The organism is Tenacibaculum amylolyticum (genome assembly GCF_964511145.1).
In the GTDB taxonomy this organism is placed as follows: Bacteria; Bacteroidota; Bacteroidia; order Flavobacteriales; family Flavobacteriaceae; genus Polaribacter; species Polaribacter amylolyticum.
Map to the genome: position 1 here is coordinate 1,703 of NZ_CAZEFZ010000065.1, position 46,514 is coordinate 48,216.

The 46,514-nt window shown below is 29.7% G+C and carries 44 protein-coding genes and 1 pseudogene; 31 read left to right on the forward strand and 14 right to left on the reverse strand.

Annotation, left to right across the window (positions count from 1 at the left end; all coding sequences use genetic code 11):
* Positions 1–388 precede the first annotated feature (388 nt).
* Positions 389–811, forward strand: a complete 423-nt coding sequence (locus ACKTTC_RS15035) for a hypothetical protein (RefSeq protein WP_408040669.1) — start codon at positions 389–391, stop codon at positions 809–811.
* Here ACKTTC_RS15035 and ACKTTC_RS15040 read toward each other — a convergent pair.
* From ACKTTC_RS15040 to ACKTTC_RS15070, 7 genes are all read right to left on the reverse strand, one after another.
* A complete protein-coding gene (locus ACKTTC_RS15040) occupies positions 797–988 on the reverse strand; it encodes a hypothetical protein (protein ID WP_408040670.1) in 192 nt (63 codons plus the stop codon). The two genes, ACKTTC_RS15035 and ACKTTC_RS15040, sit on opposite strands and share 15 nt — an antisense overlap.
* Positions 978–1,769, reverse strand: coding sequence for a DUF805 domain-containing protein (locus tag ACKTTC_RS15045; RefSeq protein WP_408040671.1), 792 nt, complete (start codon positions 1,767–1,769; stop codon positions 978–980). Before ACKTTC_RS15045 ends, ACKTTC_RS15040 begins: the two co-directional genes overlap by 11 nt.
* Positions 1,696–1,866 carry a hypothetical protein gene (locus ACKTTC_RS15050; protein ID WP_408040672.1) on the reverse strand — a complete coding sequence of 57 codons (171 nt, stop codon included), beginning with the start codon at positions 1,864–1,866 and terminating at the stop codon, positions 1,696–1,698. The genes ACKTTC_RS15045 and ACKTTC_RS15050 overlap by 74 nt, the downstream gene beginning before the upstream one ends.
* A gap of 324 nt (positions 1,867–2,190) precedes the next feature.
* Positions 2,191–3,408 carry a DUF4062 domain-containing protein gene (locus ACKTTC_RS15055; RefSeq protein ID WP_408040673.1) on the reverse strand — a complete coding sequence of 406 codons (1,218 nt, stop codon included), beginning with the start codon at positions 3,406–3,408 and terminating at the stop codon, positions 2,191–2,193.
* A 173-nt stretch (positions 3,409–3,581) separates the two neighbouring features.
* On the reverse strand, positions 3,582–3,959 hold the full coding sequence (locus ACKTTC_RS15060) for a hypothetical protein (protein ID WP_408040674.1): 378 nt from the start codon (positions 3,957–3,959) through the stop codon (positions 3,582–3,584).
* Positions 3,960–4,137: 178 nt separating this feature from the next.
* Entirely contained in the window at positions 4,138–4,347 is a 210-nt protein-coding gene (locus ACKTTC_RS15065) for a hypothetical protein (protein WP_408040675.1), read from the reverse strand.
* Between the two features lie 25 nt (positions 4,348–4,372).
* Positions 4,373–4,993 (reverse strand): RipA family octameric membrane protein, encoded by a 621-nt coding sequence (locus ACKTTC_RS15070; protein ID WP_408040676.1) that lies wholly within the window; start codon positions 4,991–4,993, stop codon positions 4,373–4,375.
* Positions 4,994–5,632: 639 nt separating this feature from the next.
* On the opposite strand from ACKTTC_RS15070, the gene ACKTTC_RS15075 reads away from it, so the two are divergent.
* The 12 genes from ACKTTC_RS15075 (at position 5,633) to ACKTTC_RS15130 (ending at position 22,537) form a co-directional block, all read left to right on the forward strand.
* Entirely contained in the window at positions 5,633–6,322 is a 690-nt protein-coding gene (locus tag ACKTTC_RS15075) for a hypothetical protein (RefSeq protein ID WP_408040677.1), read from the forward strand.
* A gap of 10 nt (positions 6,323–6,332) precedes the next feature.
* Positions 6,333–9,071 (forward strand): TonB-dependent receptor domain-containing protein, encoded by a 2,739-nt coding sequence (locus ACKTTC_RS15080; RefSeq protein WP_408040678.1) that lies wholly within the window; start codon positions 6,333–6,335, stop codon positions 9,069–9,071.
* A 6-nt stretch (positions 9,072–9,077) separates the two neighbouring features.
* A complete protein-coding gene (locus ACKTTC_RS15085; protein ID WP_408040679.1) occupies positions 9,078–10,301 on the forward strand; it encodes a DUF4249 domain-containing protein in 1,224 nt (407 codons plus the stop codon).
* Between the two features lie 27 nt (positions 10,302–10,328).
* Complete coding sequence (locus ACKTTC_RS15090; protein ID WP_408040680.1) at positions 10,329–11,540, forward strand: DUF4249 domain-containing protein; 1,212 nt, start codon at positions 10,329–10,331, stop codon at positions 11,538–11,540.
* Positions 11,541–11,567: 27 nt separating this feature from the next.
* Positions 11,568–12,785, forward strand: coding sequence for a DUF4249 domain-containing protein (locus ACKTTC_RS15095; protein WP_408040681.1), 1,218 nt, complete (start codon positions 11,568–11,570; stop codon positions 12,783–12,785).
* A 25-nt stretch (positions 12,786–12,810) separates the two neighbouring features.
* Positions 12,811–14,022: a DUF4249 domain-containing protein gene (locus ACKTTC_RS15100; RefSeq protein WP_408040682.1), complete on the forward strand. Its 1,212-nt coding sequence runs from the start codon at positions 12,811–12,813 to the stop codon at positions 14,020–14,022.
* Between the two features lie 10 nt (positions 14,023–14,032).
* Positions 14,033–15,709, forward strand: a complete 1,677-nt coding sequence (locus ACKTTC_RS15105) for a hypothetical protein (protein WP_408040683.1) — start codon at positions 14,033–14,035, stop codon at positions 15,707–15,709.
* A gap of 54 nt (positions 15,710–15,763) precedes the next feature.
* Complete coding sequence (locus ACKTTC_RS15110; protein ID WP_408040684.1) at positions 15,764–16,348, forward strand: acyl carrier protein phosphodiesterase; 585 nt, start codon at positions 15,764–15,766, stop codon at positions 16,346–16,348.
* Positions 16,345–18,027 (forward strand): gamma-glutamyltransferase, encoded by a 1,683-nt coding sequence (gene ggt, locus ACKTTC_RS15115; RefSeq protein ID WP_408040685.1) that lies wholly within the window; start codon positions 16,345–16,347, stop codon positions 18,025–18,027. The genes ACKTTC_RS15110 and ggt overlap by 4 nt, the downstream gene beginning before the upstream one ends.
* Before the next feature lie 50 nt (positions 18,028–18,077).
* The gene (locus tag ACKTTC_RS15120) at positions 18,078–18,404 is read left to right on the forward strand and encodes a YbjQ family protein (RefSeq protein WP_408040686.1); all 327 of its coding nucleotides are present in this window, start codon (positions 18,078–18,080) and stop codon (positions 18,402–18,404) included.
* 148 nt (positions 18,405–18,552) lie between these two features.
* A complete protein-coding gene (locus ACKTTC_RS15125) occupies positions 18,553–19,116 on the forward strand; it encodes a TVP38/TMEM64 family protein (RefSeq protein WP_408040687.1) in 564 nt (187 codons plus the stop codon).
* A 139-nt stretch (positions 19,117–19,255) separates the two neighbouring features.
* Positions 19,256–22,537, forward strand: a complete 3,282-nt coding sequence (locus tag ACKTTC_RS15130) for a S41 family peptidase (RefSeq protein ID WP_408040688.1) — start codon at positions 19,256–19,258, stop codon at positions 22,535–22,537.
* 82 nt (positions 22,538–22,619) lie between these two features.
* On the opposite strand, the gene ACKTTC_RS15135 is transcribed toward ACKTTC_RS15130, so the two are convergent.
* Together ACKTTC_RS15135 and ACKTTC_RS15140 are read right to left on the reverse strand one after the other, a co-directional pair.
* Positions 22,620–24,422, reverse strand: a complete 1,803-nt coding sequence (locus ACKTTC_RS15135; protein ID WP_408040689.1) for an FAD-dependent oxidoreductase — start codon at positions 24,420–24,422, stop codon at positions 22,620–22,622.
* A gap of 232 nt (positions 24,423–24,654) precedes the next feature.
* A complete protein-coding gene (locus ACKTTC_RS15140; RefSeq protein WP_408040690.1) occupies positions 24,655–25,143 on the reverse strand; it encodes a cupin domain-containing protein in 489 nt (162 codons plus the stop codon).
* A 377-nt stretch (positions 25,144–25,520) separates the two neighbouring features.
* Between ACKTTC_RS15140 and ACKTTC_RS15145 the strand changes: the two genes are divergently transcribed.
* The 5 genes from ACKTTC_RS15145 (at position 25,521) to ACKTTC_RS15165 (ending at position 28,319) form a co-directional block, all read left to right on the forward strand.
* A complete protein-coding gene (locus ACKTTC_RS15145; RefSeq protein ID WP_408040691.1) occupies positions 25,521–26,144 on the forward strand; it encodes a Crp/Fnr family transcriptional regulator in 624 nt (207 codons plus the stop codon).
* 65 nt (positions 26,145–26,209) lie between these two features.
* On the forward strand, positions 26,210–26,449 hold the full coding sequence (locus ACKTTC_RS15150; protein ID WP_408040692.1) for a hexameric tyrosine-coordinated heme protein: 240 nt from the start codon (positions 26,210–26,212) through the stop codon (positions 26,447–26,449).
* A gap of 136 nt (positions 26,450–26,585) precedes the next feature.
* Positions 26,586–27,008 carry a VOC family protein gene (locus ACKTTC_RS15155; RefSeq protein ID WP_408040693.1) on the forward strand — a complete coding sequence of 141 codons (423 nt, stop codon included), beginning with the start codon at positions 26,586–26,588 and terminating at the stop codon, positions 27,006–27,008.
* A 7-nt stretch (positions 27,009–27,015) separates the two neighbouring features.
* Positions 27,016–27,879 (forward strand): RluA family pseudouridine synthase, encoded by an 864-nt coding sequence (locus ACKTTC_RS15160; RefSeq protein ID WP_408040694.1) that lies wholly within the window; start codon positions 27,016–27,018, stop codon positions 27,877–27,879.
* A 128-nt stretch (positions 27,880–28,007) separates the two neighbouring features.
* Positions 28,008–28,319 carry a hypothetical protein gene (locus tag ACKTTC_RS15165; protein WP_408040695.1) on the forward strand — a complete coding sequence of 104 codons (312 nt, stop codon included), beginning with the start codon at positions 28,008–28,010 and terminating at the stop codon, positions 28,317–28,319.
* A gap of 180 nt (positions 28,320–28,499) precedes the next feature.
* Here ACKTTC_RS15165 and pdxR read toward each other — a convergent pair whose 3' ends face one another.
* Positions 28,500–29,981, reverse strand: coding sequence for a MocR-like pyridoxine biosynthesis transcription factor PdxR (gene pdxR, locus ACKTTC_RS15170; protein ID WP_408040696.1), 1,482 nt, complete (start codon positions 29,979–29,981; stop codon positions 28,500–28,502).
* A gap of 84 nt (positions 29,982–30,065) precedes the next feature.
* On the opposite strand from pdxR, the gene ACKTTC_RS15175 reads away from it, so the two are divergent.
* The 5 genes from ACKTTC_RS15175 (at position 30,066) to ACKTTC_RS15195 (ending at position 33,758) form a co-directional block, all read left to right on the forward strand.
* Positions 30,066–30,584 carry a DinB family protein gene (locus ACKTTC_RS15175; protein ID WP_408040697.1) on the forward strand — a complete coding sequence of 173 codons (519 nt, stop codon included), beginning with the start codon at positions 30,066–30,068 and terminating at the stop codon, positions 30,582–30,584.
* A gap of 13 nt (positions 30,585–30,597) precedes the next feature.
* Complete coding sequence (locus ACKTTC_RS15180) at positions 30,598–31,194, forward strand: DJ-1/PfpI family protein (protein ID WP_408040698.1); 597 nt, start codon at positions 30,598–30,600, stop codon at positions 31,192–31,194.
* 4 nt (positions 31,195–31,198) lie between these two features.
* Positions 31,199–31,750, forward strand: a complete 552-nt coding sequence (locus tag ACKTTC_RS15185) for a GNAT family N-acetyltransferase (RefSeq protein ID WP_408040699.1) — start codon at positions 31,199–31,201, stop codon at positions 31,748–31,750.
* 6 nt (positions 31,751–31,756) lie between these two features.
* Positions 31,757–32,416 (forward strand): pyridoxamine 5'-phosphate oxidase family protein, encoded by a 660-nt coding sequence (locus ACKTTC_RS15190; RefSeq protein WP_408040700.1) that lies wholly within the window; start codon positions 31,757–31,759, stop codon positions 32,414–32,416.
* A 64-nt stretch (positions 32,417–32,480) separates the two neighbouring features.
* Positions 32,481–33,758 (forward strand): hypothetical protein, encoded by a 1,278-nt coding sequence (locus tag ACKTTC_RS15195; RefSeq protein ID WP_408040701.1) that lies wholly within the window; start codon positions 32,481–32,483, stop codon positions 33,756–33,758.
* Between the two features lie 539 nt (positions 33,759–34,297).
* On the opposite strand, the gene ACKTTC_RS15200 is transcribed toward ACKTTC_RS15195, so the two are convergent.
* Complete coding sequence (locus ACKTTC_RS15200) at positions 34,298–34,768, reverse strand: hypothetical protein (RefSeq protein ID WP_408040702.1); 471 nt, start codon at positions 34,766–34,768, stop codon at positions 34,298–34,300.
* A 275-nt stretch (positions 34,769–35,043) separates the two neighbouring features.
* Between ACKTTC_RS15200 and trmD the strand changes: the two genes are divergently transcribed.
* Both trmD and ACKTTC_RS15210 read left to right on the forward strand, forming a co-directional pair.
* A complete protein-coding gene (trmD, locus tag ACKTTC_RS15205; protein WP_408040703.1) occupies positions 35,044–35,721 on the forward strand; it encodes a tRNA (guanosine(37)-N1)-methyltransferase TrmD in 678 nt (225 codons plus the stop codon).
* Positions 35,714–37,198 (forward strand): glycosyltransferase family 39 protein, encoded by a 1,485-nt coding sequence (locus tag ACKTTC_RS15210; protein WP_408040704.1) that lies wholly within the window; start codon positions 35,714–35,716, stop codon positions 37,196–37,198. Before trmD ends, ACKTTC_RS15210 begins: the two co-directional genes overlap by 8 nt.
* Here ACKTTC_RS15210 and ACKTTC_RS15215 read toward each other — a convergent pair.
* Positions 37,188–38,684 carry an ArnT family glycosyltransferase gene (locus ACKTTC_RS15215; RefSeq protein WP_408040705.1) on the reverse strand — a complete coding sequence of 499 codons (1,497 nt, stop codon included), beginning with the start codon at positions 38,682–38,684 and terminating at the stop codon, positions 37,188–37,190. The genes ACKTTC_RS15210 and ACKTTC_RS15215 overlap by 11 nt on opposite strands.
* Positions 38,684–39,358, reverse strand: coding sequence for a phosphatase PAP2 family protein (locus tag ACKTTC_RS15220; protein WP_408040706.1), 675 nt, complete (start codon positions 39,356–39,358; stop codon positions 38,684–38,686). Before ACKTTC_RS15220 ends, ACKTTC_RS15215 begins: the two co-directional genes overlap by 1 nt.
* A 475-nt stretch (positions 39,359–39,833) precedes the next feature.
* On the opposite strand from ACKTTC_RS15220, the gene rplS reads away from it, so the two are divergent.
* Entirely contained in the window at positions 39,834–40,184 is a 351-nt protein-coding gene (gene rplS, locus ACKTTC_RS15225) for a 50S ribosomal protein L19 (RefSeq protein ID WP_408040712.1), read from the forward strand.
* A gap of 176 nt (positions 40,185–40,360) precedes the next feature.
* Positions 40,361–42,586 (forward strand): NADP-dependent isocitrate dehydrogenase, encoded by a 2,226-nt coding sequence (locus tag ACKTTC_RS15230; RefSeq protein ID WP_408040707.1) that lies wholly within the window; start codon positions 40,361–40,363, stop codon positions 42,584–42,586.
* Between the two features lie 45 nt (positions 42,587–42,631).
* Here ACKTTC_RS15230 and ACKTTC_RS15235 read toward each other — a convergent pair whose 3' ends face one another.
* Entirely contained in the window at positions 42,632–43,462 is an 831-nt protein-coding gene (locus ACKTTC_RS15235; protein WP_408040708.1) for a mechanosensitive ion channel family protein, read from the reverse strand.
* A gap of 82 nt (positions 43,463–43,544) precedes the next feature.
* Between ACKTTC_RS15235 and murQ the strand changes: the two genes are divergently transcribed.
* The 4 genes and pseudogenes from murQ to ACKTTC_RS15255 all read left to right on the forward strand — a co-directional run.
* Entirely contained in the window at positions 43,545–44,369 is an 825-nt protein-coding gene (murQ, locus tag ACKTTC_RS15240) for an N-acetylmuramic acid 6-phosphate etherase (RefSeq protein ID WP_408040709.1), read from the forward strand.
* Positions 44,362–44,595, forward strand: coding sequence for a DUF6095 family protein (locus tag ACKTTC_RS15245; RefSeq protein WP_408040710.1), 234 nt, complete (start codon positions 44,362–44,364; stop codon positions 44,593–44,595). Before murQ ends, ACKTTC_RS15245 begins: the two co-directional genes overlap by 8 nt.
* A gap of 2 nt (positions 44,596–44,597) precedes the next feature.
* Positions 44,598–45,647 carry an ATP-grasp domain-containing protein gene (locus ACKTTC_RS15250; protein WP_408040711.1) on the forward strand — a complete coding sequence of 350 codons (1,050 nt, stop codon included), beginning with the start codon at positions 44,598–44,600 and terminating at the stop codon, positions 45,645–45,647.
* A gap of 125 nt (positions 45,648–45,772) precedes the next feature.
* Positions 45,773–46,514 (forward strand): annotated as a pseudogene (locus ACKTTC_RS15255) (hypothetical protein); the annotation flags it as partial.

Below are 46,514 nucleotides of genomic sequence, written 5' to 3' on the forward strand. Positions count from 1 at the left end.
GTACCTTTTACAGTTCCAAATAGATCGTATTAATTTTTAAAATCAACCCAAGTAGTATTTCATACTTGAGTTGATAAGCCACCCTATGAAAAAGGCGACATCTTAGGGAATTAAATAAGGTTTCCTCCGAAAAACCCTACATATGTTCCCACCCCTCTACGGAAAATAGCCCCCCGTTGAACTATAGGATATTAAATTTATAGTATTAATTTATTGTTTACTTAACTAATTATAAAATAGATGAATATAAAAGATAATGTTTTGTGTATTTGAGTTTTAAAACTTCATTAAAGATTATCAAGTATAATTTGCCTATATTTGAATTAGTTCGATACACAAATATACAACTTTTTTATTGTATTACAACTTTTTTGTTGTTTTTTTAACTATGGATATAAGAATTCAAAAATCTATTGAAGTAATAAATTTTATTATTAAGGACTTGAACTTTGAAAACCCAAAACAGTTTTCAGAAGCATTAGGTTTTGAAAGACCTGAACGGATATATAAAATTCTTAGAGGTAATGCTTCTATCAGTAGAAATCTAGCTTCAATAATTAATAGTAAATACCCTCAGTATACTAAAGAGTGGTTGTTAACAGGTACTAAAGAAAAGTTAGACGATATTTATTACGAAAAAGATGGTGTGAAGTTTTTTATTAATGAAATAATAAATTTTGTTGCAGAAGAAGAGGAGGAATTTATGAAAAGAAAAATTTTTTCGAATATTATCGAAGTTAGAGTTGCTAAAAAATTAGCTGAGATTACTGCTACAAAAGAATCTTTATTAGCTTATTTAGGTAAGGAATAAGTTAGATTCTATAAAACCTATTTGAACTAAATTTTTTAAAGATTTATTTTTAAGCTCCTTAATTGTTATTTCCTGTTTTTTTATAATAGTTAATTGATTTTCTTTATCTTTTAGATTTATTTGATTTGTTTTTTCTAAACGACTAATTATTTCTTTTTTCTTTTTATTATTTCCCATTTTTTGAAATTTTATCTAATAATTCCCATTTTTCATTTTCTTTATCTTCTTTAGTGTTGTTTAAAACATGAGAAACTAAATTTCTATTATTTTCTAATAATTTTTCTTCAATAGTAAAGACTCTTCTTATAAAATGATATAAAAAGTATGATAAAGGGATTAGTATAACTACTAATGAAACTAAATAAAAATCAATACTAAAATCATAGTTTTTTTTGAAGATGGTATGGTATAGCCAAAAAAGAGAAATTAAGATAAAAACAATACTCGAATAAGGTTCATACCATTTTAATAAACCTGCTTTATACAATCTATAATCTTTCAGTGAAGAAAAAATAGTAATAATGAACATAAGTAAAAATACACCAAAAACCCAAAACCAGTAATGTTTACTATTTCGTCCATTGAAACTAAAATCATGTGCTAAAGCTTTTCTTTCTTTACTGATTTTTTTAAAATCACTAATTCTTTGTTTTTTATTATATTCTTTAATTTTAAAATACTTCTCTTTACTGATAGAATTATTTTTAAAAAGATTGTCATGGGTAAGCTCTTTTTCTTCCCAGTTTTTTTTTAGTTGTGATCTCTTTTTGTTTAATTGAATAATTAATGGGTTTTCTTCGGCTTTAGTGAATAAGCGATGAGCAAAGGAAGCTGTTACTCCTATAACTAAAAAAATAACAGCTAATATCCCTGTAAATTTATTTTTAACCTTCTCCGTCGTCGTCTGGGTCTGTATCTTTAATTGTTCCGTCGTCTGACGGGTCAACGAGTGTTTCATTTTCTATCCTTTCTTGTAATTCTTTAGATTGATCGATACAACCAGTTAATAAAATTGCGCAAAAACACATTACTAAAATAAATACTGCTTTTTTCATTTTTAACTCTATTTAAAATTAATACTAGAGTAAATATAATGCAGTAATTTTTTAGTTTTTTGATAAAATCTTATTAACGAAATTTTTTAAATTTTAGAATTAAACGAGAAATAAACCAAGGTACGGTTTTAGAGGTGTTATTTAATATATTATTCATTATTGATTTATTTCGGGGTTAATTCTAAATATCATTACAATATTTAAGTTGCTAATATAAATAAAATCTTAGTTAGTAATAACTTTAAAGTTAAATTGATGTAAATCTAATTCATTTAATCTTTCTAATTATGTTTCACAAAATTTGTTTTATTCTAACACTTTAAATCAATGTTTTAAATAGTCTAAAATTTCTTCGTCGGTAATTATATTTTTTTCTTTGACTTGCATTTCTGGAGGAAGTCTATTTATGTATTTAATTTCAGGGACTTCATAATCATAGCCCATTAATAAATTATATAGTGATTTAGATAATTTTATACAATTCTCTATACTATCTCTAAAATCTAAAGCAAAAAACATTTCTAATTTAGTGCCTTTTAAATGAGAGTTATCTTTCTTCTTTCCTAACTCTAGTATTCTATTTGGTTTTTTTTCATATAGTGATTTGTGAAGACTATTTATTTTTTCGTAGCTATTAATTAATTGTATTGCAACTTCGTTCAAAGAACCACTTATAAAATCATTTTTATTGTTATCATATTCTAGGAAAAAACCAGTCCTATAAAGAGTTTCAAGTCTACTAGTAACTAAAGGTTTAATTTGTAAACACGAAATATAAAAACTACCAAAACTTAAATATTGGTCATTTGAAAAGGTGAAATTTGGATTATCAAAATCAAAATCAAAATTATCCCAAAGTTTTTTGGATAGAAAGGCTATTGGGTAAATAGCACCTTCATTTTTAGAACAAATTTTCTTTAAATTATTTTTAATATCATTGATTGCAATAAATCTATTTTGTTTATAATTCAAGTCCAATTTGCTACCTAATTCAATTCTAAGAACGTCTACAATATCTTTAAATGTATCAAATGAATGAAGCCAGTTGTTTTCTGGAAGTTTACCTTCTTTCATTTCTTTAACACGTCTAACTTCATTAATAAAATTAAAAAGTATTTTTTCTTTTTCATTTAAAAGATTATCAACTAAAGATTTATCAATTTCAGTATTATTTTTTAGTTCTTTTATTTTTGATTTTAGTTGATTAAAATTTGTCCAAGTATCTTTTCTTATAAGATTTATAATTTTAATTTTTCCTAATTTTCTTCTGTTGTAAGCATGCTGATATTCTTTTTGAGTTATAGTTGTGTTTTTATCAAACATTCCACCAGTTCTGTCTCCAATTATTAATATGAAATAATCGGAATTATCTATAGCTTTGAGGCAAGCTTCATAAGAATTCGCGTCAACAGGCTTATCAAAATCATTAAAATCAGATGCATTAACGATATAGTTATTTTGTTCAAGCCACCATTTAATAGAAGATCTTAAATCTGACATATCATAAATAGTAGATGAAATAAAGAAAACAGGTTTAGACATTTATTTAGTTTTTTGGGATTAAGCACAACGGTTTTGTGCAAGTATCAGTTGTAGGAAATTAGACAAGTATTTTCTGCTATTCAAACTAATTTAATAAATAGTTGTAAAATTCTTATTAGAAATATCCATTGTTATTGAGTTTACAATGTCTTATTGTATAAAGTGCTTTTTATTTAGTTAAAGATCAACTTATAAAATCTATCGGTCAATTCTTTGATCATCTTGTCAGGTAATTTATTTACTAAATTTTCATCTACTTGGATTTTTAATTCTGTTGGAGAATCAATTCCTGTCGATTCAATTATTATTTCATATGGACTTCCAAATTCTGTATTTTTATATTTAAAAGTCAAAAAATCATTTTCAAGTTCACTATCAGTTAATGTATAAAAAACTTCTTTTTCATAAAAATTGTCGGTCATGTTATTTCCTAAAGAGAGCTTTCCAGCATTATAATTTTCTGTAAGTATTTGAATCAATTCTAATGTTAGGCTTTCTGCTAAATTAGAAAATCTACTTATTCTTTCATCTGTTCCAAATGGTGTACCCATATTACGTTTCTAGGTATATTATGTTAGTGGCTCTATAGTTAGTAAGGGAAAAAATACGTGGTTAATTTCCGATTAAGCAACTAGCCAAAACTTTAATTTAATTTTTCATTTTAAAAGCCAAATCAAAAGGTTTAATAGACTAAACTTAGTAAATGATAATAGCTATTATTATGCTCCATTATTTTCCGAACCCTTTAAAGGCTTTATTTAATTCATTCTCTACTTGTTTATTTATCTCAGAGGACATTTTATTAATGAGTTTAGTTTTAAACTCCTCACAACAACAAGAAATATCTATTGAATCTCTCTTTGGTGTTGCTTTTGGTTTTTCATTGTGTTTTGTACATATTTCTTTTTCAAGACTTATTGCTATTTTTCTTAAATCCATTTTCTTTATATATTATTATAATGGTTTATGTTATTTGATTGATTTTTAAATCATGGAAATGGTCAATCTTACTTTTTAAAAAATACTTGGGAATAAAATAACTTAAGATTAATGTTACTAATGTCGAGATTATAAATTCACATAGAAAGTGAATTTCCATTAACTTCATTTCTTTCAGTTTTTCCAATAATAAAACACTCCATACAATCGAAATAACAAATGAAAATAAAATTGCAATTTTTGATGTTGAAATATTAGCTCCACTAATTGGGTTTAAATAATTGTTTTGAGTTTTTTTATTTGCAAATACTGAATAAACACGTTCTTTCTTTTTAAGTTTTAATGTATTCTTTTCACAGTCGTTAACAAGTGTTATAAAATTTATATTCCAAAAATAATAACCTTTACTTGACCAATACCAAAAAAGAGAAGTAATATATCCAAGTGTTATCAAAATTAACTTTTCTGTACTCATATTTGCGTTAGAAGCAATAGTATAATAGCCAACAAATAAAGCACCATTAGCAACATAAAAATATGTCATCCATTTGTTGAAATTATCATAATGAAAATTTCTTGCATTTATCAAGAATTGATATCTTTCTTTTCGAGTAAGTTTTTTACTGTCGGGGGCTATATTATTCATTCAAGTATGAACTTCACAACACACTGATATAAGTATTGTAATTATTTTAATTCTAGTGTTTATCCAAATATACTAGGAAATATAAGAAAAACTATAACGAAATTAATTTATCTGTATTTAAAAAGTGATTCGCTTTATTTAGAATTATAAAGTTTATATGTTTTTTCAATTTTAGAAGTAATATCCTTATATTAAAAACTCATTCTAGTTAAATTTAGGTGCATGCTTTAGATTTTTTTATCTTTGTTTAAAAGTTTTTTCTAAAATTTTATATAAAATCCACACTTTTACCCGAATTCTTACCCTTTAAAATTTAGAACACTATAAATCAAACACATAAATAAGTGAAAAATCACCCATTTCGGGTGATTTTTTTATTTAAACTTCAAATATCTTTAGTTTTTAAAAAGTGCAAAGATAGTTTCAGAAACTCTTTTCTTCTATTCGCAAACAATAATCTGGTTTAAAATTATTTACCTATTGTTTTAGCACAATTAAATATTTATAAAAATTTTAACAAAAAAAATAATTTTACCATAAAAAAACTGATGTTTTGGTTTTAAAAATATTTTTTTAACATTTTTAACTAAAAAAATGCACTATTTTTATTGATTCAAAATTCATCAAATCAAAAGCTAAATGAAGAAATTGCTACTATTGACATTTTTTTTCGTCATCAGTTTTTCAGCGTTGTGCCAAAACAATAGTCAGAGTCTATTTTATACTTCTTTTGACAATACTATTGGACAAAGTAATACTCCTTTGAGTTATGGTACCATTTTTAAAGAAACCTATAGAAAAAGGTTTAAGGATAACCATAACTTCTTTTTAAATAATCAATTTAACAAAGGAGATATTCTTTATAGAGGTGAGCCATACTATAATGTACAACTTAAATACGATATTGTAGATGATTTTGTAGTGTTAAAAATTACAAATCAAAAACAAGCAATCTCCATAGTACCTGATAAAGAGCTTATAAAAACTTTTCGAATAGGAAACTTTAAATTCGTTAACACAAATACTGAATTAGGTTTTCTTGAAGAAGTTGCCCTACAAGATAATTTTACAGTTTATAAAAAGCATCAGAAAACTAGTAAAGAAAATAATGATAGAGATTATAGATATCATACTTTTAAGAAAAAGAAAGAAGAATACTTACTCTTTTATCAAAAGAAATATTATTCAATAAATTCTAAAAGAGATTTTACTAAAATTTTCCCTAATCAGAAAAAAACTATAACAAAGTTCTTTAAAACAAATCGCTTTTTACTGAAAAACGATTATAAAAATTTTGTTGTAAAATTAATGAAACAACTTCAAGCTTAATCTAAAAAGAATGAAATTAGCTATAAAAAAAATAATACTGATACTTGTATTAGTATTTAATTTAATCCCTGCTTTTTCTCAGGAAAAAAATGAAAAAATCTCAGTAGAGATTAATAACTTAAACAAAAAACAGATTATTGATTTACTTGAAAAGAAAACAAATTATCGTTTCTACTTTCTTGAAAATTGGCTGGATGATAGTACCGTAACGTTCAATTTTAATAATGCTACAATTCAGCAAATACTTGATACTGTTTTAAGTGGTAGTAAAATAAATTATTATGTTTTGAATGATCGTAATATTGTTTTAACTAATGGAAACTTAATTAAAACAAGTATCTATGATAATAATTCTACAGAATCAGACGACGCTCCTGTATTAGTTGATTCCAATAGAGGTTCTAATAATGGAATTATAAAAATTGGAAAAGAAGAAAAGAACAAGCAAGATCAATATACTTTAACAGGTGTTATTACAAACGATAAAAATGGAGAACCTATGGAAGGTGTTACTGTTTTTGAAAGGACTAAAAACATTTATACTACTACAAATAGTAAAGGTTTTTATCGTTTAAAACTTCCTTATGGAGCAAATACTTTAGAAACTTCTTTTGTTGGTTTTGATACGCAATCTGAAGATCTAATTATGTATAACAATGGTAAGTTAAACTTTTCTATTAATGAAAAATCTGAGCAATTAGACGAAATTGTTATTGACGCTAACAGAACAAGAAATGTTCGTCAGACTATAGCGGGTATTAGTCAAATTAAAGCACAAGAAATAAAGAAAATTCCTTTAGTTCTAGGAGAAAGAGATATCTTAAAAGTAGCAATTACTTTACCATCTATTAAATCTGCTGGAGAAGGTTCTGAAGGAGTAAATGTTCGTGGTGGTAAAGTAGATCAGAATTTATTCTTATTAGACAATGGTGTTATCTACAATCCAAGCCACTTTTTAGGTCTGTTCTCAGCAATTAACCCATTTACTACAAACAGCTTAAAAGTATATACTGGTAATATTCCATCTGAATATGGAGGTAGACTTTCTTCTGTTTTTGATATTAAAACGCACGATCCTAATACTAAGAAATTTGCTGGGGAAGCTTCTGTAGGACCTGTAACAGGTAATGTAAATGTTGACATTCCTATTGTTAAAGATAAATCTGGATTAATTTTAGGGGTAAGAAGTACCTATTCTGATTGGATTTTAGGACTTGTTGACAATAAAGATATAGAAAATAGTAGTGTTTCTTTTTTCGATGTGATTGCAAAGTATAAGCACACGTTTAATGATAATAATTCATTAAAAGCTACAGGTTATTTTAGTCAAGACCAATATCAAATTGCTTCAGATACTATTAATAAATATGGAAACACAATGGTTTCTTTGAATTGGGAACACCGTTTTAATGATAAAAACTGGGGTAATTTAGTATTATCAAATAGTAGATATTCTTTTGATATTGATTTTGCAAGTGATGATACAAATAAAGGGTTCAACTTAAAATACCGTATTAATGAAACGGGTTTAAAAGTTAAAATGAAATATGATTATTCTGATACTCATAAATTTGATTATGGTTTAGAATCTAAATTATATAGTATTAATCCTGGAAATATAGATCCTAATGGTGCTAACTCTACTGTAGTTCCATTAGCTATTCCTGAAGAAAGAGCTTTGGAAAGCGGATTGTTTATTTCAGATGAAATTACTGTTAGTAAAAAACTAAACTTCAACGTGGGACTACGTTTTAATCAATATTTAGCCTTAGGTCCTTCTAGCCAAAGAGTATATCAAGATGGTGCTCCTAAAAATGAAACTACTTTAGTAAATACAGTAGAATATGGCAATAACGAGATTTTTAAAACCTATCATGGATTAAGTTATCGTTTTGCCACTAGATATTCATTAAATAATACTTTGTCTTTAAAAGCTAGTTTCAACAAGTCTTTTCAATACATACACCGTTTAAACAATAATACTACTGCAACTCCTGTAGATACATGGAGACTTTCAGATTCTAATATAAAACCTCAAGAAGGAACACAAATATCTTTAGGGGCTTTTAAAAACATTAATGGTAACGATTATGAAATTAGTTTAGAAGGGTATTATAAACAATATCAGAATTTACTTGATTATAAAATTGGAGCTAATTTATTGTTAAATGAAAATATTGAAACAGAAATTCTACAAGGGAAAGGGAAGTCCTACGGAGTAGAGTTTTTAGTTAAAAAGAACAAAGGAAAATTAAATGGTTGGGTTGGATATAGTTATTCTAGATCCTTAATTCAGTTAAATAGTATGTTTGAAGAAGAAACCGTTAATAATGGTGAATTCTTCCCAACAAATTACGACAAACCTCACGATTTTAATGCTGTTTTAAATTACAAATTCACAGAAAGGTATAGTTTTTCTGCTAACTTTACTTATCAAACAGGTAGACCTATTACCTACCCTACAGGAAAATTCATTTTCCAAGGAGCTGAGTTTTTAACTTACAGTAATCGTAATCAATTTAGAATTCCAGATTATTATCGTTTAGATGTTGGAATCAATATTGAAGGAAATCACAAGATTAAAAAATTTGCACATAGTTTCTGGAACATTTCTGTTTATAATGTCTTAGGAAGAAACAATCCATATTCTGTTTTCTTCCAAACAAATGCAGATGGAAATGTTGAAGGATACCAAAGTTCAATTTTTTCTGTGCCAATCCCTACTATAACGTATAACTTTAAGTTTTAAAAAAGTATGGCAAAGTTTAAGAAATACACATATTTAATACTCTTACTAATTATTGCCAGTAGCTGTATAGAAACCTTTGAATTTAAAACAGCTTCCTTCGATGCTAATTTAGTTGTTCGCGCTATAATTACAAACGAATTAAAACAGCATACTGTAGAATTATCTAGAACAATTCCTATAGATTCTACTAAGCTTGACCCTGAAAGAAACGCAATTGTTTCAATAACAAATGACGCTGGAGAAATGTATAACTTTCAAGAAACTCAAGATGGTATATACACCTCTAACGTTGATTTTGCAATACTACCAAATATTGCATATACTCTAAACATAGAAACTCAAGACGGAAATACATATAATTCTACACCAGAAACACTTCCTAAGACATCTACAATTCAAGACCTAGAGGTAAGTGTTCAAGAAAATGATATTGATCAAATTAAAGAAGTTGTTATTAAAGCAAATAGCAATACTTCTGGAAATGAAGGACAATATTATCGATATGCTTACGAAGAAACTTTTAAAGTCAAAACAGCAGTTTGGAGTCCAAAAAAATTAGTCATATTATCTAATACTCCTCCATACTCTTTTGAATTAGTAGACAAAGACCCTAATATTGACGGTATAGGTTTTTGTTATGGTACCTTAAACTCTAAAAATATCCTACTAACTGAGACGCTAACACTTGCACAAGATCAAATTATAGGTTTTCCTATAAGAAAAATACCTATCGATAATTATATCGTTGGCATTAGATACTCTATACTTGTAAAACAATATGTTATCAATCAGAATACTTATGATTTTTATACTTTACTAAATACATTTTCTAATCCTGATAATATATTTTCTCAAACTCAAGTTGGTAATATACCTAGTAATATTAGTTCTACCACTAACCCTACTGAAGATAAAGTCATTGGTTTTTTTGAAGTTTCTTCAATAGCTACAGAAAGAATATTTTTTAATAGAAATGAAATAGCTGATACTTTTACTGGATTTAATAACTATGTTTCTTTGGCAGATTGTACTGAAAGACCAAATCCTTTTATAACAGGACCTTTTGGAAACTCCCCCCTTCTAGACCTTCTACTTAATGGTTGGATATATCAAAGTCCTCCGGATACCCCTATAATACCTCCAGAAAGACCTTATGCTTTAACAGTTAAACCTTGTGGAGACTGTACACATATTGGCGCACCAATCCCTCCAAGTTTTTGGGTTGAATAAAAACGTAAATTAAATATATAAATAAAAGTGAAACACATTAAAGTCTACATATTACTTATAATTATAACTATTACTAGTTGTGTTGAAACTTTTGACTTTAAAACAGTTACTTTCGATACAAATTTGGTAGTACGTGCTGTTTTGACTGATGAATTAAAACAACATACGATAGAATTATCTAGGACAATTCCTATAGACTCTACTAAACTCGATCCTGAAAAAAATGCTATTGTATCTATAACAGATGATTTGGGTACTATATATAATTTTCAAGAAACAAATAATGGAATTTACACTTCCAATATAGATTTTGCTGCACAACCTAACCGTTTATACACGTTACATATTCAAACAGTGAACGGAAGTACTTATAATTCAACCAACGAAGTATTACCTAAACTTTCTTCAATAGAAAAGATTGATTTTAATATTGAAGAAAATCAAATTAGTCAAAATCAAGAATTAGCTATTAAGGTAACCAGTAATGCCTCAGAAGATGAAGGAAAATATTATCGCTATGAATATGAAGAAACATTTAAAGTAAAAACTCCTATTTGGAGTCTCAGAAAAATAGTAACTCTATCTAATGTTCCTCCCTATTCTTTTGATTTAGTTTATAAAGATCCTAATATAGATGGAATAGGTTTTTGTTATGGCACCTTAAATTCTAAAAATATTCGACTAACAGAGACACAAACACTTGCACAAGATCAAGTTATAGGTTTTCCTATAAGAAAAATACCTATAAATAATTATATCATTGGTATTAGATACTCTATACTTGTAAAACAATATGTTATCAATCAGAATACTTATGATTTTTATACTTTACTAAATACGTTTTCTAATCCTGACAATATATTTTCTCAAACTCAAGTTGGTAATATTCCTAGCAATATTTCTTCTACTACCAATCCTATAGAAGATAAGGTTATTGGCTTTTTTGAAGTCTCTTCTGTTTCTGAAAAAAGAACCTTTATAAGTAGATCTGAAATAACCGATTTACCTTTTGATAACTATGTTTTATTAGCTTTTTGTGAAGAAAGACCTAATCCTGAAATAGTGGACGTTTTTGGTAATTCTCCTTTATTAGATTTGCTACTTAATGGATGGATTTATCATAGCCCTCCTCAAAGCCCTATACCTCCACCTAACAGACCTTATACATTAACTGTTAAACCATGCGGGGACTGTACACATATAGGCCCAATAACACCTCCAAGTTTTTGGGTTGAATAAAAACGAAAATTAAATATATAAATAAAAGTGAAACATATTGAAGTATACATATTACTTATAATTATCTCCACAACCATTACTAGTTGCGTTGAAACTTTTGACTTTAAAACAGTTAGCTTCAATACAAATTTAGTAGTACGTGCTGTTTTGACTAATGAATTAAAACAGCAAACTGTGGAATTATCTAGAACTATTCCTATAGATTCTACTGACTTAAAACCTGAAAAAAATGCTATCGTATCCATAACAGATGATTTAGGTACTATATATAATTTTCAAGAAACAAATGATGGTATTTATACTTCTAACATAGATTTTGAAGCGCAACCTAATAGATTGTATACATTAAATATCCAAACAGAAAACGGAAATACATATAACTCAACTTCCGAAACACTTCCTCCCCCTTCTACTATTGAAAATATTGAAGTAAATGTAGAAGATAATGAAATAGATCAAATTCAAGAAGTTGTTATTAAAACAAACAGTTCTATTTCAGGAGATAAGGGTAAATATTACCGTTATGAATATGCTGAAACATTTAAGGTGAAAACCCCAATTTGGAGTCCTAAAAAAATAGTAATCCTATCTGACGTTCTTCCTTATGCTTTTGATTTAGTTGATAAAACTCCTGAAGTTGATGGCATAGGTTTTTGTTATGGTACTTTAAATTCTAAAAACATTCTATTAACAGAAACAGTTACACTTGCTCAAGACCAAGTTGTAGGATTTACTGTTAGAAAAATACCTTTAAACAGCTACATTGTAGGTAGAAGATATTCAATATTAGTAAAACAATATGTAATCAACAAAAGTACTTTTGACTTTTACACTCTTTTAAATACCTTTTCAAATCCGGATGATATTTTTTCTCAAACTCAAGTAGGAAATATCCCTAGTAATATAACTTCAAATACAAATCCTATCGAAGATAAAGTTATAGGCTTTTTTGAAGTTTCATCTATAGCTACAAAAAGAATATTTTTTAATAGAAGCGAAGTAACAAGTGCTCCCTTTTTAAATTATTTATTTGCTGGTAATTGCGTAGAAAGACCAAATCCAGAAATAGTAACCTCTTTTGGCACTTCTCCTCTATTAGACTATTTAAAAAATGGTTATATCTATCAAGGAGCTCCTGACACCCCTATAATACCACCAAACAGACCGTATGCTTTAACCATAAAACCCTGTGGAGATTGTACGCATATAGGCCCTGTAAAACCACCAAATTTTTGGATTGAATAAATAAGTATAAATTAAACAAAATATAGTGAAACACCTTAAATTTTACACATATATATTAATAATAATTCTTCTACAAAGTTGTATTGAACCATTTGATTTTACAAGTACAGCAGTTGATAAAAATCTAGTTGTAAGGGCTATATTAACTAATGAACTTAAGAATCATACGATAGAATTATCCAATACAATTCCAATAGATAGTACTGAAGCAGTACCAGAAGAAAATGCAACTATTACTATTACAGATAATTTAGGAAACATATACAATTTTAACGATACAGGCTCAGGTGTATATATTTCTACTGTTCAATTTGCTGCAGTTCCAAATACATCCTATACATTAAATATTCAAACTCAAGATGGTCGAGCATATAGTTCTACACCAGAGACATTACCTCAAGCATCTCAAATTGATGATATTACCGCAACTGTAGAGAATAATAATTTAAATGTACCTATTATTTCTTTTAAAGCAAGTGGTAAGGGAAATAATCCTGAAGGTAGCTATTATCGTTATGAATATGATGAAACATATAAAATAAAAACTGAAACATGGAGTTCTAAAAAAATTAATGTAATTTCAGCAACTTCACCATATCAATTTGAATTAGTAGAAAAAGACCCAGATATATACGGTATTGGTTTTTGTTATCCGACTCAAAAGTCTAAAAAGATCTTATTAACTGAAACAAAAACTTTGTCTTCAGATGAAGTATCGAATTTTACCGTTAGAGAGATTCCACAAGATAGTTATTTAGTTGGGATTAGATACTCTATACTTTTAAGACAATATGTCTTGAATAGAAATACCTACGAATTTTATACGCTATTAAATACTTTCTCAGATCCTAACGATATTTTCTCGCAAACTCAAGTAGGTAATATTGCTAGTAATATTAGTTCTAACTCAGCTCCTAATGAAGATAGGGTAATTGGCTTTTTTGATGTATCTTCTGTTGTTTCTAAAAGAGTTTTTTTTAATAGGGCAGATATTACCACAACTGGCTTCATAAATTATCTGGGGTTAGGAACTTGTAACGATTTTCCTCAACCATTCGTAGAATTTTTTGGCACATCCCCTTTATTAGACTTATTAAATACTAACTATATTTTCCATAGTCAACCTCCAACAGGAATAGGTTCTCCTCCAGCTGGTCCTTATATGTTAGTATTAAGACCTTGCGGAGATTGTTCACATTTAGGCTCAGTTAAACAACCAAGTTTTTGGATAGATTAAAAATAACACAATGAAAAGAATATTATTAACACTAGCTTTTTCCATTTCAATAACAGGAATAGCACAATCTAATTCGCCATTAACAGCTAACTTTAATAAGTTACCTCAAGAGAGTATTTATGCACATACTAACAATGATTTTTTACTTACTGGTGAAACCTTATACTATAAAATATATTGTTTTGATACCAATAAGAACTTTTCAGATTACAGTAAGGTAGCCTATATAGAACTCATAAATTCTGATAATGTTTCTGTATTGAAACAAAAAGTAAATCTAAAAGATGGAAATGGAAACGGCGATTTCTTTATCAATACAGATGTTAAAACTGGTACTTATAAACTAGCTGCATACACACAATGGATGCAGAACAAACAAGCTTTTTTTGAGAAAAATATTTTCATTGTAAACCCTTTCTCAGACAAGTTAAAAAGTACTGTTGAAGGAAAAAGTAATTCATCAGTTTCTTCTACTATACCTTCGGTAAACAACACATCTATTAATTTATTTAACGGTTTACAATCATCTTATGGAACAAGACAAAAAATTACTTTAGATTTTATAAATAATTTAAATTTTGATGGTAAAATTTCTATATCTGTTAAACAAAAAAGCAACTTAAACTTACCTTCTGGAACAAATGGAAAAGAAGTTAGCACTTCTAATTTGGTAAATAAATCTAATATTTATTTACCTGAATTAAGAGGATCTATTATTCAAGGAACAGTAACTTCGAAAACTGAAGGTACTAAAATTCCTAATGTATTACTGTCTTTATCTCTAAAAGGAAATCACGATTACTTACCACAAACAGCCTTAACAAACGATGCTGGAGAGTTTTATTTCAATATGCTAGACGTAGATGTAGATAAAATTTCTATTCAAATATTAGATAAAGAAAGAGAGAACTATGATATTCAATTAAAAGAAAAGGGTATCGTAAAAACAAATTTTGATGATTTTCCTGAAATGACGGTAGATCAAAAAACAATTGACGTTATTAAAAATAGAAGTATTTATTCTCAAATAGAAAATGCTTTTTACACTGTTAAAAAAGACTCTATATTAAAAACATCTAAAAAAGACCCTTTATTTAATCAAATTAAAAAAACATATGTTTTAGATGATTATAAAAGGTTCAAAACAGTAAGAGAAACATTTATTGAAGTTATTGAAGGAGCTGGATTTGTTAAACGAAATGATAGTTATAAAATCAGTATTACTGATTCTGATGCTTCAGAAACTTTAAATTACCTTCCTTCTTTACTAATTATTGATGGGCATATTGTATATGATCATAATGATTTAATTGGTTATAATTCAAGAAAAATTAAATCGATCTCTGTTGTTAGTGATAAATACTATTACGGAAATGCAATTTATCAAGGGATTATTATTGTAGATACTTTTAAAAAGGACTTTATTGCCAACACAAAAGGTACGAAAGACTTTACAATTCAACCTGTACAACCAGAAAAATTATATTTCTTTCAACAACACGAAACAAATAATCAAAGAATACCTGATTATAGAACGCAATTATACTGGAATCCAAATTTAAATCTAACTCAAAAACAACTTAGTTTTTATACTTCAGATGTTACAGGAGAATTTGAAATAGATGCACAAGGCTTTACTAAAGACGGAAAATTTGTGTCAGTCAAAAAAACATTTACTGTAAACTAAACAATCAAAAAACAAGAATTAATTTTCTTGTTTTTTTTTGTTTACATTTATGCAATGAATTTTTTAGCTCATCTATACCTCTCCCCTAACAATCCTCAAATTATCATTGGTAATTTTATTGCAGATCATGTAAAAGGAAACAAATTCAAACACCTTCCTGAAAATGTGCAAAAAGGGATTCACTTACACAGAGCTATAGATACTTTCACAGATACAAATGCTATTGTTCGTACAAGTAAACGTCGATTACATGAACGTTATGGACATTATGGAGGTGTAATTATTGATATTTTTTATGATCATTTTTTAGCTAAAAACTGGAAAAATTATTCACAAATTCCGTTAGATATTTTTACTAAAGGAGTTTATCAATTACTACAAAAAAACACAAACATTCTACCAGAGAAAACATTAGAACTACTCCCTTATATGGTACAGTATAATTGGTTATACAATTATCAATACAAAGATGGTATTCGAGATGTTTTAAATGGTATGAATAGAAGAACTAAAGGAAAATCTAAAATGAACTTAGCTATTGAAGATTTAAATCTTTATTATACAGATTTACAAAAAGATTTTCAAGCTTTTATGTTACAACTAATGGATTTTACCACTACTGAGATTCAAAAATTATGAGACGACTTTTTTTATTATTTACAATTATTTCTTTTACTCTTTTTAATTGCAATAAAAAACCTGAAATAGGTTTAATCACTGACAAAGCAATGGTGGTTTCTGCAAGAGAAGAAGCTTCTAAAATTGGAGTTGAAATTCTTAAAAAAGGCGGTAATGCTTTCGATGCAATGGCTGCTACAGAATTAGCTTTGGCTGTTGCATATCCATATGCTGGTAATATAGGTGGTGGCGGTTTTATGGTTTATAGAAAAAATAACGGAGAAATTGGCGCATTAGATTACAGAGAAAAAGCTCCTTTGGCAGCAACTAAAGATATGTATTTAGATTCTTTAGGAAATGTAATTAAAGGTAAAAGTACGATTGGTGCAATGGCTGTTGGAGTTCCTGGCACTGTTGCTGGTGTTTTTGAAACACATAAAAGATTTGGAACACTTCCTATGGAAGAAATTATACAGCCTGTAATTAACTTAGCCTTAAAAGGAGTTATTGTAACTCAAAAACAACAAGAACGTTTAGAAAAGCATGCTCCAAATTTTAGAAAAGCGAATTTAGAAACTATTCTACTAGATAATAACTGGAAAAAAGGAGATACTATAAAATATAACGCATTAGCTGCTACTTTAACTAGAATTAAAGAACATGGTCGTGATGAATTCTATAAAGGAGAAACTGCTAAAGTTTTAGCTGAATTTATCCAAAATAATGGAGGAATTATTACTGTAGAGGATTTAGCGAAATATGAAGCAAAATGGAGAACTCCTGTTATTTTTAATTACGATGATTTAAAAATTATTTCTATGGCACCTCCTTCTAGTGGTGGAGTTTGTTTAGCAGAGATTATGAATGCTATTGAACCTTACGATCTCGATAAATATGGCCATAACTCATTAAAATCTATCCAAGTTATTACAGAAGCAGAACGTAGAGCTTACGCTGACAGAAGTCATTTTTTAGGTGACCCTGATTTTGTTGAAATTCCATTAAATACATTAATAAGTAAAGAATATGCTACATCAAATATGAATAATTTCTCTTTTGAAAAACCAACTTCTTCTAGCACTATTTCTCATGGTAATGTTAGTTTTTCTGAAAGTAATGAAACCACACACTACTCTATCGTGGATCAGTTTGGAAATGCTGTTTCTGTAACTACAACAATAAATGGTGCTTATGGCTCTAAATTATACTGTCCAGAACTAGGTTTCTTTTTAAATAATGAAATGGATGACTTTAGCAGTAAACCAGGAACTCCTAATATGTTTGGTTTAATTGGTGCAGAAGCTAATAAAATTGAGCCTCAAAAAAGAATGTTAAGTTCTATGACCCCAACTATTGTAGAAAAAGATGGAAAGTTATTTATGGTTGTAGGAACTCCTGGAGGATCAACAATTATTACCTCAGTTCTACAAACCATTTTAAATGTTCATGAATATAATATGGGTATGCAAGAGGCTGTAAATCAGCCTAGATTTCACCACCAATGGCTACCTGATAATATTAAAATGGAACCAAAAGGTTTTTCAAAAGAAGTAAAAGGTCAATTAAAAGTATTAGGATACGTTTTAGATGAAACAAACTCTCCTGTGATTGGTAAAGTTGATGCTATTTTAGTTTTACCTGACGGAAAACTAGAAGGTGGTGCAGATCATCGTGGAGACGATACTGCGGTTGGTTTTTAATTTGTAACAAAAACTTATAAAATGCTACTAATATAAAAAACTTGAAAACTATGATTTTAACAACCACTAATTCTATTGAAGGACATAAAATAATTGAATACAAAGGAATTGTAACTGGTATTTCATATAACTCTACTTATGATTACAAAGGGAAAAATATTTCTTTTAGTGATTTATTCAATACAAAGAAACGCTTCGAAGCTTATGAAGTTGGTATAGAAAATATTAAAGAAGGAGCATTTCAAAAATTACAAGAAAATGCTGTAGCATTAAATGCAGATGCTGTCGTAGGCATAAAAGTAGATATTGAAACTATTGCTAACTCAACCATTTTGCTTGTATCTGTTACGGGTACTGCAGTCAAAATTTCTCTTTAATAATTATGCAATTAAAAATATTGCTGAAAATTTTATAAAAGTAATACCGACTCGCCGTAACATCTTTTTTTACCAATCGTCTATGTAATAAGTTCTGTATTTAAACTAGAACAAACAATTGCATTATTAACCTCTTATTGAAAAAACTATGTTAAAGACTGGAAAGAAAATCTTTTATGTGCTCTGGGGATTCTTACTCCTATATGTTTTATACTGTTATTTAAAGAACCCAGAAATACTTTCTGCTAACTATATAAAAAGTTTCATTAGTTCTTATAAAGGACACATATTAACCGTATATATAATTATTTCCTTAGTAAGAGGCTTTTTTTTAATACCTAGTACTCCTTTTGTTATTGCTGGCGCATTACTTTTTCCAGATAACTTATTACTAGTATTATTAATTTCTATGGCTGGAATTATGCTATCTGCTACAGCCCTTTACTATTTTTCAGATATCTTAGGTTTTAGTGAATACTTAGAAAAGAAATATCCTTCTAAAGTAAAAAAATGGGAAAACAAATTACAAAGCTCTAGAGCTACCTTTTTAGTTTTAGGATGGTCTTTCTTCCCCCTGGTTCCAACCGATATTATTTGTTATGTTGCTGGAATCGTAAAAATGCCTTACAAATATATGTTTTTAGGTGTGTTTTTAGGAGAATTAATCTTAACCTCTTTCTATATTTACTCTGGTACAACAGTAAATCTTTAAAAGATATCTCACTCAACTAATCCAATTACTAGCAGACTTTTAACAAAATATAAATAAAACTTCTTTAACATATCCTTCACTAATTTTAAGATTCCTTTTAGCTAGATTTGTTATACTTCATCAACCAAATAATACTTTTATGAAAAAAACATTATTCGTTGTTGGGTCCCTCTTAATAACAGCAATAAGTTATGCACAAGGCACCCGATTATTAAGACAACCTACATTATCAGATAACACAGTAGTTTTTGTACATGCAAATGACCTTTGGAAAGCTCCAGTAAATGGTGGAAATGCCATTCGGTTAACCAGCCACGAAGGATCAGAATCAAATCCGCATTTTTCAAAAGACGGAAAAATGGTCGCTTTTACGGCCCAATACGATGGAAATACTGATGTATATGTCGTTCCTATTGAAGGAGGAGAACCTAAAAGGTTGACATTCCATCCTAGCAGAGATGTTGTACAAGGCTGGACACCTGATAATAAAATTATTTTTAGATCAGGCAGAGCTGCAAGACCAACACAAACTAATAAATTTTATACTGTTTCAGTAGATGGTGGTTTACCAGAGACTGTTGAAATTCCTAGAGCTGCTTATGGAGAAATCTCTGAAGATGGAAAATATATTGCCTACACTCCTATTACTGGTTGGGATGCAGAATGGAGAAATTATAGAGGTGGACAAGCAATGCCTATTTGGATTGTAAATTTAAAAACTAAGGAATTAATTCGTACTCCTCAAAAAGACCAGGAAAGACATTTAGATCCAGTATGGTATAATGGAAAAGTATATTACATTTCCGAAAGAGATTACGCTAGTAACATTTGGTCTTACGACCTCAATACCAAGCAGGAAAAACAAATTACATTTCATAAGAAGTTTGATGTAAAAAGTTTAGATGCGAATAAAAATGGAATTGTATATGAGCAAGGAGGGTTTATTCACTTCTTAAATCCTAACACAGGAAAAACTACACAAATTCCTATTACTGTTGAAGGAGATTTGAATTATTCAAGGCCTAGATGGATTGATATTTCTGCCAGAAATCTATCCAATCCTAATGTATCTCCTAAAGGTAAAAGAGCTATTTTCGAATCTAGAGGAGAAATTTTTACAGTACCTAAAGAAAATGGGACTTGGAGAAATATTACCAATTCTCCTGGTGTAGCAGATCGCGCTCCAGTATGGTCTCCTAAAGGTGATAAAATAGCATGGTTTTCAGATAAAAACGGAGAATACGAACTTGTGATTGCTAAACAAGATGGTTCAGATCAAACATTTATTGCTATACCAAATCCTACTTTTTATTTCAGACCTGATTGGTCTCCAAACGGTGAATATATTTCTTATACTGATACCGATTTCAATATTTGGGTGCTGAATTTAAAAACAAAAAAAGCAGAGAAAATAGCAACTGATAGTTATGCGCATCCTAACAGAAGTATGAACCCAAAATGGTCTCCAGATAGTGATTGGATTGCTTATGCAAAACAAAATAGGAGTCATTTCAAATCTATTTTTGCATATCAAATCAGCACTAAAAAAACAGTTCAAATAACAGATCCTATTGCAGATGCAATCAGTCCTGTTTGGGATGCTTCTGGAAAATATATTTATACATTAGCTAGTACTAATTATGGACTTCAATCTGGTTGGTTAGATATGAGTTCTTACGATCCTAATATAACAAGAAGTTTGTACGCAATTGTATTAAACTCTAAAGGAAAAGCTCCTAACCTACCAAAAACTGACGAAGAGGAAATAACAAAAGAAGAAGCTGCAGGTTCCAAAAATAAAAAAGGTAAAAAGTCAGATAAAAAAGACAAAAAGGATACTAAGAAAAAAGCTACTGATATAAAAGTAGTTATTGATGCTAAAGGTATTTTCGACAGAGCAATTGCTTTAAAGTTACCGCCTCGAAACTATACTGGTTTATTAAAAGCTCCTAAAAATAAAGTGTTTGTATTTGAAGCTGTCCCTAATGCAAGAGGACTGAAATTACTTTCATACGATGTTACCAAACAAAAAGCAACAGATTTTGCCAAAGGTGTATTTGGTGCCGTAGTATCTGAAGATCGTAATTCTATTTTACTTTATAAAGGTGGAGGCTGGAGTTTGGTTGGTACTAAAACTCCTCCAAAAGGACCTAAAGGAAAATTAAAAATAGATATTAAATTAAAAGTAGATCCAAAAGCTGAAGCACATCAAATCTTTAAAGAAGGATGGCGTTTTATGCGTGATTTCTTATATGTAGACAATGTACATGGAGCTCCTTGGAAAGAAGTGTACGAATGGTATTCTCCATGGATAAACGATGTAAGACACAGAACTGATTTAAATTACGTAGTAGATATTATGAGTGGTGAAGTTGCTGTTGGACACTCGTATGTATCTGGTGGTGATAATCCTAGAATTAAATTTGTTCCTGTAGGACTTTTAGGTGCTGATTTTGAAATCGACAACGGAAAATATCGTTTCAAAAAAATATATAAAGGAGAACGTTGGAATCCGAATATTAAAGCTCCTTTAGGCTTACCTGGCATAGATGTAAACGAAGGTGATTATTTATTAGAAGTGAATGGTGTTCCATTAACAGCAGACGAAAACGTATATCAATTGTTGGAACAAACTGCTGGAAGAGAAATTTATATTAAAGTAAATGACAAACCTTCAACAAAAGATGCCAAAACTATTTTAGTTCAACCTATACCAAGTGAAAGAGCTTTAAGAACTGTAGATTGGGTGGAAGGAAACAGAAGAAAAGTAGATAAATTGTCTAATGGCAAATTGGCATATGTATATGTTCCTAATACATCTGGACAAGGATTCAATTCTTTCAATCGTTATTATTTCTCTCAACAAGACAAAAAAGGAGCTATTATAGACGAGCGTAATAACGGTGGTGGTTCTGCTGCAGATTATATGATTGATATTATGTCTAGGGAAGTAATGGGATACTTTAATAGTAAAGCGAATGATAGACGTCCTTGGACAACTCCAATGGCAGGTATTTGGGGTCCAAAAGTAATGCTGATTAATGAACGATCTGGTTCTGGTGGAGATCTTTTACCATATATGTTCAAGTTTAAAAATTTAGGACCTTTAGTTGGAACCAGAACTTGGGGAGGTTTAGTTGGAACTTGGGATACACCTCGTTTTATTGATGGTGGACGCATGGTTGCTCCTCGTGGTGGATTCTTTGATATTAATGGTGAATGGGCTGTAGAAGGTGAAGGTGTTGCTCCAGACATTGAAGTTATTCAAGATCCTAAAAATGTATTACAAGGAAAAGATCCACAATTAGAAAAAGCTGTAGAAGAAGGTTTACGTTTATTAAAAACGAAAGAGTTTAAAATGAAACCTGAACCTAAAGCTCCTATTCGTTCTAAACGTCCAAAAGGATTTAGAAATGAATAAAACATAATATAAAAAGCAAAAACGAAGTTCTTATTGAGCTTCGTTTTTTATTTAATCTATTACTTGATCTTACTATTAAGATTTAGATAATTGTTTTTCTAGATTGAAATAAGTTCTTACTATCCTCACTATATTTTAGCTTTATCTTCATTAGCTCTTCATAATTGTGCACAAAATAATTTTTAGTAGGTATCGAACTATCTTTAAAACTAATAAAAGATCCGTCGGTTTCATTAATTTTAAAATCGCGACATTCTTCCATCCAATCTAAAGCCCTATTTACATGAAATCGAGTTGGTACAATTTTTTCAGTTGTATGTGTATCCATAGTACAAAGCTTTTCTTCATTTTCTGTTGGCATATCCCACCATGTTTGATACTGAATTGTAAAAGGTCTTGTTTGATAAGGAAAAGCACAACTTAATGCAGACAATTCTTTAGCTTCCTTTGTAGCATAAAAGTCTCCATTTATTGCTCCCAGCGTTATATAAGAAGAAATATTACTCTCTTTCAAATCATATAACAGTGTAGATTGTAAAGAACAAACTAATTGTTTCCTACTCATATCTTCATCCTCCCAATTTTCGGTTGGCATTCTTGATGTTATTTTATGCGGTGCAGGACAATCGGTTTCTAAAGTCAACCCATGTTCTTTTGCTGTTACAGAATATCGATCCCAATTTTCAAAGGTAAATGGGTATCCACCATTAGTTACTCCTTTTACATACGATTGAATGTAAGTACTATTAACAGCTTCATCAAATTTCTTTTTAAGCCCTTCTTCTACATCATTTATCATCTTTTGTTTTTCTCTTTTGGAGAAAACAGGATCTTTTTCAATCATCTCAACAACATACTTTCCCCAAGAAAGCATCATTTCTTTTAGCTCTGTACGATTACCTCCAAAATGCCCATTTAAAGTCCATTCTAATATCGCTTCTTCAGATATATCAAGTTCACTTTTAACTGGTTTAGCTAATACTTTTAAATTAGTTCCTATTAAATTCGGATTTCTTTCTGGTTTAATAATTTCTTCCCAAGCTTTAATAACAATATGTGCTTTTATTTTATCAAAAACAGGAAGCATATCATTCGAAATATGAAAGCTAAATGCTATGTTTGGCAACTCAAAAGGCTCAAAGAAAAACTCAGTTACAATACCATAACTTAAACCTCCACCTCCTCTAATTGCCCACAACAATTTGCTATCATATCCCTCAGTGTTTTCTTTATTCGCTTTATCTTTATTATAAAAGGCACTTGTTCCTAAATATTTTATGGTTCCATCTCCTAGCACAATGGTTGCTCCTTTTAAACGTTCGCATCCCATTCCATATTTTCTAGTCCATGGTCCCCAGCCACCTCCCATTGTGTACCCTGCAATGGCAACACTCTGGCAAGTTCCGTGTGGTATTCCTAAACCTTTATCATCTAATACTTCTTTTATACTTCTAAATCGTGAACCTGGTTGGATGGAAATCTGTTTCATAGACTTTTTTCCTTTCTTAAAATCTGGCAAAGAAGCATTGGTTTCATTCATTTTTCCAAAATCAATCAATACTTTTCCTGTTGCAACACATTCTCCTTCATGATCGTGTCCTCCAGATTTTACGGTAATAGGAATATTTTGTTCCGTCGCATAAGCAATAGCTATAGCAACATTTTCTGTGGTACGTGGTTGAATTATTAAAGAAGGCATAAAATCGAACCGCCTATTAAATACTTGACGCAATTCATCGTAAGATTCTGTTGTTGAAGGTACGTAAAACACTGGCCTTTCTTTACAGTTTTTAAAGGCATCTTCAAACGCTATTATTTCTTCTTTCGTTAAACCATTACTAAATGGTAATCTTGTTTTTAGATTTTGGGGAGTTTCTATTTCCATTGATGTGTGAGTTAAATTGTAGTTACACTATTTTTTAGTTTTTAATAATATTATCGTTAATCCAAAATTTGATCACAATAAAATCTGTATTGGATTTACTTACACCAAAATAGTTTTTAATAGAACAGCTCTACCTTAAAATGGTCCTAAGCGTAGTTAAAATAAGAATGAGTGTTATTTAAAGTTTTATTAACTACTTACTCCTACTTTGGTATATTTTTTTGAATAATAATTAATAATTAATAATCGGTGCATGACCAGCATTAGGTACACTTTCATTTACTGCTTTTGTAACTGTATTTGGTAGTTGTTTTATAATATCAGCTACAGTTATCACATTAAAATTGAAATTTTCAAATGTTAGCAATAACTCCATCTCATGTATAGAACTTGTATTTTTAAAATAATGAGGATAACCTTGAGGTAAAAAAACAACATCATTCGCTACTAAACAAGATTCTACAAGTTTAGAGCCTATTGGATTGTTACAATTCGTATCTGGTTCAACAATTCCTACAATACCAGCCCCTCTTAAACAAATAGTAGTTTCATTTGTATCTGGATGAAAATGTGGCGTTAATAATTGATTAGGACCAATAATAATTCGTTGCATTCCAGCTGGTAAACTATCTGATGATAGTGATAATTCTGGAAAACGTGTAGTTGCTAAATTTTGTAGTGAAAGATCACTTACAAACGGGGAAATTCTTTTTGTTAACATGGTAATGTATTTTTATGTAAAGGTTAATTTGTAAGAACACATATTAGACTACATACTTAAGAATAATTAATTTTGTAGGTCAATACATGCTTTATTGAAAAGCTATGATATGCTTTCGTTAACTTTTTAGAATTTTATTGGGGATATAACAGTATATAAATAAAATAGCCTTAACACGCTACTTATCTGATCTTAAGTTACAAAACTTTTTAGATTTTTCTACAATGCCCAATCAAAAACAGGAAAATCACTCTTTCTAAGAAAATATATTTTTATAATGGTTTAATCTAACCGAGAAGCTTTAATGTTATAATTAACAAAAGAAACATAAAGTTTCTTATTTTCGTTTATAGCATTCCTTTAGGTTTTATTAAATAATGAAAACAGATTTTCTTTCACAATGTTATCCAGATTTCTCAAAAGAATTACTTTATGAAATAGAAAAATATGCTTTACAGAAAGTCTTTAAAGCCAATGAATATATTGTCAAGCAAGGAGATTTCATAAAATATCTCCCTATACTTCGTAAAGGATGTATTAAAGTATTTTGCAGCGAAGATACAATTGACTTTCTACTATATTTTATAGAACCTGGAGAATCCTGTATTTATAGTTTTGCCCATATTAATAATGAAAAGCAAGCCGAATTCTCAGCTATTGCAGAATTAGAAAGTGAATTATTACTATTACCCATAGATCGAGTAAAATTATGGATTAAAAAGTTTCCTTCTTTAAATGCCATTGTACTAAATAACTACAAAAAACATTATAGCGATTTATTAAGTACAACAAAACAAATAATTTGTTATAACCTAGAAGATCGGCTGATTGAGTACTTGAACACAAAATCAAAAATTGAGAGCTCATCAACTTTACAAATTTCTCATCAAGATATTGCTAATAATTTAGGAACTTCCAGAGAAGTTATTTCTCGTTTAATGCAAAAATTGAATGCAAAACAAATAGTTAAACAAGACGGACGAAGAATAAAAATATTATAGTAACAAATGTTACTGTTTCTCTTTTAGACCATTAATAGCTTTGTTTATAATTAAACAAAATCATTATGTCTGAAAAAACACAATTAATTCCAGGAAATACATTAATTACCAAAACTCCTGAAGAAGGAAGAGCTTTAGCTGTAAAAATGGCTCGATTAATTATTAAAATTACACAACCTGATGCTAAAGCTAGAGAAAGAATGCGTCCAACTTATGCCAATGATGCTGCTATGCTAATCGCTATAGGTCAAACTGTAGCAACAGAATTTGCTACAATAGCACAGGCTAATAATTACTGGAAATAATAAATAATGTAACAAAACATATTATAAATAGTAACGGTTTCAGCTATAATTGAAACCGTTTTTCGTTTATTTGAAGTATATTGAAACCTGAAAAATAACCTCATACTTGAGAACATTTACCAATAATTTATAAATCATGACTGTACAACCGTTTCACTTAGCCATTCCTGTTCTAGATTTAGAAAAATGCAGAATTTTTTATAGAGATATTTTACAATGTGAAGAAGGAAGAAGCGATACACATTGGGTAGATTTCAATTTCTTTGGACATCAATTAGTGATTCACCAAAAAGAAGTTTTTGTTCCTGGTAAAGGAATTACAAATCCAGTAGACGGTCATGATGTTCCTGTACCTCATTTTGGAGTTGTTTTGTCATGGGATGATTGGACGACATTATCAGAAAGGTTAAAAAGTCTAGGTACAAATTTTATCATCGAGCCTACTATTCGTTTTAAAGGTAAAGTTGGCGAACAAGCTACTATGTTCTTTAACGATCCAGAAAACAATGCTCTAGAATTTAAGGCTTTTAAAGACATGAATCAATTATTTGCTAAATAATCAACCTTTGGTTTTACTCGAAAGTCATAAAGTTCCTAAACAAGAAACTCCTATTCGTTTACAAGAATATATTGTTGGAATTTTTAGTAGTATTCCTACAAAATCTGGCATTAAAAAAGCCATTAAAAAAGATTTGGTACATGTAAATGGTCATAAAGCTACTACTGCACTTTTTATTCATGGTGGCGAGTTCATAGAGCTCTATCAACCAGAAGAAAACACTTCTAAAAAACAATTTATTTTTCCTTTAGAAGTTTTATATGAGGATGATTTTTTAGCAATTATTGTAAAACCTGCTGGAATTTTAGTTAGTGGGAATTCTTTTGCCACAATTTACAACGCACTTCCTCAAAATTTACAAAAGAGCACTCAGAAAGATACAGTACCTCCAAAGCCCGTTCATCGTTTAGATTATCCTACAAGTGGACTTCTATTAATAGGAAAAACGAATGCTGCTTTAGTAACGCTTTCAAAATTATTCGAGAAAAAAACGATTCAGAAAACATATCACGCGGTTACCATTGGAAACATGGAGAATTCTGGAATAATTACTTTTCCAGTTGATGATAAACCTTCCGAATCTCGTTATACAGTTCTACAAACAATTCCTTCAGAAAAATATGGTGCTTTAAATCTGGTTGAATTGCATCCAAAAACAGGAAGAAGACACCAACTCAGAAAACACTTACACGCTATTGGGAATCCTATTTTGGGAGATAAAGAATATTATATTGAAGGTTTGGTTTCTTATGGAAATGGATTGTATTTACACGCATCATCATTAACTTTTGTGCATCCTTTTACACAAGAGAAAGTCACTTTTACAAAAGAGTTACCTAAAAAGTTTAGGCGAATTTTCTCTAATTCATAACGTGTTCTAATTTAAATGAATATGATTTATCTATAAATTAAACTTTCTTCATTTATAATAAAGTACTTGAGTTTTTATTTTATCGGAATTATTATCTTTCTTAAATAATCCATTATAAATAATAATATATGAACTCAGTAAAAATTGCTGACTTATTAGAACTTGAAAACTTTAGATTAAGAACTCCAATGTATATTGGCGAAAAGAAAATATCAGCTCTTAATAGTTTTATACATGGTATTTACTATGCTTTTGAGACATACAATGTTGATGAAGCTTATATTTTGAAAGGTTTTGATGATTGGGTTGCTAACTATTATAAATATTCAGAATCAACTCTTGGATGGAAAAATATGATTTTAGAACATTTTAATTATGATGAAGAAAAATCTTTAGAAGAGTTTTTCAATTTATATGATAAGTTCAAAAAGACTTTGTAAAACATTCATAATCCATAATAAGCAACAAACGTCAACCTGAATTTGTTTCAGGTTCACATCTTATACTATTGTTTAATAGCATGATGAGATTCCGAAATATTAAAACATGTTCAGCACAGGTAAATTCGGAATGGCACTAAAATGTACTTATGAGTCAATACGGATATTCAATACTTTTATTTAATTTTTATTTTTCAATTCCCACATCGCTCTTTTCAATCTCTTTACCAATTCATAAATCTCCTCTTCGGTATAACTAGCAAAACCAACACGAATACAATTATGCCCAGTTTGCATACTATCATAACGTGTAAAATCACCTATTTCCACGCTTTGTTTACGAGCTACAACTGCAACTTCTTTCCAAGAATACGATTTCTTTAAATGTAACCAAACAGCCATCCCTCCTTTTGGAACTTCAAACGAAAAGAAGTCATCTAACTCTTCTTGCAAAAAATTACAAAACAAATCTCTTCTTGCTTTATACACTTTCAATACTTTTCTAATATGGCTATCCAATGCTCCAGTATTAATAAAATCAGCAAAAGCTAATTCCAGTAAAGCATCTCCTTGTCGATCTACAATCCTTCTTAGTTTTGCAGCTTCTTCTATAAACGATGGACTTGCGATTAAATATCCTATTCTAAAAACAGGAGCAACCGTTTTACAAATAGAACCTATATAAATTACATTTCCATTCGTATCATGACTTGCTAATGGTAAAATTGGTGCGTGATTATAATTAAAATCATAATCATAATCATCTTCAATAATAGCAAAACCGTACTCTTTTGCTAAATTTAATAAATGAATACGTCTTTCTGCAGATAATGTTACTGTAGTCGGATGATGATGATGTGAAGTAACATATACTGCTCGTATATTCTTTCTTTTACATAATTTTTCTATTTCTGTAATAACTAAACCATCTGCATCTACTCCTACCCGCTCTATTTGTGCATCTGTATATAAAAAAGTTTCATCTGCAGCTATATAATTTGTTTCGCCAACAACTATAACATCTCCTTGTTTTAGAAGTAATTGAGATGCTAAAAAAATTCCATTCTGACTTCCTCTTGTTATTAATAATTGTTTTTTTGTAATATGCAATCCTCTTGTGGTATTCAAATAATTCGTTAATACCGTTCGTAGCTGTTCATTTCCATACGTAGATCCATACGATAAATGTGAATGAATACTCGTTTTACTAGCGAGTCTTCTGTATGTTCTTCCTATTTCTTCAATAGGTGTTAATCGGGTATCAGAAATTCCATCATTTAAATACATAACACCTTCTTTTTGTACAGCATTTTTTCGTTGTAAGGCTTTACTTTTATAAAAATAAAAACCTTCTTTTTCATGAATTGCTATAACTGCTTCTGAATAATCTTCCGGATTTAACTCTGGTAATTTACTATGCACAAAAGTTCCCTTTTTAGGAATACTTTCTACCCAACCTTGCAATGTTAACTCTTCGTAACATGCTACGATCGTTTTTCTATGAACATCTAATAACTCAGCTAAGGTTCTTGTGCCAGGAAGCTTCGTTTTAGTGGGTAGTTTTTGATCTTTTATAAATTGAATAAATTGATTCGATAACTGAATATACAATGCTTGTGACGATTGTCTATCTAACTTAAAAGAAGTTTTATACGGGAACATACTGGACTACTAATTATATTAATTCTGGACACCATTAATAGACCATAAAAATACTATTTTTGAAAAGAAAACAATATTATCATTATGATAAAGCTTGATATTACACCTAACGAGTTTGATGCTTACTATGCTCGATATATTGATAAATTATCTGATAATAGTACGTTACTAGAAAGTTTTACTGAAGGCTTAAAAAATACAATCCATTTTTTTAATACCATTCCTGAAGAAAAACTACACTATAGATATCAACCTGAAAAATGGAATAGTAAAGAAATATTACAACACTTAATTGATACTGAACGTATATTTATGTATCGTTGTTTTAGAATTGCAAGAAGAGACTCAACTCCTTTAACTGGGTTTGATCAAAATATATATGTAGCTCCTTCTAACGCAACTCATAAAAGCTTAACAGCACTTTTGAGTGAATTTGAGTTCAACCGAAAAAACTCTATACAATTACTAAACTCTTTTAGTAAAGAAGATTTAGAGTTTATAGGAAATTCAAATGGCGGTGCCATGTCTGCAAGAGCAGCTGCGTTTGTAATTCCTGGACATGATATTTGGCATCAAGAAATTATACAAGAACGTTATTTATAATTCAGAACAAACCATGAAAAAAACAGTAGGTATATTCATTTTCGACAATGCAGAAGTATTAGACTTTGCAGGACCTTTTGAAGTATTTTCAGTAACATCAGAGCTTAATAATTATGAATTATTTGATGTTTTTACAGTCGCAAAAACTACAGCTCCCATAAAAGCTGTAAATGGTTTATCTGTTAATCCTAAGTTTGACTTTGACAACTGCCCTAAAATAGATATTCTGATTCTAGCTGGTGGAGATGGAACCAATCAAGCAATTAAAGATGAGACAATAATTAAATGGATTGCAAACACGCATAAACAAACTGAAATTACAGCTAGTATTTGTTCTGGAGCTAGATTTTTAGCTAAAATTGGCGTGTTAGACAATAATCCTTACTGTACACATCATCAAGTCTATGACAATTTAAAGGAATTAGCTCCTTCTGGAATTCCAGTAAAAGAAAAACGATTTGTGCAATCGAATGAAAAAACATTCACTTCTGGTGGAATTTCTGCTGGAATAGATTTGTCTTTCCATATTATTAAACAATTACACGGTCAAGAAATTATTGATAAAACGGCTCATTATATGGAGTATGTTATAAATTCACAAATACAATAAAAAAATGCAACCAACAGTTATTTCGCCAACAATGAAACAACATATTGATATTAAAAAAGTAGGTGTAGAAAGTACAGAAGTTTTAGCTATGTTAGGTAGAGTTACTTATACCGAATCTCATGGTATGTATATTGAAAATAAAGAAGATTTATTTATCTATAACAACAAAGCTTTTTCAATAAATAAAATAAAGGAAAGTCTACAAACCCCGAATATTCTTTATCATATTTTATATGTAGACGAGCTTCCTGTAGGGTATACCAAACTTATTTTAAATGAAGACTTTGAAACTTCTCCTTCTGGTAAAAATTGTCGATTAGAACGTATTTATGTCTTAAACGAATTTATTCCTATGAAATTAGGGAAGTTGTTATTAGAAAATGTAATTCAAAGTGCTAAAGAATTAAGTCACGATCATATATGGTTATCTGTATATGTTAAAAATCATAGAGCTATTAACTTCTATAGAAAAAATGATTTTTTAGATATAGGAATGCTCAATTTCCTTGTAAATGGTAAGGACTATGAAAACTATGTGTTATCAAAAAAATTATAATGAATTATGAATCCATTTGAAAAGTCTAAATTAAATCGAGTAAAAAGAGGTCAAAATAGAGCTATTTATGATGAAGAAACTATTTTTAATATCATAGATGCTGGGTTTCTAGCTCATGTAGGTTACATTTACGACGGTTATCCTATTTCTATTCCTATGGCATATACAAGGGAAGAAAATAGTTTGTATTTACATGGTTCTACAGGTAATAGAATGATGCTCTCTATCTTAGAAAGTGGTAAAACTTCTATAAACATAACACATTTAGACGGACTAGTTTTAGCACGTTCCGGCTTGCATCACTCTGTTAATTACAGATCGGTTACTTTATTTGGAAGCGTTAAAAAAGTAATTGATGATGAACGAAAAACAGTGATTTTAGAGAAAACAATTAATCAAATGGTTCCTAACAGATGGGAAACGTTACGAACTATGATACAAGAAGAATTGAATAGAACTTTAATATTACAAATTGATATTGACCATGCTTCAGCAAAAGTAAGAGCCGAAGGTGTAAATGACGAACCTGATGATATCAATTTACCTATTTGGGCAGGAGTTATTCCAGTAAAACAAATTGCTTTAGAACCTGTTCCAGATGAAAATTTAATTGATGGTATTACAACTCCTAAGCACATTACTACTTATTATGAAAAACACCGATAAGTAATTTCAATTTGTAAATGGTATAACTTCAAAATTGATACCTTTGCCCCTTAAAATTCCACTAATGAAGAAATTTTTCAAAGTTTTAGGTATCATATTATTAGCATTAATTACAGTTGCTGTTATTTTCTATTTCAAAAACAATGAACCTTTACCTAAAGGTGAAAAAGGAGAGAAAGCTGAAGCTCTTGCTATTAAAATGATGGGAGCTATACACAAAGAAGCTTATGATAATACAGAACTTTTAGAATGGTCTTTTAGATACCAGAATTTCTATAAATGGTATAAACAAGAAGGCAAAGTTGAAGTTTCTTGGAAGAAAAATAAAGTAATTCTAAATACAAAAGCTCCTGAAAAAAGTGAGATTATTGATAATCCTAAAAATGAAACTCCTAATAAACTAATTGAAAAAGCGACTTTACTATTTAATAACGATAGTTTTTGGCTGGTAGCTCCTTTTAAGGTTTTTGATGATGGTGTAGAAAGAAGGTTGGTTAAACACAACGATAAAGATGCTTTGTTAGTTACTTATGCTTCTGGTGGTTCTACTCCTGGTGATTCTTATTTATGGATTTTAGATGATACTGGTTTTCCTACTGCTTTTAAAATGTGGACTAGTATTATTCCTATTGGCGGCGTAAGTGCTACTTGGGAACAATGGAAAGAAACAAAAGCTGGTATTAAATTACCAACATATCATAAAGTGCCATTATTTGGTTTAGAAATAGATATGGGCGATGTAAAAACTTCAACACCAACTGCAGATGCACTGGCTAACAAAATTCTAAAAGCAATTAAACACGAAGCGTATAAAAAAACGAATCATTTAGAATGGAGTTTTGGCAGACGTCGTTCATACAAATGGAATAAGAAAGATCATATCGCTGAAGTTTCTTGGGATACAACTAAAGTAGTGTTGCACCCAAATGCATTAGAAAAAAGTACGATTTATTTTAATGATAAACTTTCAGACGCTAAAGATAAAGCAATTATTAAAAAAGCTGAAGACTATTTTAATAACGATAGCTTTTGGCTAGTAGCTCCTCATAAACTTTTTGAAAGAGGAATTTTAAGATCTGTACAAAAAGTAGATGGTAAAGATGCTTTATTAGTAAAATATACTACTGGAGGAACAACTCCTGGTGATTCCTATTTATGGATTTTAGATGAAAATTATATTCCTAAGAGTTACAAAATGTATGTACCTAGTATGAAAATGGACGGTGTTCCATCAACATGGCAAGATTGGATTACTACAGAAAGTGGTACGTTACTCCCTACCAACCATATGTTTGGTAAAGATCGTTATTTAAGTATGGGAGACGTAAAAGGATATCATTAAATAAGAGCAAAGATGTCATCCTGAATCTTCCTTGAGAGGTTCCTGAACTGAGTTGAAGGACTCGAAAGGAAAAACGAAGGATCTATATACTTAACAAATATTTTTTTTTTTTTGCGTCATTGCGATTGAGATACCTGAAGGAACTCGAAGGTACGAAAGAAGCAATCCGTTTTTAGATGAATAGATTCCTTCAGTCGCTACCGCTCCATCGGAATGACGTGGCTTTTATTCGATTTCTTTTTATCTAAGTAATAGATTCTTCGCTATCGCTCAGAATGACAAAAAAAGTAAGAATAAAGACTCAAATACAAAATTTCTAAGATGTCATCCTGAATCTTCCTTGAGAGATTCCTGAACTGAGTTGAAGGACTCGAAGGGAAAAACGAAGGATCTTCTATTTTAAAATATTATTCTATTATTCACGTCATTGCGATTGAGATACCTGAAGGAACTCGAAGGTACGAAAGAAGCAATCTGTTTTTAGATAAATAGATTACCTCAGTCGCTACCGCTCCATCGGAATGACGTGGTTTTTAATTTCAATCCCAACCAGGTCCTAATTTTTCATATTCTTCTTCAGCCAAAACATTCCAATCTGAATGTTCTAATGGATTATCATTATTGTTAGCTAATTCAGACCTTTCTAAAAGTTGTTTTAAACGCTCTGGAGTTAAATATGAATACTTTTCTTTTTCTAATTTTAATTTTTCATATCCAATAAAAAGAGCTTTCCAAAATAAATTTTGATTGACTTCTGTAAGACTTCTCAAATCAAGTTCTTTACCTATAAATACTTCATTAGTATCAGGATTTACAAATCCTGTTCCCCATTGATTTCCTCCATTAGGTTTAAATTCCTTTGGAACAATTGTAGCTAACCAATCTGCTAAGTCTTTACCATTGTCTAATTCATATAATTCTCTGATCGCAATTCTGATTATTTCATCATAACCAGTCCATCTTGTTGTAAAACAACTTCTATCTTTTAATATAAAAAATCCATTTGCCATTTTTCTAAATAGTTTATTATATAAACAGTTTTAAAACCAAAATATAAACCCCAAAAAGAACATTCAGAATAAAATAACCGAACATCCAAAATAGTATAAACTCTAAAATTTTAATTAAGTATCTTATTACGGTATATCTGTACAATTTATTTTTATAAAAGCTCAACTTCTCAACAAAATCACTTATTATCTCTCTCATATACAATTTACTTTCTACAAAAGTAGAATTTTATTACAATGTTAAAATAATTATTTAAAAATCCTACATTTGCGACATGCGAGTAGATATTATTACAGTAGAACCTGATTTAATTAAAAGTCCTTTTGAAAACTCTATGATGAAAAGAGCTATAGAAAAAGGATTGGCTGAAGTACATTTTCATAACTTAAGAGAGTTCGGACACGGGAATTATCGCCAAATAGATGATTACCAATTTGGTGGTGGCGCTGGTATGGTATTGATGATTGAACCGATTGCAAAATGTATAGAAGGTTTATTAGCACAACGTACTTATGATGAAATTATTTATATGACGCCAGATGCTCCTACATTAAATCAAGCAACTGCAAATACTTTATCACTCAAAGAAAACATCATCATTCTTACTGGACATTACAAAGGTGTAGATCAACGTGTACGCGATAAATATATTACCAAAGAAATTTCTATTGGCGATTATGTTTTAACAGGTGGAGAATTGGCTGCTGCTGTATTATGCGATGCTGTAATTCGATTAATCCCTGGAGTGTTAGGAGATGAAACTTCTGCTCTAACCGATTCTTTTCAAGATAATTTATTATCGCCTCCAGTATATACAAGACCTTCAGAATATGAAGGAATGAAGGTTCCTGAAGTGTTACTTTCTGGAAACTTTCCTAAAATTGAAGAATGGCGTTCTGAAAAAGCTTATGAGCGCACCAAAGAAATAAGACCAGACTTGCTAGATGAATAAAATATCAGAACTCATAAATAAGTATCCTGCTTTAAGTATTGTTTTTGCATTTCAAGCTTTTCGCTTTATACTTCTCCCATTTATGGGACTCATGCCTCAAGATGCTTATTATCATTTCTATGGCGAAAATTTTTCTTGGTGTTATTTCGATCACCCAGGAATGATTGGCTATCTATTACGCATATTTACACTAGTTTTTGGGAAAACTGTTTTTGTTATAAAACTTGCTGATTTTGTAATTACATCGCTAACCTTATTAAGTTTTTACAAATTAGCTGCATGTTTTTTATCTGCAAAAAGATTAAACAGTGCTATTCTGTTAATAACATCTACTTTTTTCATATCTATTTTATCATTTAACTCTACCCCAGATGTACCTTTATTGTTATTCTGGACATTAAATGTACTTTTTCTGTACAGAGCTATTTTTGAAAGAAAAAATAGTTATTGGATATATGCAGGAATCACTATGGGATTAGCTTTTGACAGTAAGTATACAGGTTTATTGCTACAAATAGGATTGATCGCTTTTGTATTATTTTCAAATCAATATAGAAAATTACTGCGTTCACCATGGTTTTATCTATCACTAGTTATTTCTGTTCTTATAACTATTCCTGTTTGGTATTGGAATTATCAAAATGAATTTGCTTCTTTCTTATTTCAATCATCAGGAAGAACTGGTAGCATTTCTAAATTTAAATTCAATCCAAAGTATTTCTTTGGTGCCTTAGGACACCAATCATTATTGTTGCTTCCAATTTTATTTTGGGTATTCATTGTATTTACATTCAAATACGTAAAGCGATTTGTTATTAAATTCAAATTACCAAAAAGTAAAACATTGTTTTTACTTGCCTTTTTTATTCCAACTTTTTTGGGCTTCTTCTTATTAACTCCTATTTATTGGGTAAAATTAAATTGGATGATGCCTTCTTACATCACTGGAATTATATTGGCTAGTTATTTTATTTCAAAAAAACTAGTTCGTTATCAAATCATAACTTCAATCATAATTCATTTGTTAGTAAGTATACAAGTTATATTTTATGTGGTTCCTATTAAAAGTGACGATACTTGGGTTGGATGGAAAGAATTAGCTACGGAAATTGAAGAACTTCAAAAAGAGCATCCTAATTCTTTTGTTTTTTCTAACGATAACTATAAAACATCTGCTGCATTAAACTTTTTTATGGATGAAAAAGTATATGCTCAAAACATTATAGGGTTGCCTGCTTTACATTTCGATTATTTAAATGACGATTTAGAAGTCTTAAATGGAAAATCTGCATTCTTTATAGATTCTGATAAGCGTTTTAAAAACGAAAATAAGAATGGTAGTATACTCCCTGAAATGCAAACCTACTTTGAAAAATGCACAGAGTTATCTCCTATCATTATTTCAATAAATGGCAAAAAAGTTAGAAAATTCTGGGTGTATTATTGTGAAAACTATCACGCTAAATCTAAACCTTAGACAGTTTATATAAGAATACATATTTCACAATGATTCCGTTACGTGTAATTGGTACTGTTGTTATTTTAGAAATAATAGGATATTCTTTTCCAAATAATAACTCTGGAGATTGATAATTTCTACTATCTGTTATATACAACACAGTATCTTTTAACGATGGCTTTTCATTGTTAATCCAATAATATTTATGAATATCATTTAATTCCCCTACTCCATATACATTCATCTGATTGGGTCTAGCAATATAATAATCAATATGTGCAGCAGGATACCAACGATTGGAAATAATTGGTGTATTTAAAAGATCATTTTCTATAAAAGCTTTAGTCAATTTTTCTGACGCCTGTTTCCAACCATACATATCCATTAAAGCATCTTTTCTTCCTAATTTTTCTTTTTCACTTGAATAGTTTTCAGGCAAAAATACACCTTTATTAATTACTAAAACTGCTAGTAATAATAACGTCCAAAAACTAATAACTCCAATAGATAGTCCTTTCATAATTCGTTTGCTTTCTGAAAGAAAAACTGCTAATAATGGTAATAATGTTAGGTACGAAATTCCTGACCAATGCGGTAAAGTATCTCTAGAGATCGATAAATAAATAGTAGTTGTAATTAATGGAATACTACAACAAATAAAAAAGAACACTCGTTTTTTATCCAATAGAAACTTTTTCTTTCTAAAAGCAATAAACATCAGAACAATCATAACAACTATGTATGGATTATTATACAAAAACTGTCCTAAAACTTCTCTTAAAAAAGAATTCTTATTAAAATGAAAACTAAGAAATGATACTCTATTTCCATGAAATTTATAGCTAATAAAATCATTCTGATAATTCCAATAAAAAATAAGCGCAATTGCTAATAAAGGAAATATGAAACCTATATAAAATAATAGTTTCTTTAGCCATTCTCTATTCCATAAAACCACAAATAATACGATTCCGAATAACAAATAAATAGCTTGATACTTTGAATATACCGCCAATCCTGCAAATAGAAACGCTAACAATAACTTTGTGTATAGACTCTTTTGTGGAACTTCTGGAATTACTTGGATAAAATAATAGAAACTCAACAACCAGAATAATACCAATGGAGCATCAGGCAAAATAAAAGTTCCGGCAATAATGAATCCATAAATATGAATATTGTAAAGTAAAACTGCTACTAGTCCTGTTTTTTCATTTTTAAGATAATTTGCAATTAAAAAAATTAAGTACATTGAAATACTTGTAGGAATAATTGCTGCCATACGAATAGCCAATTCAGTATCGAAATATAAATTCCCAGTAAAAAACTGAATAAAAAAACCAACAATTGGAGGATGATCAAAATGACTTATGGCAGGATATTTTGCGTACAACCAATAATACACTTCATCATTACCAAATTCTAGACTTCCTGCTAAAAACAATCGTAATAAAGCACTTATACCTATAATAAGGAATGAAATTTGAGTATATGATAATTTCATTAGCTAAAACTCTTTCCTTTAGGAAACACCAAGTTTACACTTATAAAAGCAATTAAAATTCCTAAAATTGATCCTACAAAAATATCTCCCCAAAAATGTTGCGAAAGATATACTCTAGAAATTCCTGCAATAAGAGCCAATCCAATCCATAAATATTGAGAAACACACTTTTTAAAATACAAACACAAAATTGTAAAAATTGCAAATGCCGTTATCGTATGTCCCGATGGAAATGTATTCCAAAATGCCATTTTTACTCCTTCTACTAAATGCAAACTTTCTTCTCCAAGAGCTGCGGCCGGCCTTGGCATGCCGCTAAAAATTATTTTTTTGAAAATATAAGTTATGAGTAACGTTAAAATTCCACTAATTGCAAAAACTAAAGCCATTTTTCTTTTTACAAAAAGAAAGATTAATGTTAGTACTCCAAACATTACTCCATCTCCTAGAAAAGTTGTGTATTTAAAAAAAGAATCTAAAAAAGAAAAATGAAATTTATTAATCTCAAGATGCAACGTAAGCTTATTAAACGCACTTACCATAAATAATGAACCTAAAAAAAATAGTCCATAAATTATAAATACCTCTTTTCTTATAGATAAGAATACATTAGAGAAAATTGATTGTTGTTTTTTAAAACTACCATCAGAAGTAATAACTTTATTATAGCTCATACCATTAAAATAATTCTACTTTTATATTAAAATTTTAGATAAAAGTATAAAGCACAACTAAGCCATTCTTTTCCAATAAGTCTCATTATATTTTTTAGGAGTTATTACACAAAATAGGACTCTTTTTTATATAATTTAGGACTTATTAGTATCGTTAATTCAATTCATCTCATCTTAATTATTTGTAAAAACTACAATGCTATAATAATTAAAAAGACTACTACACTTTATACAGTATAAAGCTATTTTTTACACGTTTTTAAAATATTACTTGAATTTTAAGTAATTTTAAAATTCTAAGCCGTAATTAACTCTTAAACAACGTTATCTTAAAAAGAGATTATAAAAAAGGTAACTAAAAAATAATTAGCTATTTAGGTTTTAAATTCAGAAAAAAAACATATTTTTGCAGCCACAAAATCAACCTCTGACGAGAATCGTGAATGTTGTTTTGTTAAAAATCATAAGATTTTCAATAATGGATTTAATTAAATTTGTTCAAGACGAATTCGTAACTAAAAACGATTTACCAGAATTCGCAGCAGGTGATACAATTACTGTATACTACGAAATTAAAGAAGGTAACAAAACTCGTACTCAGTTCTTTAGAGGAGTTGTTATTCAAAGAAGAGGAAACGGATCTTCTGAAACATTTACAATCAGAAAAATGTCAGGTACTGTAGGTGTAGAGCGTATTTTCCCAATTAATTTACCATCTATTCAAAAGATTGAAATTAACAAAAGAGGTAAAGTACGTAGAGCTAGAATCTTCTACTTTAGAGGACTTACAGGTAAGAAAGCAAGAATTAAAGAGAGAAGAAACTAATTTTTGCCTTATAAAAAATAAAAAAGCGATGTTAAAAACATCGCTTTTTTTATGGAATAAAATATAATTTTTAAAACTCTTCAATAAAACTGATAGTATAATAAAAATTTAATATTTAAAAAACCATTTGTAATACTTAAATTTGCACCACTTCAAACAAAATAACTAGAAAATATATGAGCACAACTGCACAAATCATGTATACAAAAACAGATGAGGCTCCAGCACTTGCTACTCGTTCGTTTTTGCCAATTGTAAAAGCATATACCAAATCATCTAATATAGAAATCATTACTAAAGATATTTCTTTAGCAGGAAGAATTTTAGCAAACTTTTCAGACTATTTAAAAGAAGACCAACGCGTAGAAGATGCGTTAGCTTTTTTAGGTGAACTTGCTACAAAACCAGAAGCAAACATTATTAAGTTACCTAATATTAGTGCTTCTGTTCCTCAATTAAAAGCTGCTGTTAAAGAATTACAGGCTTTAGGTTACGCTTTACCAGATTATCCTGAAGAGCCAGAAACAGATGAAGATAAAGCAGTTTTAGCTCGTTATAATAAAGTAAAAGGATCTGCAGTAAATCCTGTTTTACGTGAAGGGAACTCAGATCGTCGTGCTCCTAAAGCAGTTAAAAATTATGCTAAAAAGAATCCTCATAGAATGGGAGCTTGGAGTTCAGACTCTAAAACACATGTTGCTACCATGTCTGAAGGAGACTTTGCACACAATGAAAAATCGGTTACAATACCAAATGCAACAAGTGTAAACATTATACACACAGATGCAAATGGAAACGCAACTACATTGAAAGAAGGAATTGCTTTATTAACAGGAGAAATTATTGATGCTTCTGTAATGAGTAAAAAAGCATTATTAACATTCTTAGAAGAGCAAGTTAAAGATGCTAAAGAAAAAGATATTTTATTCTCGCTTCATATGAAAGCGACAATGATGAAAGTTTCAGATCCAATTATTTTTGGACATGCGGTACGAGTTTTCTTCAAAGATTTATTTGAAAAACATGGACAAACATTTGAAGAAATTGGTGTTGATGTAAACAATGGTTTTGGAAACTTATTAAGCAACTTAGAAGAGTTATCTGCTGAAAAGAAAGCTGAAATCTTAGCAGATATTCAAACAATATATGATAACAATCCTGATATTGCAATGGTAGATTCTGATAAAGGAATTACCAACTTACATGTACCTTCAGATATTATCATCGATGCTTCTGTTCCTGCAATGATCCGTACATCTGGACAAATGTGGAATAAAGAAGGAAAACAACAAGATACTAAAGTAACTATTCCAGATAGTTCTTATGCTTCGTTATACCAAGCTACTATTGACTTCTGTATAACTAATGGTGCATTCGATCCAACTACAATGGGAACAGTTCCTAATGTAGGTTTAATGGCTAAAAAAGCAGAAGAGTACGGTTCTCACGATAAAACTTTTGAAATTGCTGCTAACGGAACAGTTACTGTAGTAGATAGCGAAGGAAATACGTTAATTGAACATGCTGTTGAAAAAGGAGATATCTGGAGAATGTGCCAAACAAAAGATGCACCTGTACAAGATTGGGTAAAACTTGCTGTTACACGTGCTAAAGCAACGCAAACTCCTGCTATATTCTGGTTAGATAAAAATAGAGCGCACGATGCTGAATTAATTAAAAAAGTAGAAGCGTATTTACCAAATCATGATACTGATGGTTTAGAAATTTTAATTAAATCAGTACCAGAGGCAACTCAATATACTTTAGAAAGAGTAAAAGAAGGAAAAGATACAATTTCTGTTACTGGAAATGTATTACGTGATTACTTAACAGACTTATTCCCTATTCTTGAATTAGGAACATCTGCAAAAATGTTATCAATTGTTCCTTTAATGAATGGTGGTGGTTTATTTGAAACTGGTGCAGGAGGTTCTGCTCCAAAACACGTACAACAATTCGTAGAAGAAAACCACTTACGTTGGGATTCTTTAGGAGAATTCTTAGCTTTAGCTGTTTCTTTAGAGCATTTAGGAGAAAACAACAAAAATGAAAAAGCATTAGTTTTAGCTGAGTGTTTAGATAATGCTATTGAAAAGTTATTAGATAACAAAAAATCTCCATCAAGAAAAGCTGGTGAATTAGACAACAGAGGTAGTCATTTTTATTTAGCAATGTACTGGGCACAAGAATTAGCTAATCAAACTAAAAATGAAGAGTTAAAGAATCAGTTTGCATCTGTAGCAGAAACTATGGCTGCAAATGAAAGTAAAATAGTAGAAGAGCTAAATGAAGTTCAAGGTAAAGCTATTGAAATTGATGGTTACTACATTCCAAATGATGAATTAGCAGATGGATATATGAGACCAAATACAACATTAAATACTATTTTAGCTGAAGTATAAAATTTTAAATTATAATAACAAAAAAGCCGGTTAAACCGGCTTTTTTTATTTTGTCATTGTAACTACTCGTTGTGGTAACGGTGCTTCATAACCAGCATTTACCAATGCTTCTACTATTTTTTGACGTGTATCCCAATATACATCCCAGTAATGATCACAATCTACATATGGCAACGCTAGTAACTCTATATTATTTACACCTAAATTATTTACAGCAACTCTTGGCTCCTTCCCTATTTCTTTCAATACATTAGCATCTTTCACCAATACATTCAAAACAATCTCTTTTGCTTTCTCAATATCTGCTCCATATCTAATCGAAAAAGGCATATCTACTCTTAAATTACCTATAGCTGTTAAATTGGTTATTTTGTTTGAAGTAATCGCAGAATTCGGAATAATTTCAGTTTCATTCTGAAAAGTTTCAATAACCGTAACAAAAACAGAAATCTCTTTTACAAAACCAAAGGCATTATTTGTTTTTATTAAGTCTCCAACTTTAAAAGGTCTAAAAATCAACAACATTATCCCTGAAGCTAAATGACCTAACGAACCATTGAATGCAGCCCCAATAGCTACTCCTACACCAGCTATTAAAGCTGCAAAAGAAGCTGTCGGAACTCCTACAATTCCTGCTATAGAAATAATTAATAATGCTTTCAAAGCAAAGCCAATTAATGTAACTAAAAAAGGACGTAAAGTAGTATCTATATGTTTAGTTTCAAAGGCTCTCGAAATCCCCTTCATCACTATTCTTATAATCCAAAGTCCAATAATTAATGCTGCAAAAGCACCTAATAATTTTAGTCCCCAATCTCCTACTCCAGCGGCAATAGAATTATAAAAATTTGATACTGATTTTGTAACTGTTTCCATCTATTTTTTTATGATTTAATTTACTTATTAGACACTAATTAATTTACGAGGTCACTTCCGTAATAAGTTGTAAATTTGAAGCATGAATTTTATTAAAACTACGGAACAAGATTCTCATTATAATGATCTTGAAACAATGGATCTTAAGCAATTGTTAACTAACATTAATAATGAAGATAAAACTGTTCCTCTTGCTGTAGAGAAAGCCATCCCAAATATTGAATCCTTAACATCAATTGTTATACAAAAATTAAAAAATGGTGGAAGACTTTTCTATATAGGTGCAGGTACTAGTGGACGTTTAGGTATCGTAGATGCTTCTGAATGCCCTCCTACTTTTGGCGTTTCTCATGATCTTGTAGTCGGATTGATTGCTGGAGGTGATTCAGCTATCAGAAAAGCGGTTGAATTTGCAGAAGATTCTAAAGAACAAGGTTGGGAAGATTTAAAGAAACATGCTGTTTCAGAGAAAGATGTTGTTATCGGAATTGCTGCTTCAGGTACTACTCCATATGTAATTCATGCACTAGAAAAATGTAATGAAAATAATATTGCTACTGGGTGTATAACATGTAACGAAGGAAGTCCACTTGCATTAACAGCTAAATATCCTGTCGCTGTTGTTGTTGGCCCTGAATTTGTAACAGGTAGTTCTAGAATGAAAGCAGGTACAGCCCAAAAATTAGTATTGAATATGATTTCTACAACAACCATGATTCAGCTTGGTAAAGTAAAAGGGAATAAAATGGTCGATATGCAGCTATCTAACAAAAAATTAGTAAAAAGAGGTGAAGACATGTTAGTTTCAGAGTTAAACATAGACCAAGATACAGCAAGAGTCTTATTAAAAAAATACGGTGGAGTACGAGAAGTTATAAATAATTATAATAAAAATAAGCATGAGTAAATCTTATGAAAAGACAGTAAAGAAGTTTTTAATACTACTACTGCTATTAATAGTTTCCCCTCTAATCTTAAGTTTAGCTTTTAAAGCTCAAAGAATATATACTACATATCCTGAAACTATTATTTTTTATATTTTATTAGCTTTAGGGATTTTATTAATTTTGTACACGGTATATTTTGGTTTTAAGACGTTTCAGTCTTTTTTAAACATTCTATTTAACAAATAGTATTGGTAAGTAAGTCTTCAATAGAAAAATTAACAAACTGGGAGTATTGGCCGTCGTCAATGTTTTATATCCCAAATCTTCCTTACGCTTTTTATTTAGCGATTAGGGCAAAACACTTCGCCTTTTTTAGCGCTGCTAACCCAGCTATAAAAAGCTCTGGAAATGGAACAGAGAGTAAATACAAAACAATTCAGTTAGTCCCAGAAAAATATAGACCAAAATCTATACTTGTAAAACCTACAAATACTTTTTCTGAAATAATTACGCTAATTGATCATGAAAAAATTACATATCCTTTAATAGCTAAACCCGATATCGGATTTAGAGGGTTATTAGTAAAAAAAATAAACTCAAAAGAAGAATTAGAGGTTTACATAAAAAGTTACCCTATAGATATAATTATTCAAGAATTTCTTGATTATGAAAATGAATGTGGAATATTCTATCATAGAAACCCAAATGAAGAAAAAGGAGTGATTACTTCTATTACTCTAAAAAAATTCATTTCGGTAATTGGAGATGGAAAATCGACTATAAAAGAATTAATTCTAAAAGATGTTAGAGCTAAACTATATGTCGATTTATTCGAAGATATCCACAAAGAAAATATATACGAGGTCCCTCCTGTAAATAAAGAAATTAAACTTACAGCTATTGGTAATCATTCCAAAGGCACTCAGTTTATTAACGGAAATCACCTAATAAGTGAAAAGCTAAAAAACACATTCGATCGCTTAAATCATTCTATTGATGGCTGGTATTATGGAAGAGTTGATATTAAATACAATTCTTTCGAAGAGCTTGAAAATGGAATCGATTTTAAAGTTTTAGAGATCAATGGAATTATAGCTGAGCCGACTCATATTTACGACTCAAAAAATTTTACGTATTTTAAAGCGTTGAAAACTATAAGAAAACATTGGAAGTACCTATTTAATATTTCAATTACTAATCATGAAACGAAAAAAATTCCCTACAAAAGTCTGTTACAATTCATCAATGAAATCTTTTTATTACGAAAATACATCTCGTCTATAAAGAAATTCCATTAAAAGTCTCAAATTAACATTTTACCGATAAAAAACATCCAGTAACGGAAAATGTGACCTAATATATTTCACAGTGTCTTAAATTTAGGCGTCAACGCCTATCAAAAATGAACGTAAGCAATTTGATTATGAAAAAAATTTACTCATTATTAATCTTATTAATCGGATTTACTTCCTTTGCCCAAGTAAAAGTTGGTGATAATCCTAATGTAATAGATGTTAACTCTTTATTAGAACTGGAAAGTTCAGATAAGGTTTTCGTTATTACGAGAGTTTCTAATCTCCAAATGAATGCAATTACACCTCTTGAAGGAGGATTAGTTTATAATACTGATCAACAATGTGTTTTTCAATATAATGGAATTGCTTGGGTTAGTTTGTGTAATAATTCTGCTACTGGCGACCAACAATTAAGTTTTAATGTCGCTACTAATGAGCTTACGCTCCAAAACGGTGGTACCGTAAATTTATCCTCTTTAATTGATGATGCTGACAGCGATCCAACAAATGAAATTCAAGACTTACAATTAACAGGTAATATATTAACCATTACAAATAATGGTTCGGCTACCTCTATAGACTTATCTGCCTATTTAGATAATACAGATAATCAAAATATAGATGTTTTTAATTTCGATAACGCAACCAATCAATTATCAATAGGAATACAAAACGGTAATAATTTAACTGTAGATTTATCTGGTCTTGTAGCAGATGGAACCGAGACTATTGTTAATGCTGGAACAAATGTAACCGTTACTGGGAACGGTTCGGCAGCAACTCCATATGTAATTAACTCTACTGATACAGATAACCAGAACTTAACACTTTCTGGAAATACTCTTACTCTTGGTAATGGTACAGGAGCTG

Coding starts and splice junctions, on each gene's coding strand:
- ACKTTC_RS15035 (WP_408040669.1), top strand. CDS start 389: ATGGATATAAGAATTCAAAAATCTATTGAAGTAATAAATTTTATTATT.
- ACKTTC_RS15040 (WP_408040670.1), bottom strand. CDS start 988: ATGGGAAATAATAAAAAGAAAAAAGAAATAATTAGTCGTTTAGAAAAA.
- ACKTTC_RS15045 (WP_408040671.1), bottom strand. CDS start 1,769: ATGAAACACTCGTTGACCCGTCAGACGACGGAACAATTAAAGATACAG.
- ACKTTC_RS15050 (WP_408040672.1), bottom strand. CDS start 1,866: ATGAAAAAAGCAGTATTTATTTTAGTAATGTGTTTTTGCGCAATTTTA.
- ACKTTC_RS15055 (WP_408040673.1), bottom strand. CDS start 3,408: ATGTCTAAACCTGTTTTCTTTATTTCATCTACTATTTATGATATGTCA.
- ACKTTC_RS15060 (WP_408040674.1), bottom strand. CDS start 3,959: ATGGGTACACCATTTGGAACAGATGAAAGAATAAGTAGATTTTCTAAT.
- ACKTTC_RS15065 (WP_408040675.1), bottom strand. CDS start 4,347: ATGGATTTAAGAAAAATAGCAATAAGTCTTGAAAAAGAAATATGTACA.
- ACKTTC_RS15070 (WP_408040676.1), bottom strand. CDS start 4,993: ATGAATAATATAGCCCCCGACAGTAAAAAACTTACTCGAAAAGAAAGA.
- ACKTTC_RS15075 (WP_408040677.1), top strand. CDS start 5,633: ATGAAGAAATTGCTACTATTGACATTTTTTTTCGTCATCAGTTTTTCA.
- ACKTTC_RS15080 (WP_408040678.1), top strand. CDS start 6,333: ATGAAATTAGCTATAAAAAAAATAATACTGATACTTGTATTAGTATTT.
- ACKTTC_RS15085 (WP_408040679.1), top strand. CDS start 9,078: ATGGCAAAGTTTAAGAAATACACATATTTAATACTCTTACTAATTATT.
- ACKTTC_RS15105 (WP_408040683.1), top strand. CDS start 14,033: ATGAAAAGAATATTATTAACACTAGCTTTTTCCATTTCAATAACAGGA.
- ACKTTC_RS15110 (WP_408040684.1), top strand. CDS start 15,764: ATGAATTTTTTAGCTCATCTATACCTCTCCCCTAACAATCCTCAAATT.
- ggt (WP_408040685.1), top strand. CDS start 16,345: ATGAGACGACTTTTTTTATTATTTACAATTATTTCTTTTACTCTTTTT.
- ACKTTC_RS15120 (WP_408040686.1), top strand. CDS start 18,078: ATGATTTTAACAACCACTAATTCTATTGAAGGACATAAAATAATTGAA.
- ACKTTC_RS15125 (WP_408040687.1), top strand. CDS start 18,553: ATGTTAAAGACTGGAAAGAAAATCTTTTATGTGCTCTGGGGATTCTTA.
- ACKTTC_RS15130 (WP_408040688.1), top strand. CDS start 19,256: ATGAAAAAAACATTATTCGTTGTTGGGTCCCTCTTAATAACAGCAATA.
- ACKTTC_RS15135 (WP_408040689.1), bottom strand. CDS start 24,422: ATGGAAATAGAAACTCCCCAAAATCTAAAAACAAGATTACCATTTAGT.
- ACKTTC_RS15140 (WP_408040690.1), bottom strand. CDS start 25,143: ATGTTAACAAAAAGAATTTCCCCGTTTGTAAGTGATCTTTCACTACAA.
- ACKTTC_RS15145 (WP_408040691.1), top strand. CDS start 25,521: ATGAAAACAGATTTTCTTTCACAATGTTATCCAGATTTCTCAAAAGAA.
- ACKTTC_RS15150 (WP_408040692.1), top strand. CDS start 26,210: ATGTCTGAAAAAACACAATTAATTCCAGGAAATACATTAATTACCAAA.
- ACKTTC_RS15155 (WP_408040693.1), top strand. CDS start 26,586: ATGACTGTACAACCGTTTCACTTAGCCATTCCTGTTCTAGATTTAGAA.
- ACKTTC_RS15165 (WP_408040695.1), top strand. CDS start 28,008: ATGAACTCAGTAAAAATTGCTGACTTATTAGAACTTGAAAACTTTAGA.
- pdxR (WP_408040696.1), bottom strand. CDS start 29,981: ATGTTCCCGTATAAAACTTCTTTTAAGTTAGATAGACAATCGTCACAA.
- ACKTTC_RS15175 (WP_408040697.1), top strand. CDS start 30,066: ATGATAAAGCTTGATATTACACCTAACGAGTTTGATGCTTACTATGCT.
- ACKTTC_RS15180 (WP_408040698.1), top strand. CDS start 30,598: ATGAAAAAAACAGTAGGTATATTCATTTTCGACAATGCAGAAGTATTA.
- ACKTTC_RS15185 (WP_408040699.1), top strand. CDS start 31,199: ATGCAACCAACAGTTATTTCGCCAACAATGAAACAACATATTGATATT.
- ACKTTC_RS15190 (WP_408040700.1), top strand. CDS start 31,757: ATGAATCCATTTGAAAAGTCTAAATTAAATCGAGTAAAAAGAGGTCAA.
- ACKTTC_RS15195 (WP_408040701.1), top strand. CDS start 32,481: ATGAAGAAATTTTTCAAAGTTTTAGGTATCATATTATTAGCATTAATT.
- ACKTTC_RS15200 (WP_408040702.1), bottom strand. CDS start 34,768: ATGGCAAATGGATTTTTTATATTAAAAGATAGAAGTTGTTTTACAACA.
- trmD (WP_408040703.1), top strand. CDS start 35,044: ATGCGAGTAGATATTATTACAGTAGAACCTGATTTAATTAAAAGTCCT.
- ACKTTC_RS15210 (WP_408040704.1), top strand. CDS start 35,714: ATGAATAAAATATCAGAACTCATAAATAAGTATCCTGCTTTAAGTATT.
- ACKTTC_RS15215 (WP_408040705.1), bottom strand. CDS start 38,684: ATGAAATTATCATATACTCAAATTTCATTCCTTATTATAGGTATAAGT.
- ACKTTC_RS15220 (WP_408040706.1), bottom strand. CDS start 39,358: ATGAGCTATAATAAAGTTATTACTTCTGATGGTAGTTTTAAAAAACAA.
- ACKTTC_RS15230 (WP_408040707.1), top strand. CDS start 40,361: ATGAGCACAACTGCACAAATCATGTATACAAAAACAGATGAGGCTCCA.
- ACKTTC_RS15235 (WP_408040708.1), bottom strand. CDS start 43,462: ATGGAAACAGTTACAAAATCAGTATCAAATTTTTATAATTCTATTGCC.
- murQ (WP_408040709.1), top strand. CDS start 43,545: ATGAATTTTATTAAAACTACGGAACAAGATTCTCATTATAATGATCTT.
- ACKTTC_RS15245 (WP_408040710.1), top strand. CDS start 44,362: ATGAGTAAATCTTATGAAAAGACAGTAAAGAAGTTTTTAATACTACTA.